This is a genomic window from Salinicola lusitanus, assembly GCF_003206045.1.
Taxonomy (GTDB): domain Bacteria; phylum Pseudomonadota; class Gammaproteobacteria; order Pseudomonadales; family Halomonadaceae; genus Salinicola; species Salinicola lusitanus.
This window is the reverse complement of record NZ_PZJM01000009.1, coordinates 172305-228169: the sequence shown is the minus strand read 5'-3', so window position 1 is coordinate 228169 and position 55865 is coordinate 172305. Positions and strand designations below refer to the sequence as shown.

The 55865-nt window shown below is 65.3% G+C and carries 52 protein-coding genes and 1 other RNA gene (2 of these 53 cut by a window edge); 27 read left to right on the top strand and 26 right to left on the bottom strand.

Going from position 1 to position 55865, the window contains the following annotated elements; genetic code table 11:
• Both DOM45_RS14390 and gabT read left to right on the top strand, forming a co-directional pair.
• Positions 1 to 213 carry the end of an APC family permease gene (locus DOM45_RS14390; RefSeq protein WP_110601612.1) on the top strand. The gene continues 1209 nt to the left of window position 1, outside the view, so 213 of the gene's 1422 nt are visible here — the last part of the coding sequence; its start codon lies beyond the left edge, outside the window; the stop codon is at positions 211 to 213.
• Between the two features lie 91 nt (positions 214 to 304).
• Entirely contained in the window at positions 305 to 1582 is a 1278-nt protein-coding gene (gene gabT, locus DOM45_RS14385; RefSeq protein WP_110601610.1) for a 4-aminobutyrate--2-oxoglutarate transaminase, read from the top strand.
• Between the two features lie 98 nt (positions 1583 to 1680).
• On the opposite strand, the gene DOM45_RS14380 is transcribed toward gabT, so the two are convergent.
• A complete protein-coding gene (locus DOM45_RS14380) occupies positions 1681 to 2154 on the bottom strand; it encodes a GNAT family N-acetyltransferase (protein WP_110601608.1) in 474 nt (157 codons plus the stop codon).
• A gap of 107 nt (positions 2155 to 2261) precedes the next feature.
• Here DOM45_RS14380 and DOM45_RS14375 point away from each other — a divergent pair, with 107 nt between their 5' ends.
• A complete protein-coding gene (locus DOM45_RS14375) occupies positions 2262 to 3236 on the top strand; it encodes a threo-3-hydroxy-L-aspartate ammonia-lyase (RefSeq protein WP_110601606.1) in 975 nt (324 codons plus the stop codon).
• 18 nt (positions 3237 to 3254) lie between these two features.
• Here the strand turns inward: DOM45_RS14375 and DOM45_RS14370 are convergent, their stop codons facing one another.
• Complete coding sequence (locus tag DOM45_RS14370; RefSeq protein ID WP_162302631.1) at positions 3255 to 3563, bottom strand: hypothetical protein; 309 nt, start codon at positions 3561 to 3563, stop codon at positions 3255 to 3257.
• Positions 3564 to 3749: 186 nt separating this feature from the next.
• The gene (gene exaC / locus DOM45_RS14365; protein WP_110601604.1) at positions 3750 to 5270 is read right to left on the bottom strand and encodes an acetaldehyde dehydrogenase ExaC; all 1521 of its coding nucleotides are present in this window, start codon (positions 5268 to 5270) and stop codon (positions 3750 to 3752) included.
• Positions 5271 to 5473: 203 nt separating this feature from the next.
• Between exaC and DOM45_RS14360 the strand changes: the two genes are divergently transcribed.
• Positions 5474 to 5872, top strand: coding sequence for a hypothetical protein (locus DOM45_RS14360; protein WP_157958444.1), 399 nt, complete (start codon positions 5474 to 5476; stop codon positions 5870 to 5872).
• A gap of 248 nt (positions 5873 to 6120) precedes the next feature.
• On the opposite strand, the gene DOM45_RS14355 is transcribed toward DOM45_RS14360, so the two are convergent.
• The 4 genes from DOM45_RS14355 to glyQ form a co-directional block, all read right to left on the bottom strand.
• Entirely contained in the window at positions 6121 to 8202 is a 2082-nt protein-coding gene (locus DOM45_RS14355) for an AsmA family protein (protein WP_110601601.1), read from the bottom strand.
• Positions 8203 to 8342: 140 nt separating this feature from the next.
• On the bottom strand, positions 8343 to 8915 hold the full coding sequence (gene gmhB / locus DOM45_RS14350) for a D-glycero-beta-D-manno-heptose 1,7-bisphosphate 7-phosphatase (protein ID WP_240612405.1): 573 nt from the start codon (positions 8913 to 8915) through the stop codon (positions 8343 to 8345).
• Between the two features lie 267 nt (positions 8916 to 9182).
• Positions 9183 to 11249 (bottom strand): glycine--tRNA ligase subunit beta, encoded by a 2067-nt coding sequence (gene glyS, locus DOM45_RS14345; RefSeq protein ID WP_110601597.1) that lies wholly within the window; start codon positions 11247 to 11249, stop codon positions 9183 to 9185.
• A gap of 2 nt (positions 11250 to 11251) precedes the next feature.
• Complete coding sequence (gene glyQ, locus DOM45_RS14340; protein WP_110602095.1) at positions 11252 to 12211, bottom strand: glycine--tRNA ligase subunit alpha; 960 nt, start codon at positions 12209 to 12211, stop codon at positions 11252 to 11254.
• A 181-nt stretch (positions 12212 to 12392) separates the two neighbouring features.
• Here glyQ and rfaD point away from each other — a divergent pair, with 181 nt between their 5' ends.
• Positions 12393 to 13361, top strand: a complete 969-nt coding sequence (gene rfaD, locus DOM45_RS14335; protein WP_110601594.1) for an ADP-glyceromanno-heptose 6-epimerase — start codon at positions 12393 to 12395, stop codon at positions 13359 to 13361.
• The gene (waaF, locus tag DOM45_RS14330; protein ID WP_110601593.1) at positions 13354 to 14400 is read left to right on the top strand and encodes a lipopolysaccharide heptosyltransferase II; all 1047 of its coding nucleotides are present in this window, start codon (positions 13354 to 13356) and stop codon (positions 14398 to 14400) included. Before rfaD ends, waaF begins: the two co-directional genes overlap by 8 nt.
• Positions 14401 to 14451: 51 nt before the next feature.
• Here waaF and DOM45_RS14325 read toward each other — a convergent pair whose 3' ends face one another.
• A complete protein-coding gene (locus DOM45_RS14325) occupies positions 14452 to 15414 on the bottom strand; it encodes a glycosyltransferase family 8 protein (protein WP_110601592.1) in 963 nt (320 codons plus the stop codon).
• A gap of 84 nt (positions 15415 to 15498) precedes the next feature.
• Between DOM45_RS14325 and DOM45_RS14320 the strand changes: the two genes are divergently transcribed.
• The gene (locus DOM45_RS14320) at positions 15499 to 16671 is read left to right on the top strand and encodes a glycosyltransferase (protein ID WP_162302630.1); all 1173 of its coding nucleotides are present in this window, start codon (positions 15499 to 15501) and stop codon (positions 16669 to 16671) included.
• A gap of 107 nt (positions 16672 to 16778) precedes the next feature.
• Entirely contained in the window at positions 16779 to 17723 is a 945-nt protein-coding gene (locus tag DOM45_RS14315) for a hypothetical protein (protein WP_157958443.1), read from the top strand.
• Positions 17724 to 17893: 170 nt separating this feature from the next.
• Here the strand turns inward: DOM45_RS14315 and DOM45_RS14310 are convergent, their stop codons facing one another.
• From DOM45_RS14310 to DOM45_RS14285, 6 genes are all read right to left on the bottom strand, one after another.
• Positions 17894 to 19456, bottom strand: a complete 1563-nt coding sequence (locus tag DOM45_RS14310; RefSeq protein ID WP_110601586.1) for a sulfatase-like hydrolase/transferase — start codon at positions 19454 to 19456, stop codon at positions 17894 to 17896.
• Between the two features lie 125 nt (positions 19457 to 19581).
• A complete protein-coding gene (gene ddlA, locus DOM45_RS14305; RefSeq protein ID WP_110601584.1) occupies positions 19582 to 20679 on the bottom strand; it encodes a D-alanine--D-alanine ligase in 1098 nt (365 codons plus the stop codon).
• A 110-nt stretch (positions 20680 to 20789) separates the two neighbouring features.
• Positions 20790 to 21860 (bottom strand): glycosyltransferase family 4 protein, encoded by a 1071-nt coding sequence (locus DOM45_RS14300; RefSeq protein ID WP_110601582.1) that lies wholly within the window; start codon positions 21858 to 21860, stop codon positions 20790 to 20792.
• A gap of 4 nt (positions 21861 to 21864) precedes the next feature.
• The gene (locus tag DOM45_RS14295) at positions 21865 to 22653 is read right to left on the bottom strand and encodes a glycosyltransferase family 2 protein (protein WP_110601580.1); all 789 of its coding nucleotides are present in this window, start codon (positions 22651 to 22653) and stop codon (positions 21865 to 21867) included.
• 117 nt (positions 22654 to 22770) lie between these two features.
• Positions 22771 to 24612 carry a DUF3413 domain-containing protein gene (locus tag DOM45_RS14290; protein ID WP_110601578.1) on the bottom strand — a complete coding sequence of 614 codons (1842 nt, stop codon included), beginning with the start codon at positions 24610 to 24612 and terminating at the stop codon, positions 22771 to 22773.
• A 5-nt stretch (positions 24613 to 24617) separates the two neighbouring features.
• Entirely contained in the window at positions 24618 to 25355 is a 738-nt protein-coding gene (locus DOM45_RS14285; protein WP_110601576.1) for a 3-deoxy-D-manno-octulosonic acid kinase, read from the bottom strand.
• 183 nt (positions 25356 to 25538) lie between these two features.
• On the opposite strand from DOM45_RS14285, the gene DOM45_RS14280 reads away from it, so the two are divergent.
• Positions 25539 to 26666: a glycosyltransferase family 4 protein gene (locus DOM45_RS14280; protein ID WP_240612404.1), complete on the top strand. Its 1128-nt coding sequence runs from the start codon at positions 25539 to 25541 to the stop codon at positions 26664 to 26666.
• Between the two features lie 3 nt (positions 26667 to 26669).
• Here DOM45_RS14280 and DOM45_RS14275 read toward each other — a convergent pair whose 3' ends face one another.
• Positions 26670 to 27878, bottom strand: coding sequence for a glycosyltransferase family 4 protein (locus DOM45_RS14275; RefSeq protein ID WP_157958442.1), 1209 nt, complete (start codon positions 27876 to 27878; stop codon positions 26670 to 26672).
• 125 nt (positions 27879 to 28003) lie between these two features.
• On the opposite strand from DOM45_RS14275, the gene DOM45_RS14270 reads away from it, so the two are divergent.
• The 3 genes from DOM45_RS14270 to waaA are packed head-to-tail and all read left to right on the top strand — an operon-like array spanning position 28004 to position 31838.
• Complete coding sequence (locus DOM45_RS14270; protein ID WP_110601571.1) at positions 28004 to 29113, top strand: glycosyltransferase family 9 protein; 1110 nt, start codon at positions 28004 to 28006, stop codon at positions 29111 to 29113.
• Positions 29103 to 30533 (top strand): bifunctional D-glycero-beta-D-manno-heptose-7-phosphate kinase/D-glycero-beta-D-manno-heptose 1-phosphate adenylyltransferase HldE, encoded by a 1431-nt coding sequence (gene hldE, locus DOM45_RS14265; RefSeq protein ID WP_110601570.1) that lies wholly within the window; start codon positions 29103 to 29105, stop codon positions 30531 to 30533. The genes DOM45_RS14270 and hldE overlap by 11 nt, the downstream gene beginning before the upstream one ends.
• A gap of 6 nt (positions 30534 to 30539) precedes the next feature.
• Positions 30540 to 31838: a lipid IV(A) 3-deoxy-D-manno-octulosonic acid transferase gene (gene waaA, locus DOM45_RS14260; RefSeq protein ID WP_110601568.1), complete on the top strand. Its 1299-nt coding sequence runs from the start codon at positions 30540 to 30542 to the stop codon at positions 31836 to 31838.
• Here waaA and DOM45_RS14255 read toward each other — a convergent pair.
• Positions 31835 to 32848 (bottom strand): zinc-binding alcohol dehydrogenase family protein, encoded by a 1014-nt coding sequence (locus tag DOM45_RS14255; protein ID WP_110601567.1) that lies wholly within the window; start codon positions 32846 to 32848, stop codon positions 31835 to 31837. The two genes, waaA and DOM45_RS14255, sit on opposite strands and share 4 nt — an antisense overlap.
• Before the next feature lie 120 nt (positions 32849 to 32968).
• Between DOM45_RS14255 and DOM45_RS14250 the strand changes: the two genes are divergently transcribed.
• The gene (locus tag DOM45_RS14250; protein ID WP_110601566.1) at positions 32969 to 33364 is read left to right on the top strand and encodes a winged helix-turn-helix transcriptional regulator; all 396 of its coding nucleotides are present in this window, start codon (positions 32969 to 32971) and stop codon (positions 33362 to 33364) included.
• Positions 33365 to 33519: 155 nt separating this feature from the next.
• Positions 33520 to 34515: a glycosyl transferase family 90 gene (locus DOM45_RS14245; RefSeq protein WP_240612403.1), complete on the top strand. Its 996-nt coding sequence runs from the start codon at positions 33520 to 33522 to the stop codon at positions 34513 to 34515.
• Here the strand turns inward: DOM45_RS14245 and DOM45_RS14240 are convergent.
• Complete coding sequence (locus DOM45_RS14240; protein WP_240612402.1) at positions 34470 to 35381, bottom strand: histone deacetylase family protein; 912 nt, start codon at positions 35379 to 35381, stop codon at positions 34470 to 34472. The two genes, DOM45_RS14245 and DOM45_RS14240, sit on opposite strands and share 46 nt — an antisense overlap.
• 127 nt (positions 35382 to 35508) lie before the next feature.
• Between DOM45_RS14240 and DOM45_RS14235 the strand changes: the two genes are divergently transcribed.
• Entirely contained in the window at positions 35509 to 36504 is a 996-nt protein-coding gene (locus DOM45_RS14235) for a 2-hydroxyacid dehydrogenase (RefSeq protein ID WP_110601560.1), read from the top strand.
• Positions 36505 to 36513: 9 nt separating this feature from the next.
• On the opposite strand, the gene rpiA is transcribed toward DOM45_RS14235, so the two are convergent.
• Positions 36514 to 37185 carry a ribose-5-phosphate isomerase RpiA gene (rpiA, locus tag DOM45_RS14230; protein ID WP_110601559.1) on the bottom strand — a complete coding sequence of 224 codons (672 nt, stop codon included), beginning with the start codon at positions 37183 to 37185 and terminating at the stop codon, positions 36514 to 36516.
• A gap of 197 nt (positions 37186 to 37382) precedes the next feature.
• On the opposite strand from rpiA, the gene ilvA reads away from it, so the two are divergent.
• Positions 37383 to 38900, top strand: a complete 1518-nt coding sequence (gene ilvA / locus DOM45_RS14225) for a threonine ammonia-lyase, biosynthetic (protein ID WP_110601558.1) — start codon at positions 37383 to 37385, stop codon at positions 38898 to 38900.
• A 464-nt stretch (positions 38901 to 39364) separates the two neighbouring features.
• Here the strand turns inward: ilvA and DOM45_RS14220 are convergent, their stop codons facing one another.
• The 3 genes from DOM45_RS14220 to DOM45_RS14210 form a co-directional block, all read right to left on the bottom strand.
• Positions 39365 to 40045 carry a 5-formyltetrahydrofolate cyclo-ligase gene (locus DOM45_RS14220; RefSeq protein ID WP_240612401.1) on the bottom strand — a complete coding sequence of 227 codons (681 nt, stop codon included), beginning with the start codon at positions 40043 to 40045 and terminating at the stop codon, positions 39365 to 39367.
• Between the two features lie 3 nt (positions 40046 to 40048).
• Positions 40049 to 40233: non-coding RNA, 6S RNA (gene ssrS / locus DOM45_RS14215), on the bottom strand.
• A gap of 67 nt (positions 40234 to 40300) precedes the next feature.
• Entirely contained in the window at positions 40301 to 40615 is a 315-nt protein-coding gene (locus DOM45_RS14210; protein ID WP_110601556.1) for a cell division protein ZapA, read from the bottom strand.
• A 249-nt stretch (positions 40616 to 40864) separates the two neighbouring features.
• Here DOM45_RS14210 and DOM45_RS14205 point away from each other — a divergent pair, with 249 nt between their 5' ends.
• The 5 genes from DOM45_RS14205 to DOM45_RS20505 all read left to right on the top strand — a co-directional run bounded on the left by DOM45_RS14205 (position 40865) and on the right by DOM45_RS20505 (position 46011).
• Positions 40865 to 41482: a UPF0149 family protein gene (locus tag DOM45_RS14205; protein WP_110601555.1), complete on the top strand. Its 618-nt coding sequence runs from the start codon at positions 40865 to 40867 to the stop codon at positions 41480 to 41482.
• Positions 41483 to 41566: 84 nt separating this feature from the next.
• Positions 41567 to 42904 carry a Xaa-Pro aminopeptidase gene (gene pepP / locus DOM45_RS14200; protein ID WP_110601553.1) on the top strand — a complete coding sequence of 446 codons (1338 nt, stop codon included), beginning with the start codon at positions 41567 to 41569 and terminating at the stop codon, positions 42902 to 42904.
• A 117-nt stretch (positions 42905 to 43021) separates the two neighbouring features.
• The gene (gene ubiH / locus DOM45_RS14195) at positions 43022 to 44263 is read left to right on the top strand and encodes a 2-octaprenyl-6-methoxyphenyl hydroxylase (protein WP_110601552.1); all 1242 of its coding nucleotides are present in this window, start codon (positions 43022 to 43024) and stop codon (positions 44261 to 44263) included.
• Between the two features lie 79 nt (positions 44264 to 44342).
• Entirely contained in the window at positions 44343 to 45617 is a 1275-nt protein-coding gene (locus tag DOM45_RS14190) for an FAD-dependent oxidoreductase (protein WP_110601550.1), read from the top strand.
• 76 nt (positions 45618 to 45693) lie between these two features.
• On the top strand, positions 45694 to 46011 hold the full coding sequence (locus DOM45_RS20505) for a DUF4440 domain-containing protein (protein WP_425353337.1): 318 nt from the start codon (positions 45694 to 45696) through the stop codon (positions 46009 to 46011).
• 63 nt (positions 46012 to 46074) lie between these two features.
• Here DOM45_RS20505 and DOM45_RS14185 read toward each other — a convergent pair whose 3' ends face one another.
• The 3 genes from DOM45_RS14185 to gpmI all read right to left on the bottom strand — a co-directional run bounded on the left by DOM45_RS14185 (position 46075) and on the right by gpmI (position 50413).
• Entirely contained in the window at positions 46075 to 47478 is a 1404-nt protein-coding gene (locus DOM45_RS14185) for a S41 family peptidase (protein ID WP_110601548.1), read from the bottom strand.
• A gap of 136 nt (positions 47479 to 47614) precedes the next feature.
• Complete coding sequence (locus tag DOM45_RS14180) at positions 47615 to 48793, bottom strand: murein hydrolase activator EnvC family protein (protein ID WP_240612400.1); 1179 nt, start codon at positions 48791 to 48793, stop codon at positions 47615 to 47617.
• Between the two features lie 45 nt (positions 48794 to 48838).
• On the bottom strand, positions 48839 to 50413 hold the full coding sequence (gene gpmI / locus DOM45_RS14175) for a 2,3-bisphosphoglycerate-independent phosphoglycerate mutase (RefSeq protein WP_110601547.1): 1575 nt from the start codon (positions 50411 to 50413) through the stop codon (positions 48839 to 48841).
• Positions 50414 to 50779: 366 nt separating this feature from the next.
• Here gpmI and DOM45_RS14170 point away from each other — a divergent pair, with 366 nt between their 5' ends.
• The 3 genes from DOM45_RS14170 to DOM45_RS14160 all read left to right on the top strand — a co-directional run bounded on the left by DOM45_RS14170 (position 50780) and on the right by DOM45_RS14160 (position 52522).
• Positions 50780 to 51202, top strand: a complete 423-nt coding sequence (locus DOM45_RS14170) for a rhodanese-like domain-containing protein (protein ID WP_110601545.1) — start codon at positions 50780 to 50782, stop codon at positions 51200 to 51202.
• A gap of 99 nt (positions 51203 to 51301) precedes the next feature.
• Complete coding sequence (gene secB / locus DOM45_RS14165) at positions 51302 to 51787, top strand: protein-export chaperone SecB (protein WP_110601544.1); 486 nt, start codon at positions 51302 to 51304, stop codon at positions 51785 to 51787.
• A gap of 9 nt (positions 51788 to 51796) precedes the next feature.
• Positions 51797 to 52522, top strand: a complete 726-nt coding sequence (locus DOM45_RS14160; protein ID WP_110601542.1) for a 16S rRNA (uracil(1498)-N(3))-methyltransferase — start codon at positions 51797 to 51799, stop codon at positions 52520 to 52522.
• Between the two features lie 135 nt (positions 52523 to 52657).
• On the opposite strand, the gene DOM45_RS14155 is transcribed toward DOM45_RS14160, so the two are convergent.
• Positions 52658 to 53428 carry an exodeoxyribonuclease III gene (locus tag DOM45_RS14155; RefSeq protein WP_110601541.1) on the bottom strand — a complete coding sequence of 257 codons (771 nt, stop codon included), beginning with the start codon at positions 53426 to 53428 and terminating at the stop codon, positions 52658 to 52660.
• A 139-nt stretch (positions 53429 to 53567) separates the two neighbouring features.
• Between DOM45_RS14155 and pyrE the strand changes: the two genes are divergently transcribed.
• The 3 genes from pyrE to trmL all read left to right on the top strand — a co-directional run bounded on the left by pyrE (position 53568) and on the right by trmL (position 55611).
• The gene (gene pyrE / locus DOM45_RS14150; protein ID WP_110601539.1) at positions 53568 to 54269 is read left to right on the top strand and encodes an orotate phosphoribosyltransferase; all 702 of its coding nucleotides are present in this window, start codon (positions 53568 to 53570) and stop codon (positions 54267 to 54269) included.
• A 176-nt stretch (positions 54270 to 54445) separates the two neighbouring features.
• Positions 54446 to 55015 (top strand): YfaZ family outer membrane protein, encoded by a 570-nt coding sequence (locus DOM45_RS14145; protein ID WP_232822152.1) that lies wholly within the window; start codon positions 54446 to 54448, stop codon positions 55013 to 55015.
• Positions 55016 to 55140: 125 nt separating this feature from the next.
• Positions 55141 to 55611: a tRNA (uridine(34)/cytosine(34)/5-carboxymethylaminomethyluridine(34)-2'-O)-methyltransferase TrmL gene (trmL, locus tag DOM45_RS14140; protein WP_110602090.1), complete on the top strand. Its 471-nt coding sequence runs from the start codon at positions 55141 to 55143 to the stop codon at positions 55609 to 55611.
• Positions 55612 to 55631: 20 nt separating this feature from the next.
• Here trmL and DOM45_RS14135 read toward each other — a convergent pair whose 3' ends face one another.
• Positions 55632 to 55865, bottom strand: the 3' portion of a protein-coding gene (locus DOM45_RS14135) for a GNAT family N-acetyltransferase (protein ID WP_110601537.1). The gene runs 222 nt beyond the window's last position; 234 of the gene's 456 nt are visible here — the last part of the coding sequence; the start codon falls outside the window, past its right edge — the gene reads right to left on this strand; its stop codon occupies positions 55632 to 55634.

Below are 55865 nucleotides of genomic sequence, written 5' to 3'. Positions count from 1 at the left end.
GCCGGCAAGCTGGTCGGTGTGCTGGCAGTGCTGCTGTCGCTGGGCATGACCTGTCTCTACCTGCCAGGCAGCCCCTCGGCGCTGACTTCCGTCGAGTGGTCCATCTTCGGTGGCTGGATGATCGCCGGATTGGCACTGTACGGATGGGCTCGGCGGCACTACGGTCGAGAGATGGGCGATCGCCTCATTCGGGCAGCCTACGATAAAGCCTGATCCCGATTTCATGGCGCGCCGCCTGCCGAAACCGACGACGACGCGCGATTCACGTTAACGGCATCCGATGCCGTGTCAGGAGGAGTGATCCATGACCAATGCAGAACTCAACGAACTCAAGCAGCGCTACGTGGCCAGCGGTGCGGCCAGCCCGGCGGTCGAGTTCGCCGCGCGGGCGGAGAACGCCGAACTGTGGGACGAGGACGGCAAGCGCTTCATCGACTTCGCTGGTGGCATCGGCGTGCTCAACATCGGCCATCGCCACCCCAAGGTGGTCGAGGCGGTCAAGGCGCAGCTCGACCGTGTCATGCACACCTGCCAGACGGTCATGCCCTACGAGGGCTATGTGCGCGTGGCGCAGAAGCTCAGTGAAGTGACGCCGGTCCGTGGCCACGCCAAGGTGATGCTGGCCAACTCCGGCGCCGAAGCGCTGGAAAATGCGGTCAAGGTGGCGCGGGCCGCCACCGGGCGCTCCAGCGTGATCTGCTTCACCGGCGGTTACCACGGGCGTACCTTCATGACCATGGCGATGAACGGCAAGGTGGCGCCGTACCGCAACGACTTCGGTCCGATGCCGGGCCAGGTCTACCGCGCGCCCTATCCGGTGCCGTCCATCGGCGTCAGCGAGGAAGAGGCGCTACGCCACCTCAAGATGGTGCTGAAGACCGATGCCAACCCCAGCGATACCGCCGCCATCGTGATCGAGCCGGTGCTGGGCGAGGGTGGCTTCCATGCGGCGCCGGCCAGCTTCCTGAAAGCGCTTCGCGAGATCTGCGACGAGCACGGCATCCTGCTGATCGTCGACGAGGTGCAGTCCGGCTTCGGCCGTACCGGCAAGCTGTTCGCCATCGAGCACAGCGGCGTCGAGCCGGACATCATGACCATGGCCAAGAGCATGGCCGACGGCATGCCGATCTCGGCCGTGGTGGGCACCGACAAGGTCATGGACGCCTCCGGCGGCAACTCGCTGGGCGGCACCTACACCGGTAGCCCCGTTTCCTGCGCCGCGGTACTGGCCGTGCTGGAAGTGTTCGAGGAAGAGCGCATCCTGGAACAGAGCCAGGCGCTGGGCGAGAAGCTCAAGGTGCGCTTCGACAAGTGGCAGCAGGACTACGCCTCGGTCGCCAACGCGCGCAACCTGGGTGCCATGGCGGCGTTCGATCTGGTCAGCGACAAGAAGAGCGGCGTGCCCAATGCCGAACTGGCGGGCAAGCTCTGCAAGACCGCTCGCGAGCGCGGCCTGATCCTGCTCTCCTGTGGTCTCTACGCCAACACCATCCGTTTCCTGATGCCGGTCACCATCGGCGACGACGTGCTGGAGGAGGGGCTCGACCTGATCGAATCGATGCTGAGCGAATTCGGCGCCTGAACGGCGCGATGTCCCCCCGCCTGGCGGGGTGGCACGCCGAAACGAGCCGACGCTGTTGTCTAGCGTCGGCTTTTTTTCGCCTCGATAAAAGTGAGCGCTTACTTACCTTGTCCGTCTCGCGTCCGCTGCATATCGATATGCGGAATGCCGTCTTCCACATAGATATCGCCGATCGGTTCGAAGCCGTGACGGCCGTAGTAGGCTTGTAGATGCGCCTGGGCGGACAGCCGGGCGCTGCGGCCCGGCCACAGCGATTCGATGCGCGTCAGCGCGGCTCGCATCAGGTCGTGGCCCAGGCCGCCACCGCGATGGGCGGGGTGGATGACGACGCGCCCGATGGAGGCCGGTTGGTCGACCGGATCGGGCACCAGCAGCCGCAGGGTGGCTGCAAGCTGGTTCGCCGCCAGGACCTGCAGGTGGTGCGTCGATGCCGCCAGGTCGCGGCCGTCCAGCTCCTGATAGGCACACTGCTGTTCGACCACGAACACCGCCTCGCGCAGCGACAGCAGGGTATACAGCCCGGCGGGGTCGAGCTCTGGCCCGGTCTGCCATATCCAGTCGTATGATCGCATCTGTCCCTTTCCTTGCAGCCGTCGAGCCATCATCATCGATGACACTTTGGCTGGCATATTACGCAGCGCGCCGCGGAATGTCAGTGGCGCCGGAGACAGGAGAGAGCATGACCAACCTGGCGATCGATTACGACGACGTGGCGGCGGCGCACCGGCGGCTGGCGGGCATTGCCCACCACACCCCCGTGCTGCGTTCGACGGCGGCAGACGAGCGCAGCGGCGCATCGCTTCACTTCAAGGCGGAACATCTCCAGCGCATCGGCGCCTTCAAGTTTCGGGGTGGCTACAACGCCATCAGCCAGTTCGATCGTGAGCAGAAGGCCGCGGGAGTGATCGCCTTCTCCTCGGGCAATCATGCCCAGGCGATCGCGCTCTCGGCCAGGCTGCATGGCATTCGCGCCGTCATCGTGATGCCCGAGGATGCGCCGGCGATCAAGATCGCGGCCACGCGGGGCTACGGTGCCGAAGTGGTGCTCTACGACCGCTATACCCAGGATCGCGAGGCGCTGGGCCGGGAACTGGCCGAGGCCGAGGGCCTGACGCTGATTCCGCCATTCAATCACCCGCACGTCATGGCCGGGCAGGGTACCGCCGCCAAGGAGCTGTTCGACGATGTCGGCGAGCTGGATACGCTGATCGTGCCGCTGGGCGGTGGCGGGCTGTTGTCGGGCTGTGCCACGGTCGCCAGGGCGCGCTACCCGAGCTGCCGGATCATCGGGGTCGAGCCGGAAGCCGGCAACGATGCCCAGAGAAGCCTGGCCTGTGGCGAGATCGTCTCGATTGCCACCCCGCGCACGATCGCCGATGGCGCCCAGACCCAGGCGCTGGGCAGCCTGACGTTCCCGGTACTGCAGCAGTGCGTCGATGAGATCGTCACCGTCACCGACGCCGAGCTGGTCGAGACGATGGGCTTCCTGGCCGGTCGCATGAAGCAGTTCGTCGAGCCCACGGGCTGCCTGGCGGCGGCGGCGGCTTTGGCCGGCCATACGCGGATCGAGGGGCAGCGTGTCGGGATCGTGCTCTCTGGCGGCAACGTCGACCTGAACCGCTTCGCCGAACTGATCCAGTCGGCCCAGGCATAATCCGCTTTCCGGCGTGGATCAAAGTTGAGGCGCGAGTTCTCGGAGCAGTGACCGGGTGATCTCCTGCCACTCGTCGTCGAGGCTCTGGTCCGGCACCTGGCGTCCCGCCTGCCGATACCAGTAACCGGCATTGCCGATATCGCCTTCCCAGCGGTGAAGATAGGCGTGCACCCAGGCGGCCCGGCGGCCGGCTGCGGAATCCACCTGATCGTGGGCCTTGGACCACTCGGACTTGCCGGCCCACCAGAGTGCGCGCAGCTCGCGATTCAGATCGGCGGGGGGAGACGGTCGATCGAGACTGCCCAGGAAGGTCGTCATGTTGGTCATGGCGCTGTCCCTCTTCTGTAGTCTGTCCTCATCTCACTGTAGCCAAGTAAAGATCGGCCCGACACAACGTGGATCAAGCCGGCGTCCGTGAACCGGGCGCGCCGAAGGGTGGCGAAGCCGTCGAGCTCGCCACCCCTACCACCCGCGCGCCGGGGCCCTTGCGGACCCCGGACCTCATCGGTCGGTCTAGAAGAAACCCATGGGATTGATGTCGTAGCTGATCAGCAGGTTCTTGGTCTGCTGATAATGCTCCAGCGCCATCTTGTGGGTTTCCCGACCCACACCGGACTTCTTGTACCCTCCGAAGGCGGCATGGGCTGGATACTGGTGGTAGCAGTTGGTCCAGACCCGGCCGGCCTGGATGCCCCGGCCCATGCGATAGGCGCGGTTGATGTCGCGGGTCCAGACCCCGGCACCCAGTCCGAATTCGGTGTCGTTGGCGATGGCCAGGGCTTCTTCCTCGTCCTTGAAGGTCGTGACCGAGACCACCGGGCCGAAGATCTCCTCCTGGAACACGCGCATCTTGTTGTTGCCCTTCAGCAGCGTGGGCTGGATGTAGTAACCCCGAGAGAGATCGTCGGAGAGCGATTCCCGCTCGCCGCCGGAGAGGAACTCCGCACCTTCGTCCCGCGCCACGTCCATGTACGACATGATCTTGTCGAACTGCTCCTGGGAGGCCTGGGCGCCGACCTGGGTCTCGGTATCCAGTGGGTGACCACGCTTGATCTTCTTGACTCGCTCGAGGACCTTGGCCATGAACTCGTCGTAGATGCTCTCCTGGACCAGGGCGCGGGAAGGGCAGGTGCAGACTTCGCCCTGGTTGAGGAAGCCCATCACCAGCCCTTCGGCGCACTTGTCGATGAACGCCGGTTCGGCGGACATGATGTCCTCGAAGTAGATGTTCGGGGATTTGCCGCCCAGCTCCACCGTGGAGGGAATGATGTTCTCGGCGGCGCATTTCATGATGTGCGAGCCGATGGGCGTCGAGCCGGTGAAGGCGATCTTGGCGATGCGCTTGCTGGTGGCCAGTGCCTGGCCGGCCTCTTCGCCATAGCCGTTGACGATATTGATGACGCCCTTCGGCAGGAGATCATGGATGATCTCCATGACCTTGAAGATCGATACCGGGGTCTGTTCGGCGGGCTTGAGCACGACACAGTTGCCGGCGGCCAGTGCGGGCGCCAGTTTCCAGGTGGCCATCAGGATCGGGAAGTTCCACGGAATGATCTGACCGACGACGCCCAGCGGTTCGTGGAAATGGTAGGACGCCGTGTTGTCGTCGATCTCGGCGGTGGTCCCTTCCTGGGCCCTGATGCAGCCGGCGAAATAGCGGAAATGGTCGATCGCCAGCGGGATGTCGGCTGCCAGTGTCTCGCGCACTGCCTTGCCGTTGTCCCAGGTCTCGGCGACTGCCAGCATTTCCAGATTCTGCTCCATCCGATCGGCGATCTTCAGCAGCAGCGTCGAGCGCTCCTGGACGGAGGTCTTTCCCCACGCCGGAGCAGCCTTGTGGGCGGCGTCCAGCGCGGCATCGATATCCTTCTGACTGGATCTGGCGACTTCGCAGAAGACTTCCCCGGTAACCGGGGTGATGTTCTCGAAGTACCGCCCCTCGGCCGGCGGTATCCATTCACCGCCGATATAGTTCTCGTACCGCTTCTCGAAGCCGACGATGGCATCGGCTGTGTTGGGGTTGGCGTAGCGCATGATGAGCGTCTCCGATTATTGAGGGTAGCGACCTCTGGCTTTCTCTCCCAATCTGCGCTCTCCACTGCCTTCATGCCATTACGCTTTAGGCGACTTCCTCGACCAATGAGCCGGCGGAGGGTTCGACCAATGGCGAACGGTCAGGAAACATGCTGGTGGTACCATGGATCGTATGGTTCAGCGACCTAGAGGAGGGTCTGACCATGTTCCAGACTCAGCAAGAGAGTGCCCAGAATCGCCCGCTGACCGACGATAGCGGCTGCTGTCAGATGAGTTCGATCAACCTGCTGGACGATAGCGTCTCCACACAGAAGGAGGTGCAGGACCGCAATGTCCTGCAGCTTTATCTGCTGACGGTTCAGGTCAGGGCATTGATGGACGTGGCCTGCCATCAGGGGCATGCCGAGTTCCTGACCGAGCGTCTGCGTTTCCATACCGAGCAGTTGGAATCACAGTTTTCCAACCTGGTGAACAAGCATAAAGGCTCCTCGTACACCCGCCATTTCTATGCTCAACAGCAGCAGCGCTTCAATGCCGAGATCGAGAAGCTCATTGGTGCGCTGGAATCGTTGGGCGAGCAGTACCGCAAGAACTCTCAATGATGTCATCCCTACCGCTTTGAAATCCGCCACGGTGAGTAGTTCGCGTTCAGCCATGGCGGATTTCGTACTGTCGTTCCCTTGGCATCACCCAGCTCGGCAATATGCTTGTCGGAAACTAGCCCCCTGACTCGGCCGGCTAGCTCCGGCCCCTCCTTCCGCGGCATCGGTGCTCTGGGTTGTGACGTATAAAGAGTGAGGTGTTTCACGTGAAACCCTCCGTTCATCAGGTTTCACGTGAAACATTCCTCTCAAGGGGAGGCGTCGGTCTGAATCTGACTCAGGAAGTCGTTGCATGGCGTGGTTTCATCGGCGCTCGGCGATACCAGTGCCAACAGCGCTGCCGCTGGCGTCGCCACGGTCCCGAGGAATGCCCCTACCGCACCCCGTGCCAATAGCGAGCCGGCATCGACCCCGGGTGACGGATTCTTCATGGTGCCGTGCACGTAGAGCGGTGAGCGCAAGGTGAACACGCGCGCGCCCTTGCTCTCCGGTTCGATATTCAGATCCAGGCCTTCCGTCTTGAAATTGACCGTGCCGTCGACCCGGATCAGAGCGTTCTCCGTGTCGATGACGAAGAAGCGGGTCGTCGCCAAGCCGTCGTCGACCTCCAGGTTGGTGGCCGCACAGTTGATATCGACCTGCTCGTCGCCGAACAGCTGGCCCACGAGATAGTTCCCGACGTTGAGGCCGGCCAGTTCCATCAGGTTCTGGCTGATGACGCCATCGCTGATCAACATCTGCAAACTGCCGTTGCTGCTGCCGAGAATGGCGGCCACCGAGTTGCCCGTGCCACTGAGCGTGGCATCGCCGTTGAGTTCGCCACGGCTGTTCTGCATCAGGTCGACATCGGGAAACATCTCGCTGAGCAGCAGGCGGCGAATGTGCATGTCCACACGACTCTGCATCGGCTCCTGGCTACCATCGAGCCGCAGCGTGGTATTGAGGTTGCCGCCGGCGACGCCGAAACGCAGTGGATCCAGCAGGATCTCGCCGTCTTTCAGGGTCACGTGGGTATAGAGGTCGTCCAGCGGCAGCGAATCTCCATGTTCGATGCGCTGAGCCGTAAACTTGACGTCGGCATCCATGGTCCGCCACTGGGCGGTCTGGAACTCGCTGACCGGTAGCACCTTGTCCGGCGGCTGCTGGCTCTCCCCATCCTGGTTCCCTTCGCCCTGATCTTCGCTGCCGGTATCGGCACCGATCAGCGGCGCCAGATCGGCGAATCTCAGCTGGCGCGATACGACCTCGCCGGTGAGAGACGGTCGCGGCTCGCCGAGCAGGTAGGTGAGATCACCATGGATATCGCTCTCCCCGATCTGGCCGTCAAAGTCCTGATAGCGAAACGACAGCGCTTCCTGGCTGTCCAGGTTTGCGGTGAGATGCCCTCGGGTAGAGTAGGGGGGCGTGTCCGGCAAGGTTACGCCGATCACGTTGTAGAGATCCCCCAGGTTCTGGCCGGAGAAACTGAGATCCATGTCGATCTTCTTGGGAGCGAGAGGATCGGTGAGTGTGCCGTTGACCGACACTCGGGTCGCCCCCGCGTGTAGATCCGCCTGTACGGGGTAGGCGGCACCGCGCTGACGTAACGCCGCCAGGTCGCCCAGCCGACCACTGCCCTCGAAAGTCTGATTTCGGTAGCTGCCCTGGGCGCGCCATCCGAAACGATAGTCGGCGACCTGCTGCTCGGCGACGGCCTGGCCGGCGGCACTCTCGCTGTCGGTCAGCGCGTCGAAGGCGATCGGTTCACCCAGTAGCTCCACCGTGGCATCGACATTGGCCGCCAGCGTTGCATCCTGGTAATGAAGGTCGATGGGGTCGAAGGCAATCTCCCCCACGTCGACAGTCCAGCCGCCTTGCTGATCACTGTCATCCGGCTGCGATGCGTCATCGCCGGTACCGAGATCGAATGTCCAATTATTGCTGCCATCCTGGAGGCGGACCAGTGTCGCCTCACCGCCGGTGAGCTCGATGTGGGGTATGGAAAGCCTCTTGTGCAGCAGGGGTAGCGGTGACAGCACGATGTCGAGTGCAGTCAGGCTCGCCAGATCGGCATCGGTAACCGTGTCGGGGCTACCCAGCTGGATATCTTCGGCGCGCAGGTGCGGCCACGGGATCCAGCCGTGCCAACCGGACTCGCCTTCCGGGCGCTGCCAATCGAGACTGAGATCCCCCTCGATGGCGAAGGGGCGGTGAATGGCTTCCGACACGCGCTGATTGATAGTCGGCTTCAGGCGGTTCCAGTCGAAGGTGAGAATGATGACGATCATCGCCACCAGGATGATCAGGACGACCGCCACTACCCAGAGGCTGATCTTCTTTCCCAGAGTCATTTCCGTAAGCCCATCCGTTGGGGATAACCCAAGGGTAGTTCAGGACGAGGGTTGCGTTTGTGATTTAAAGTGACGACATCCACTGGCCTCAGTGACCTGTTTCACGTGAAACACACCATGGTGCCGTCCTGGACACGGGGTCATGACGGGTACTGCTCCTCGCCGTTCTCATCGCCAGTCAGTCTGGTCACGAACTGGTCAAGGTCTCGGCATATCCACGTCGAAGGGAACGCAGCTCGCACCTGGTCCACGTAGCGCTGGCCCTTTCCGGTCTCGACCAGTGCGGTACGGCAGCCCGCCGCGATGCCGGCCTGAATATCGCGCAGGCTGTCGCCGACCATCCAGCTCTGCTCGAGGCTCGGGATGGCGAGCTCCCGCTGCAGTTGCAACAGCATGCCCGGTTTGGGCTTACGACACTCACACCCGACTTCCGGACGATGAGGGCAGTGAAGCACTCGGGCTATTTCACCACCGGCCAGACGAGCCTTTTCCAGCATCGTTTCGTGGATGGCCGTGAGAGTCTCTTCGCTGTAGTAGCCGCGGCCGACGCCAGACTGGTTGGTTGCCACCGCGACCGTCCAGCCCGCGTAGCCCAGCCGCGCAATGGCTTGGAAGGCCGTGGGGTAGGGGTGCCATTCGTCCACTGACTTGATGTAGGCGTCGGAGTCTTCGTTGATGACGCCGTCTCGATCCAGAATGATCACTTTCTCCACGCTGCAGCCTCCCTGGGCGTTGCCATCAGAGGGTGGGTCCAAGACTTTCCTGGATGGCAATAGTTGAAACCGGATGCGTCTTGGATGGCGAACTTGTTTCACGTGAAACATCGGCTTGAGCTTGGCGCCGACGGGCTCAGGTCCCGGGCGGCCAAACTTTTGCCTGGACTTTGCGGTACCCCGCCCGAATACGAAAAAGCCCGGCGCCCTGATCTTAGATCAGAACGCCGGGCCCTGCTGTTTCACGTGAAACAGTGAAGCCAGCGGCTACTGCTGCAGTTCCGAGATGTCGGCGACTTCGAGGAACAGCGCCTGCAGGCTGGCCAACAGCGCCAGTCGATTGGCCCGTACGGCATCGTCATCCACCGCGACCATGACCTCGTCGAAGAAGCGATCCACCGGCGCCCTCAGTGTGGCGAGAATGTCGAGCGCCTCCGCGTAGGCCGCTTCGCGGAACAGGGGTTCGACCTGATTGCGGCAATCGGCGACGGCGTTGGCCAGGGCGATCTCGACCTCTTCCGAGAGGAGGTGGGTGTCCACATCGGCACCGGCAGCGTGTGCCTGTTTGGCCAGAATGTTGGAGACCCGCTTGTTGGCGGCGGCCAGCGCTGAGGCTTCTTCGCGCTGGCTGAACCGGTGGACGGCGCGGAGACGGCGTGCGAAGTCCAGCGGGCGGGTCACCGGCCGGGCCCGCACGGCCAGGTAGACATCTACCGGGAAGCCTTCGTCCTGGGCCCAGGCCCGGAATCGATCGAGCATGTAGGCCATGACGTCGTCCACCAGGCCATCGGCCTTGGGCAGGGCCCGGTGCTGGGATGCAGCGAGTTCCAGCAGCTCGCGCAGGTCCAGATCCAGCTCACCCTTGATCAGGATGTTGAGCACGCCGATGGTGGCGCGACGCAGGGCGAAGGGGTCCTTGGCGCCGGTGGGCCGCTGGCCGATACCGAAGATACCGGTCAACGTATCCAGGCGGTCCGCCAGGGCGATCGCCATGCCGGTGGGCGTGCTCGGAATCCCGTCACTGGCGAAGCGCGGCAAGTACTGCTCGTGGATGGCTTCGGCAACGGCTTCCGATTCACCGTCGTGACGGGCGTAGTAGGTGCCCATGATGCCCTGCAGTTCCGGGAATTCGAGCACCATCTCCGTGACCAGATCGCACTTCGCCAGTTGGGCGGCGCGGGCCGCCGCCTGGGAATCTCCGCCTATCTTGCCGGCGATGAACCGTGCGACGACCTCGCTGCGCGCGGCCTTGTCGGCGAGAGATCCCAGCTCGCGCTGGAACACGACGCTGGCCAGGGATTCGCGGCGGGCCTCCAGTGTCTTCTTACGGTCGGTCTCGAAGAAGAAGGCGGCATCGGCCAGGCGTGGGCGGATCACCTTCTCGTTGCCGTAGATGACCTGCTGCGGGTCTTCGCTGTCGATATTGGCCAGCGTGATGAACTGCGGCTTGAGCTTGCCGTCGGCATCGAGCAGGTGGAAGTACTTCTGGTTGGCCTTCATCGAGGAGATCAGGCACTCGGCGGGCACCTCGAGGAAGCGCTCGTCGAAGCTGCCGGTGAGCGCTACCGGCCACTCGACCAGGCCATTGACCTCCTCGAGCAGATCGTCGTCGATGACCGCCTGGGCGTCGTGCACTTCCGCTTCGGCCAGTACCTGCTCGCGGATGCGCTCGCGACGGCGTTCCAGACTCACCAGCACGTAAGCATTCTCGAGCACGGACTCGTAGTCGTCGGCGTGGGCGAGTTCGATCGGGTCAGGGGCGTGGAAGCGATGCCCCTGTGTCGTACGACCGGACTCCAGGCCGAGTACGCTGGCCGGCACGACCTGATCGCCGTAAAGCAGCACCAGCCAGTGGACCGGACGCGAAAACTCGATGCGCGAGGCACCCCAGCGCATGTTCTTGGGGACCGGCAGGGCGTTGATGGCGGCATTGACGATAGCGGGCAGCAGCGTCTCGACAGTGTCTCCCTGCTGTCGTTCACGGTAGCCGAGCCAGGTGCCCTTGTCGGTCTCCAGGTGGATCAGATCGTCTACCGTGACGCCACAGGAGCGTGCGAAACCTTCGGCTGCCTTGGTCGGCTGGCCATCCTTGTAGGCGGCTGCCAGCGCCGGGCCGCGCTTTTCGACCTCCCGATCAGGCTGCTTGTCAGCGAGCGCCTCGATGCGCACGGCAAGACGCCGCGGCGAGGCGAGGGCATGCGCCGTGCCATGGGGAATCTCGGCCTCGTCGAGCCCCTTGGCGACACCGTCGCGCAGGGCGAAGGCGAGGTTGGCGAGTGCACCCGGCGGCAGCTCTTCGACGCCCAGTTCGATCAGTAGCGTGTTGACTGCCATGCTCATGCGTCTCCCTGTTGAGTTTCTGATGCCTGCGTGAGCTCCCGACGCAGCGCTTCGGGCGCCAGCGGGAAGCCGGCGGCTTCCCGTGAGGCGTAGTAGGCGTGAGCGACGTCACGGGCCAGGGTACGAACCCTGAGGATATAGCGCTGGCGCTCGGTCACCGAGATGGCGTGGCGGGCGTCCAGCAGGTTGAAGGTGTGAGATGCCTTCAGGACCTGCTCGTAGGCCGGCAGCGGCAGATTGGCCTCGAGCAGCTTGTTGCATTCGCCCTCGCAGTGGTCGAAGGCCTCGAACAGGTAAGGCACGTCGGCATGCTCGAAGTTGTAGGTAGACTGCTCTCGCTCGTTCTGCAGGTAGACGTCGCCATAGGTGACGCGGCTGCCGTCCGGGGCGATCGTCCACACCAGGTCGTAGACGCTGTCGACATCCTGCAGGTACATGGCGATCCGCTCGAGTCCGTAGGTCAGCTCGCCGGTCACCGGGTAGCACTCGATGCCTCCGGCCTGCTGGAAATAGGTGAACTGGGTCACTTCCATGCCGTTGAGCCAGACTTCCCACCCGAGCCCCCAGGCGCCGAGGGTGGGGGATTCCCAGTTGTCCTCGACGAAGCGGATGTCGTGAACCCGCGGGTCGATCCCCAGCCGCTCCAGCGATCCCAGATAGAGATCCTGAAGGTCCTTCGGCGATGGCTTCATCACCACCTGGAACTGGTAGTAGTGCTGCAGACGATTGGGGTTTTCCCCATAACGGCCGTCGGTGGGGCGGCGCGACGGCTGGACGTAGGCGGCATTCCAGCTCTCCGGGCCGATCGAACGCAGGAACGTGGCCGGATGAAAGGTGCCGGCACCCACTTCCATGTCGAGTGGCTGCATGATCACGCAGCCCCGTTCCGCCCAGTATTGCTGAAGGGCGAGTATCAGCCCCTGAAAGGTTTTCGCATCTGCCGTCGAGTCTGTCATTGACTGCGCACCGTTGCCCATGAATTCGTGAGCCGCCAAGTATACAATTAGCGCTCAATCGGTTATAGGCACCGGCGACGATCGGGCGCTATCGTTGATGGCGCGTCATCGAACGTCGGGCGACTTGCGGGGTCGGAGTCGTCACGCCCGATAACCGGGTCGATCGAAGAGGAGTTACGACATGATCGTTGTCACGGGCGGGGCCGGCTTCATCGGGGCCAATCTGGTCAAGGCACTCAACGCGCGCGGCCATCAGGACGTCATGGTGGTCGACGATCTCAGCGATGGCACCAAATTCGTCAACCTGGCGGACTGCACGCTGGGCGACTATCTCGACAAGGACGATTTCCTGGCTCGAGTAAAGGCAGAACTCAGCGGTGAGATGCGCGGCGGGATCGGCGGCCTGCCCCCGATCGAGGCGATCTTTCACGAAGGCGCCTGCTCGGACACCACCGAGTGGAATGGCCGCTTCATGTTGGAGAACAACTTCGAATATTCGAAGGTGCTGCTCGAGTACTGCCAGGCCAAGCGGATTCCCTTCCTCTATGCGTCATCCGCCGCCACCTACGGCGGCAGCGAGGTGTTCGTCGAGGCGCCCGAGCACGAGAAGCCGCTCAACGTCTACGGCTACTCCAAGCTGCTGTTCGACCAGTATGTCCGCGCGCGCTGGGACGATTTCGACAGCCAGGTCGTGGGCTTTCGCTACTTCAACGTCTACGGCCCCAGGGAACAGCACAAGGGCAAGATGGCCAGCGTCGCCTACCATCACCACACCCAGGTGCAGCGCGGCGAGAATCCCAAGCTGTTCGGTGCCTGGGATGGCTATGAGGCCGGCATGCAGAGCCGCGACTTCGTCTACGTGGGTGACGTGGTCGACGTCAACCTGTGGTTTCTGGACAACCCGGAGGTCTCCGGCATCTTCAACCTGGGCACCGGCCGAGCCGAGCCGTTCAAGGCGATCGCCGAGACCGCGATCGACTTCTATGGAAAGGGGCAGATCGAGTACATCGACTTCCCCGACGAGCTCAAGGGGCGCTATCAGAGCTACACCCGGGCCGATATCGGTCGCCTGCGCGACGCGGGTTACAGCGCCGAATTCAAGACCGTTCGCGAGGGCGTTTCCGCCTATCTGGAATGGCTGAATGGCTGATTCGCCAGTCGCCGACGCCAAGGTCGTCGACATCGACGCCGCGCCACGGTTTCTCGTCGTCGGCCCCTCCTGGGTCGGCGATATGGTCATGGCACAGAGTCTGTTCATCACCCTGAAACGACGCCATCCGGGCGCGACGATCGGCGTGCTGGCGCCGGGCTGGTCGCTGCCGATTCTCGAGCGCATGCCGGAGGTCGACGAAGCCATCGCGCTGGACGTGAAGCACGGCGAGTTCGGCTGGAAGACACGACGTGAGGTCGCACGTTCGCTGAAAGGGCGCTTCGATCACGCCATCGTGCTGCCACGCTCGCTGAAGGCGGCACTGGTGCCGTTCCTGGCCGGCATTCCCCGCCGCACCGGTTTCACCGGCGAGCAGCGCTACGTGCTGCTCAACGACCGGCGCAGGCTCGACAAGACGGTGCTCGATCAGACCGTCAAGCGCTTCGTCGCGCTGGGGCTGGATGCCCGCGTGGCGGCCAGCGGCGATTTCGAGACGCCGCACCCGCGGCTCCGAGTCGACACGGCGCGTCAGGCAGCGCTGCGTGGCGAGCTGGCACTGGGCGAGCGGCCCGCCATCGGCATGATGCCCGGCGCGGAGTACGGCCCGGCCAAGCAGTGGCCGCTCGACTACTTCCGCGAGCTGGCCGAATCGTTGATCGCGCGGGGGTACGCCGTCTGGGTGTTGGGGGGGCCCAAGGATGCCGAGGCTGGCGGCGTCATTACCCAAGGGCTGGATCACGCCCACGATCTGTGCGGCAAGACCCGGCTGGCGGATGCCGTCGATCTGCTGGCCGCCTGCCAGCAGGTGGTCACCAACGACTCCGGGCTGATGCATGTGGCCGCGGCGGTCGGCACCCGCATCCAGGCGCTCTACGGCTCGTCGTCGCCCGCCTATACGCCGCCGTTGACCGACAATGCCGACATCCACTATCTGGCGTTGTCCTGCTCGCCCTGTTTCGAGCGCACCTGCCCGCTGGGGCATCGCAACTGCCTCAAGCAGATGTCGCCGGAGAGCGTGCTGATGAAACTTCACACCTAGCGTTGTCACGCAGTCGCTGGAGCGCCACCGAAGTTGCCTTGTCGGGGGGTGTCAGCGTTGTCTCTGCGGCGGTACCGTGTAGCGGATAGCGCCCGATTTCCTGTTTCGGAAAAAATTCTTGATATGTTTTTCGACTTGCCAGAGGCGAGTCAGCTTTTCCATGGCCGTAACCTTGTTCGACTCGATTGCATCGGGGAAAAGCTGATGGGAAATCTCCAGGTAGGTCTGTTTGTAGGGGTGGAATGTAGGGAATTTCCATGGCTTGCTCTTGGCCAGGAAATGGATGATTCCCGGCTCCCGTAGTGCCGTGACGAATTCGCGGTGTGGGTAGCCGGTTTGGACGGTCTTGTTCTTCTCGACTTTACTCCAGGCGCTAGGCTGGAGGTTCCAGCGAAGGGGGAGCCGCGTCCATCGCTGACGAAATACCAGGTTGAGGACATCCTGATCCAGATACTGCAGGCGCTCATTCAGCGTACTCATGCGCTCGAACAAGGCGGCTTCGATATCGCCGTCACGCCAGGCGGCCAGATCGATGAGAAGTACCCCGGCGTTGAAGTAATCCTGTCGGTCGATATCAATGTCCTTGGGCGAGACGCCGAGGTTTTCGACGGCCCCGATGATGTTCCCGTCCAGTGGACTTTGCCAGAGCTCCACGATGTCCCGGGCGACAAGCAGGTCACAATCGAGATAGATCACCTTGTTCAAATGCCTGGGCACCAAACTGGCCACTGCCAACCGATAGTAAGTGGCAATGCCATATCGTTTCAGGGGGAATCCCTGGAATCTATTCCTGTCCGGCGCTATCCAGGTCAAGGTGGCTCGGTAATTGGCCACCAGACGCTCGAGCCGTGACCTGGTGGAGGGTGATATCCCCGCGTCCAGAATGTAGAAATCCAATAGCGCCGGGTGTGCGGTCTTATCCAGACAGGAGAAGATGACCACACCCATCCAGAGGGCATAATTCTCATCGCTGGCCAGCACCAGACTGACCCGGTCTTGAGCTGTCTGAGCCATCGTTTCACCGGAATGTGCGAGAATGGATGGGAAGTTATATTGCCCGTTCCATCCACGGTAAGCAAAGAAGCGCTAGGGCCCATCATGACCCAGAGAGTATTGCTGGTCGTACGCAAATTGAGCATCGGTGGCATCGAGCGTGTCACGGTCAATCTGGCCAACGTGCTGGCCCGGGAGGGACACGATGTGCATGTCCTGGTGCTCAAGGGGGGGCACGAACTTGTTCCGGACGACGCGGTGACGGTCCATCGCCTCGACTTCGACAAGGCGTTTCGCAAGACCGGACTGGGGTTGGCATACGACCTGATCACGCGAGCGCTGCTGAAGCCCGTGCTGCCGGGATCGGGTTTCCTGTGGCGCGGCTTCTACGGCGGCCGCTACCTGAAGCGTTTCGTTGCCAGGCTGGAACGGGAACACGGTCCGATCGATCGCGTCATCATGCGCGGGCAGGGCGCGTTCGAGACGGTCTGGTCCTGGCGCGACCCGCGCTTGTGGCAGGTGACGGTCTCCTGGCCCGGAAGCGAGGGCGGAAGGCTGAAGGGGTTCTATCTCCGCCGGCTCTATGAGGGCAAGCAGGTGGTCTGCAACACGCCCAACGTGCGGGCGCAGTTGGAGAAGCAGCTCGGCCATCATGGGATTCGCCCTCATCGGTGGGCGACCATCATGAACCCGTGCGATATCGAGGCCATCCGCCGCCAGGCCGAAGAACCGGTGGAGCTGCCGGCCAGGCCGTTCATCGTCCACGTCTCACGGCTCTCGGACGTCAAGCGCCAGGAGTGGCTGATCCTGGCCTATCTGGAGGCGGGGATCGAAGAGGATCTGGTCATCGTCGGCGATGGACCCAAGCGAGAGAGCCTGGAGACGCTGGTCGCAGAGCGGGGGGCGAGTGAGCGGATCCATTTCATCGGCAGCCGGCCCAATCCCTACCCCTGGATGAAACACGCCCGGCTGTTCGTGCTGAGCTCGCGCAGCGAAGCCTTCGGTATCGTGTTGGCCGAAAGCATGATCTGCGGCACGCCCTGCGTGGCGGTCGACTGCCCAGGCGGTGTGCGCAACGTGTTGATTCACGATCAGGCCCGCCTGATCGCCGATAACAGCGTCACCGGTCTGGCAGCCAAGATCCGGGAAGGGCTGGCGAATCCGCCATCGCTGGAAGGCGATCCGGAGTTGATCGAGCGATTCCGGGATACCCGGATCATGCAGCAGTTCCTCGATCTGCCGACGACATCCGACGCGATGAGCGGGCAGGCGCGGTAGCCGGGAAATTGCGTAGCATGCTTATTAATGTGGTATGCTAGACTGAATCGATCACGAACAGTGTTTGATAACACCGATTCCTTCCCCTCCGACCGTGTAAACTGCTCATGTCTCGGCCCTCTTCGCCAGCTTCCCCGCGTCTGCCCGCCGAGGACGACGCGTTCAGCGAACTGCACGATCCCCGCATGAAGTGGGGCGTTCGTCGGGCGCGGTGGCAGGCGGCGTTCCGGGACGGTTTCCAACGGCGCGTCGGTGTGCCCCTGGAAGATGCGCTCTACCGCCGCTGGGCTCAGGGCAAGGTCGGTGGCCGGTGGATCGAGCATCACGGCCTGCCACGGCGCTCGATCGAGGCGAGGCTGGCGGAGGCGCTGGTGGTCCATGTCGATCCGCGCGAGCTGATCCGCGACCTCAACGCCAAGGGGATCGGAGGGAAACGCCCCTCCTCCTCGGCTTTTCTCTGGGACGGCGACTGGGATTTGAGTCGTGGCGATCTTCGCCGGGGCTCGCGCTACCGCTTCGTCAGCGATATCGACGAGCACCGGGACGACCTGACCCAGACCGAACGCTTTCGGCAGTACCGCTCCCGGCTCGAGTCGGGGCACCCCTGGTCCTCCTACCAGCAGGGCATCCTGCTCGACACGGAAGAGAAGATACTTGCCTACCTGCGAACCTACCTCGGCTTCCTCGACGACATGGCGGTCCGAGGATTCGACCTCGAGCTGGGAAAGGATGATCTGGGTGTCGCGGTCACCCGCGAGGGCCGGCTGCTCAAGGTCAACCGAGGGCTTCACCGGCTGGCGATGGCGCAGCGTCTGGGGCTGGCGTCGATACCCGTTGTCGTCCGCGCCGTGCATCGGCAGTGGTGGGAGCGCGTGGTCGGCGATTGCCGTGGCGAGGAAGCCCTGACCCGCGTGGCCGAGGCGTTGGGCTCGTGTACGTCGGAAACCGAACCGGGGATGCTGGATCCCGGCGACGAGCTGGGGCCGATCGAGTGGCCACGGCCTCGTCACGTCTCGTCTGAAGAGAGCCTGCGCTCGAGCGGGCGGCGTTGACCATCGGCTGGCGCGCTAGCCCGGTCACCAGACTCATCCGTTCGGCGTGGACGGATACGTCTCCCCGATGCTCTGCACCGACCTCCGCCGCGTCCGGCTAGGCTCGGCGAGGGTTCAGTCGGCGCCTGATGTCGCCGAGCCAATCCAGGCACGCGGATCGTCTCGGCATCTCAGTTGACGCCGTTCCAGAGCTGCTCCTGCAGACGGTTCTCGCTTCGCATGCGTTGGTTCATTTCGTCCAGCGAGTAGCGCTCGATCAGGGTGGGAGACGAGGAAAACAGCGATACGCCCAGCCCGGCCCGATGGTCCGGAATGGTATAACCCATGGCTTCCAGCAGTGTCGGCAGGACATCGACCATGCTCGCCGGACGTTCGATGACGCGGGGACGCAGGCCGTTGCCCAGCATCATCAGCGTATTTTCGCGCTCTTCCGCGATCAGCTCCTCCCACGCCGAGTTCTTCATCGAGAGATGGTCGCTGGCGACCACGACCAGGGTGTTGTCCAGCAGCCCTTCGGCGCGAAGCCGCTCGATGAAATTCCTGATCAGCCAGCCCGTGCATTTGACCGAATAGAGAATGTCGGTACCGTCGAAGTCGCCCTGATTGTCGATACAGGACTGCGACGGATGGCCGAACGGTGGGTGGCCCGCCAGGGTGAGTCCGAAGAAGGCATAGGGCTTGCCGCTGTCGTGCAGCCGTCGGATCCGCTTCTCCGCGAGATCGAGCAGCGTATCGTCGTAGAGCCCCCAGTCGTTGAGATATCCGGCCGGTGCCTTGTCCTCCAGTTCATCGCGGCCCAGGACGGTACCGAAGCCGTGGCCACGATAGAACTTCGCCTTGCCGGCGAACTTGGTGCTGGCGCCGCCCATGTAGGTGAGGTCGTAGCCCCGCGCGTGCAGCAGATCGCCCAGACAGTCGACCCCCGGCAGCACGTCCGACAGCGGCTCGAACTGGTTGTCGTGCATCAGGCCGGCTGGCATCAACGGCACTCCGCACTGGCTGGCGACCATGCCGGCCATCGTCCAACCGGTATTGTCGAGCTGCTTGACGCCATGGAACACCACGCCCTCCTGGCCCAGCCTGGCAAGGTCCTCGTAGGCGTTGCCGAAGCGCTGGGTATCGCCGTAGGTGCGCTCGGTGCTCTCCATGTAGAGATAGATCAGATTGGGCGGCTGGGGCACTCCGGCGACGATCTCCGGTGGCCGGTAGCGATCGTCGAGCCAGCTCTCGTCGTCGTCGATCACCGAGGCGCCGCGCAGCGACAATCCGAACAGCAGCGGATTGAACGCCAGCAGGAACAGGCTCAGCACCCGTTCCCACAGGCGCCAGCGATGATCGGCCCGAACCAGCCAAGTCACGGCGACCAGCATGGCGATGGCGGCCACGGTGTAGAGGACCCCGGCGATCTGGCGATCGGTGCTGCCGTTCTCCTCGATGCCGGCCTGGAGGTGGAAGATCACGGCCCCCAGGTCGAGTTGGCCGAAGCTGTCGTCGAGGTAGATATAGACCCACCACAGGATCAGTGGCAGAGCGGACCATGGCCACGCCTTGCGCTGGGTGGCGCGCTGGGAGACGTGGCCCCAATGGAAGCGACGGCCGATGGCGAGCCAGGCGAGCGCGATGACGAGGGGGGTCCACCAGGGCAGGACCCAGACCACCATGATGGCGTAACCGATACAGAGGCCGATGTAGGTGAGTGCACACCAACGTCGAATGTCGCGAGAGATGGTCATGACGCGCTTCGATCCGTGAACGTCGTATTCGTTCGATGCCGATTCCGGGCACCGCGTGAGGAGTCATCAAGACTCTATCATGACCGATCCGTGACGAGCAGGTTATCGACGAGTTCCCGCCGGTTTCAGCGGGCGCTCTTCAGCGCCATGTCACCGGCGTGCCTCGCCATGGCCAGCTCGATCAGGCGCGTCACCAGGGCCGGGTAGTTCAGACCGCTGGCCTGCCATAGCTTGGGGTACATGCTGATGCGAGTGAAACCCGGCAGCGTGTTGATTTCATTGACGACGATGTTCCCCTCCGGGGTGAGGAAGACATCGACCCGTGCCAGGCCGGCGCACTCCAGCACCTGGAAGGTGCGAATCGCGATGGCGCGAATCGCTTCACTCGCGCCGGCATCGATGTCGGCGGGCACGGCGACGGTGGCCGCGTCGTCGTCGATGTACTTGGTGTCGTAGGAGTAGAAGCCGTTCTCGACCACGATCTCGCCGCAGACGCTCGCCTCCGGCTCCTCGTTACCCAGTACTGCGCACTCGATCTCGCGGCCGACCACGGCGGATTCGACCAGCACCTTGTGGTCGAAGGCCAGCGCCAGCGCCAGCGCTTGCTGGAATTCGAGCGCGGTCTCGACCCGGCTGACACCCACCGAGGAACCCTGGTTGGCGGGTTTGACGAACAGCGGCGAGCCAAGCGTCGCGCTGAGGGCGTCGAAATCGGCCTCGGCGGCCGTGCGGCGGGTCAGGGTGACGAAGGGCGCCACGGGAATACCGGCATCGCGCAGCAGGCGCTTGGCGACGTCCTTGTCCATGCCGGCGGCCGAGCCGAGCACGCCGGAGCCGACGAAGGGCAGGTTGGCCATGCGCAGCAGGCCTTGCAGAGAACCGTCCTCGCCGAGGGTGCCGTGGACGATGGGGAACACCACGTCGAGCTGTCCCAGCGTGCCCTGGGACGACTCGGTGGCGATCAGCTGCTGGTAGTCGCGACCTGGCACCAGCGCGAGGTCGCCGGCGGAGGGGTTGAGGGCGATCCGGCTCGGATCGTCAGCGTTCAGCAGGAAGTCGGCGGCATCGTTGATGTGCCACTGCCCCTGCTTGTCGATCCCGATGACCGTGACCTCGAAACGCTCGCGATCCAGCGCGTCGACGATGTTCCTGGCCGACTGCAACGAGACCTCGTGCTCCGCCGATTTGCCGCCGCAGATGACGCCGACCCGAATTTTGCTCATGGTTATGCTCCGCTTCGCTGACGATCTCGGTGCCGCTCGGGCGCGGCCTTTCGGGCGTCATGATGCCACGATCCCGCCGCGCAAGTATCGCGCCCTGCGCCGAGGCCACGCTAGCGGGCGATGATCCGGCGGTAGAGCGCCAGGTAGGCCGCTGCCATGGCTTCGGGGGTAAAGGCGGCGAGCCGCTGGCTGGCGGTGGCCGCCAGCCGTTGCCGCCGGACGGGATCCTCCAGCAGCGCGATCAGCGCCGCCGTCAGCGCATCGACATCGCCGGCAGGCACCAGCAGGCCGCTGACGTCGTCCTCGATCAGGTCCGGAATGCCGTCGACGTCGCTGGCCACGATCGCCACGCCGTGATCCATGGCATCGAGCAGGGTGGAGCCCAGTCCCTCGTTGCGGGAGGGGAATGCGAACAGGGTCATGATCTCGAGATAGTCGCCGACATCGGGCTGGAAGCCCTCCCAGATGACGTTGTCCAGATCGGCGCTCTCGGCTTTCAGTGCCGCGCCGTCGTCGCCTTCGCCCAGCAGCAGGAAGCGAACGTCCGGATGCGTCTCGCGCAGCCGCCGCGCCGCCGCCAGCAGGACCCGTTGCCCCTTGTGGCGATCCACCAGCGCGCCGATATGGCCGATGACGCGGTGGCCGGCGAAACGCTCGCGCAGCGCGGCTACCTTGGCGGGATCGCCTGGGTGGCCGGAGAGCACGCTGGGGATGCGCGTGACGGGACACCAGCCGCGATCGCGAAGATGGTGCTCGATCACCGACGAGATCGCCACGGCGCTTGCCGCAGCGCGGTAGGTCCAGCGGTTGAAGCGCTTGTCCTTGACCGGCTGGGGGACACGCCGTGTCAGGAGGTAGGGCGTGCCGCGCAGGCGACGTTCGACCCACGCCCAGTGCACCGCCTTGGCCTCGTGGGCGTGAACCAGGGTTGCCCGCGGATGTCGGCCATGCCCGGCGAGGGCGTGATCGGCGTCGATCAGTTCGATCTCGGTGTCGAGTTCCCGGTCGGCCAGCGCCGCGCGCATCGGCGAGTCGCGCCGGCAGACCAGGCTCTGCGTAATCTCGAGCCGCGCGTCGTCGATCCGGGCCAGCGCCTCGATCAGCAGCAGCGTCTGGCGCTCGCCACCGCGAAAGCCGCGGGCCAGGTTGACGTGACGAATGTGCAGCGGGTGAGCTTCCATCGATTCACCAGATCCGGTCGAAGTCTTCGGCGTCGCGCACCTTGGCATCGCGCTGCAGTTCGAGCAGCTTGGCGTATTTCAGGTAGGCGTTGACCGCCGCCGACAGCGCCACCGAGACGCCGTCGAGGCCGCCGGCGAATCCTCGCTGGAACAGGTACTTGCGCACGAAGGCATTGGCGCCGTGCAGTGCCGGCGACCAGCCGTTGGCTCGCTTGCCCTTGAGATACATGATCTTGGCCGCGCGATTGGAGAAGCGGCCGCTGGCCTTGCCGAACAGTTCGGCCAGGTTGGCGAACGAATAGTGTTCCAGGTCGGCGTCCAGGCGCTGCGGACTCGTCGCCGGCACCGACGCGTGCTGGCGGCTGTCGGAGAAGCCGGTGCGCTCGCGATCGAACAGCCGGATGCAGTAGTCCGGATACCAGCCGCAGTGGCGGATCCAGCGACTGCCGATGAAGTTGCGTCGGCGCAGTGCATAGGCATCGTGGCCGGCGTCGTCCAGGTCGAGCGCCAGAATCGCCGCCACCGCCTCGTCGGTGAGTCGTTCGTCCGCGTCCAGCGACAGCACCCAGCGATGGCCGGCGGCCTGCGGTCCGATCCGCTTCTGGGGGCCATCGCCCAGGTAAGGTTGATGGATCACGCGGGCGCCGAACGCCTCGGCCCGGATGACGGTATCGTCGCGGGAGCCTGAGTCGACCACGATCAGCTCGTCGCAGACGCGGGCGAGCGAGGCCAGGCAGGCCTCGATGTTGTCGGCTTCGTCGAGCGTGATCACCACGCCGGTAATGGCGGCCATGGGCAGTCCTGGGTCGTCGAGGAGTGGAGCGTCATTCGGCGGCCGGGGGCGGGGCGTCGCGAGCCACGCGACGCCCCGCCCCCGGTCGGCGCCTGAGGCATTGTAGCGTGGGGTTCGTCAGCGATAGAACTGACGGAACCACTGCATGGCTTCGAACACCGCCGGCGAGAACTCGGCGTCGTCGATGGGATCGAGCTGGCGGTCGACGATGTTCCACTGGCCGGTGCCGTCGACCACGGTGATGCGGTCCGGCTCGATGATCCCGTAGTCGATGTAGCTGCTGGCCTCGACCCAGGGGTGATCGATGCCTGGCGTCAGCAGATCCTGGCCCTGGGCGTAATCGGCGAGCGGGTTGGTGCAGCCCAGGGCATGGCGCATCAGCATCGGCGCGACATCGAGATGGCTGGTCATGCCCTCGACGCGTCCGGGCTCGACCCCCGGGCCGGTGACGATCATCGGCACGTGGGTCTGCGGCGAGGCGAAGTTGCTGTTGTGGCCCCAGTAGTTCTTGCCGAAATCGTTGAACGACTGGCCGTGATCGGCGGTGACCACCAGCATCGTGTCATCCCACTCGCCCTTGGCCTTGAGATCGTCGATCACCCGGCCGAGCAGCTCGTCATCGTAGTGCACGGCATTGCGGTGGCGGTTGGCGTAGGGGACCGGGTCGGTGTCCGGGCCCAGGTCCAGATAATCCATGCCCTTCACCGAAGGCTGGTAGGGCTGGGCGGCGCCTTCGGGAACGTCGTAGCCGTGGGGCGCATCGTAGAACAGCATGCTGAACCAGGGGGTGTCGTCCTGCTGCGCCTGCTGGTCGAACCAGGCCAGCCAGTCCTCGGTCATTCGCCGGTCGCGACTAGCGGGAGAGTCCCCTGGCGTGCTCAGTCGCAGCGGGTCGACCGAGCTGAAGATCGTGCGGTCGAAGCCGATGCCGTCGAGGCTGGCCGAGGAGAAGATGCCCAGCGCATAGCCTTGCTTCTGCAGCTGCGTGATCAGAAGCGGGGGCGTCTGGGTGTCGTCCAGATAGGCGTAATAGTTGCCGCTGAGGCCGTAGAACAGGCTCATGGTTCCGTTGCGGGTAGCATTGCCGCCGCTGTAGTGCTGGAGATAGCGGCGGCCACTGTCGTTCAACGCGGCGTAGAGGTTGGGCGTGTTCTGCGGGCCGTATTCGTCGGCGCGCCAGGAGTCGATCAGGACGACCATGACGTTGGGCTTGTGGCTGGGCTGGCAGCTCAGCGGGTTCTTCGGCCAGTCGAGATTCTGCGCCTGCGTGGCGCCGATATCGGCCCGCTCGGCCCGCGCGGCTCGGGGGTCGAGCCAGCCGTGTCGCTCCATGAAATCCTTGGCGGTAGCCGGAAACAGCAGCGGATAGATGCCGACCTGCTGGGTCACGCTGCGATGGTAGCGGGCATCGGCGACGATATGCAGGCCGTGGCTGCCGAGCAGCGTCACCAGCACGATACCGCAGCAGAGCCCCACCGGCACGCGGCGGCCACGGTTGGCCACGATCAGGCGCCGGGCGAGCCAGCCCTCGAGCGCCAGCGCCGCGACCACACTGCCGACCACCATCAGCCAGGTGGTGGTGGTGAAGCTGAAGATCTCGCCATCCTTGTCGTTGAGGAACAGCGACACCATGAAAGCGTTCACGTGGAAGCGGTACTGGGCGTAGACGACCGTGTCCAGCAGCAGCGCGCTCAACCCCAGTGCCCCGAGCAGGGTCGCCGGCAGCCATAGCCAGCGGGCCTTGAGCACCAGCGCCAGTGCGGCCAGCGGTAGCCAACCGAGCAGGACCAGCATGCCGAAGTGCCCGATCCAGGTCAGGATCAGATAGGCGATCCCCATGGCGTCGTGCGGCATGGCGAGGTAGGGCGAGTAACGCAGGGCGATCAGCCACACCAGCGGCAGTTGCACCAGAGCGAATAGGAGCGTGCCGCGCCAACGGCGCCTCAGCGTATCTTGCATGGAGGTCAGACCTCGTGGTGATCCACCGGAGCGTTCTGGTAACCCTCGACGATGGCGGTGAAGAGTGATCCCGCGATGGCGGGCGAGAAACGAACGAGGGAGCGTTCGAGTCGTGACAGATTGCGCTGGCGCCAGGCGCCTCTCGGGCGCAGTCGGCAGCGGTCGAAATCTATCAGCCAGACCTTATCGTCGTCTGAAACCAGCAGGTTGCGCGCGTTGAGGTCGACATGGTCGAGCCCGGCATCGTGAAACCGGCGGATGGTGGCGCCGACATCGGCGAGCAGTGCCGGCGAGGCATCGGGCAGGCGCTCCGCCAGCGCCCGGCTGCCAGGCAGGCGCTCGGTGATCAGTGCCGCGCGGTAGCGCAAGGCGTGTCTCGACACGATGGTCGCCACCGGTGCCGGAACGGGCAGGCCCCGCTGGTGGAGCGCGCGGGTCAGGCGCATCTCGCGGAAACCGCGGGTGCGCTCCAGTCCGGTCCAGAGATAGTCGCTCTGACTGACCTTGGCGGCCATGCCGCCCCGACGATAGGGCCGCAGCACCCAGTCGGCCCCGTCGACGGCCAGGAACTGGCTGTCGCCGCGGCCGGGCGCCGAGCCGACCACCAGGCCGCGTTCGGCCCAGGCAGCCGGGTCGAGCCAGGCCTCGCCGAATTCGGGCAGAATCGGCAGGTCGGGCTGAGCGAGGCGCGTCGGATCGTATAAGATATGCGCGTCCCGATGATGGTAGGTCGATAGCGACATGGCCGATCCTTGACGTAGGGCCGAAGCGGGATTGGCATGGCGCCGAAAGCGCGGTGACATGCCGGGCGGCGACGAGCCGCGGGACGCATTGTAACCGGGCGGACCCGCTGTCGCATGTCGGCGTCTCGGACCGCCGAGGAATCGTCGACCCGTCGGGCGTCCATTGAACTCGAGGAAGCTGCCGTGACCGAAGATTCGCAAGCGCCACTGGCCGTGATCGCCATTCGCCAGGTGGAGAAGAGCACCGGCGCCAGCCGCAATGCCTTCGAGCAGGCCGCGGCACTGAAGATCCTGGGCTATCGGGTGACGATCCTGGCCGAGCGAGGCCGGCGCGAGCTGGCGGAGGCCGCCGGTGCCGAGCTGGTCCGGCTCAAGCGCTGGCCCTTCAAGGGGCCGTTTCGGCGGTTCTGGTTCAACCGCCGCGTGCAGGCCTGGTGCCGACGTCATCGGCCGGCGATGCTGGTCAGCCACGGCGATGTCGAGACGCCCGATGTCGTCTACATGCACAACTGCGTGCACCTCGCCAGCCAGCGCATCCATGGCCGCGACCTGCCTGCCGGTCACGAGGTGGCCGCCATTCACGATCAGGTGCTGACCGGGGCCCGGTTTCGTCGCCTGGCGGTCAATTCACGGATGATGGCGGAAGATTTTCGCGATCGCTATGGCATCGACGACTCGCGAATCGAGATCAGCTACCCCGGCTACGACCCTGACGTCTTCAACCTCGAGCGGGCCTCTGCAGGCCGCGAGGCGCGCCGGCGCGAGCTGGGCATCGCCGAGGAGACCCGCCTGGTCGGGCTGATCACCTCGGGCAATTTCACCAAGCGCAACGTGGCCGGCTTCGTCGAGATGGCTGCCGGGCTGGAGCAACGCCTGCCGGGGCGGTGCCGCTTCCTCGTCGTCGGCAAGGACGATTTCGCCCCCTACCAGCGCCAGGCCGAACGAGCCGGCATCGCCGAGCGGTTTCTCTGGCGCAGCACGGTCAGCGATGTCGAGACGCTCTATGGCGCGCTCGATCTGTTCGTGCTGCCGGCGCACATCGAGGAGTTCGGCCGGGTGTCGCTCGAGGCCATGGCCTGCGGCACGCCGGTGTTGCTTTCGTCCACCACCGGTGCCGCCGAACTGCTCGAGGCCGACCATGCCGAGCTGATGCTGGACAGTCGCGACACCCGAGGCTGGGTCGACCGCCTCGAGGCGCTGATGACGACATCGGACCTCGAGTCGCTGGGTGCCGAGCTCGCCGAGCTGGTAAGCGATTACTCCTACCGCCGTCAGACCGAGAAGCTGCGGGCCTCCTTCGCCTCACTGTGAACCCTAGGAACGGATTACGCTGTCGACGAAATCCACCAGCGTCTCCCCGTAGCGGTCGAGATCGAACTCGCGCGCGACCTGCTCGCGGGCAGCGCTGGCCATGCGCCGTCGCAGCGCTGGATCCCGGGCCCAGCCCTCGAGGACCGTGGCGGCCTCCGTCGGCTCGAGAACACCCGCCTCGACGAGGCGGTCGGTGGTCGGGTCGTAGACCTCGTCAGGCCCTTGGGCGCAGCGCGGGTCGTAGCGCGCCAGGCTTTGGCGCGAACGACCGGGGTTCAGGACGGCCCCGTTGACGCCGTGGTGCACGAGCTCCGGCAGGCCATCGGCATTGCCGACCAGCGTGGGCAGACCATGAGCCAGGGCCTCCTGGACCACGTTGCCGAAGGGTTCGCGCCAGGAGGGGCAGATGAAGGCGTCGAGCGAGGCGTAGAAGCCCGACATGTCGTCGACCAGGCCCTTGAAGTGAACGCTGTCGTTCAATCCCCATTGTGCCGTCCACCGCTTCAATACCGGCTCCAGTGGCCCACTCCCCGCGATCCACAGCTCCGCCTCGGGGCAGCGCTGCTTGAGTTCGGCGAAGGTTTCCAGGGCGACCATCGGCGCCTTCAGGCCCGTCATCCGGCCCGCGAAACCGAGCCTGAAGCGATCGCCGGGGTGAGTGGCGGCCTGGTCCGGGAGGCGGATGGCGTTCTGCAGCACGCGATAGGGAATGTCGGGATCGAGCTGCCACTTGAGCTGGAGCATCCGCAGGCCGGCGTAGGAGTTGCACAGCACGCCGTCCAGGCGCGCCAGATAACGCCTCAGGCCGGGTGCATCCGCGGCCAGCCATGCACTCCCGCGTTCGAAGTGGATCAGCGGGATGTCGTCGTCGAACGCCAGCGGATGATTGACGATCTTGTTCCAGACCACCACGGCATCCAGGCCCAGGCGCTGCATCATGGCGAGCTGGTAACGCTGGCGCACGCTCGGCAGGAACTTGGGAATCCGCCAGCGCCCGCCCTTGATGCTGTGCATCCGTCCCGCGCGGTGAGGGGCGTAAGCCGGCTCGAGCAGCGAATGGACCTCGTCGGTCTGCAACAGCACGTGGTGGTCGTGCTGGGGAGTATGACGGGCGTAGAAGCGGGTGAAGTAGCGTTCCACGCCGCCCAGGTTCCTGAGGCTGACGAGATGGCCGATGCGGCTGGTGGTGCCGCGAGCAGATTCTTCGATCATGAATGTCTTATCTGGAGGGTTCGGTCGAGGCGCCATGATTGACGCGCGTTGGTCGGGTTGCGAGTCATGCCCGGTCAACTTCCGTTAGAATGGACGTTTTACCCAATGGGAATTCATTCAGGCCCATGAAGCAATCTCTGCCAGAGCGTCCGCGACATATCGGCATCCTGCGTCTCTCCGCGCTGGGCGACGTCTGCAACCTGGTGCCCACGGTGCGCGCGCTGCAGCGTCAATGGCCCGAGGCGCGGATCACCTGGATCGTCGGCAAGACCGAACACGCCCTGCTGGACGGCCTCGATGGCGTCGATCTGGTGGCCTACGACAAGTCCACCGGTTTCCAGGGCATGCGTGCGATTTGGCGTCAGCTCGAGGACGTTCGCTTCGATGTGCTGTTGCACATGCAGCAGGCGCTGCGCGCAAGCGTACTGTCGTTGGGGCTGAAATGCGACGTGCGAGTGGGTTACGACAAGGCGCGGGCCAAGGATTGGCAGCACTGGTTCACCCATCGCCAGCTGGCCCCCCATCCGCGTGCGCACGTGCTCGAATCCTTCATGGATTTCGCCCGCCTGCTGGGGGTCGAGGATACCCGGCTCGACTGGTCGCTGCCGGTGCCGGATGCCGCCTACCAGGAAGCGCACCAGTTGACCGGCGATCGGCCCTACCTGGTGATCAGCCCCTGCGCCAACCCGCGCCTGCGCAATTTCCGCAACTGGTCCGCCGAAGGCTACGCCGCCGTGATCGAGCACGTCTGGCAGCGCTACGGGTTGAGAACCGTCATGAGCGGCGGCGGCAGTCCCCAGGAGCGCGACATGGGCGAGCAGATCCGCCGGTTGGTGCCCGAGATCGAGATCATCGACGCCATCGGGCGGACCTCGCTCAAGGGCCTGCTGGCCCTGCTGGATCGGGCGCGCGTGGTGATCGCACCCGACTCCGGCCCGGTCCACATGGCCAATGCGCTGGGCACGCCGACGCTGGGGCTCTACGCCACCACCAATCCGGATCGCGCAGCCCCGTACTGCTGGCGCGATCACGTGGTCAATCGCTACCCTGACGCCGTGCGCCGCTACCTGAAGAAGTCCGTCGAGAGCGTCAACTGGGGCACGCGGGTGCGCCACGCCGATGCCATGGGATTGATCACGCTGGACGACGTGGTCGAGCACCTGGATGGACTGATGACCGCGACACGCGATACCGCCAACGCCGACGACGTAACGGAGCCGCCGCATGAAGGTTGATCTTTCGCAGTTGGAGCACGCCCGTCTACTAGTGGTGGGCGATGTCATGCTCGACCGCTACTGGCATGGCGCGACGTCGCGGATCTCGCCCGAAGCGCCGGTGCCGGTGGTGAAGGTGGAGGACGCCGACGACCGTCCGGGCGGGGCGGCCAACGTGGCCCTCAACATCGCCTCGCTGGGAGGCCACGCCAGCCTGGCGGGCGTGGTGGGGCACGACGACAATGCCGACCATCTCGAACGTGCACTTGAAGCTGCGAATGTGAGCGCTCACTTTCAGCGCAGCCCCGAAGTACCGACGATCACCAAGCTGCGCGTCATGAGTCGCAACCAGCAGTTGATCCGCCTCGACTTCGAATCGCCGCTGTGGAACGTCGACACCGCGCCGCTGATCGCCAAGGTCGAGGCGGCGCTGGGCGATGCCGACGTGGTGATTCTCTCCGACTACGGCAAGGGCAGCCTGAATCGGGTCGAGACACTGATCGCCACGGCCAGAGCGGCCGGCAAGCGGGTGCTGGTCGATCCCAAGGGCAGCGATTTCAGCCGCTATCGCGGTGCCAGTGTGATCACGCCCAACCTGGCCGAGTTCGAGGCGATCGTCGGGCCCTGTGCCGGCGATGCCGAGCTGGCGGAGAAGGGCGAGGCGCTGCGAGCCTCGCTGGCGCTGGAAGCGCTGCTGGTCACCCGCAGCGAGCGCGGCATGACCCTGATTCGTGAGGGCCACGCCCCGCTCCACCTGCCGACCCATGCGCGGGAGGTGTTCGACGTCACCGGCGCCGGCGACACCGTGATCGGAGTGTTGGGGCTGGCGCTGGCCGCCGGCCACGGCTTCGGCGAGGCGGTGATGCTGGCCAATCTCGCCGCCGGACTGGTGGTGGCGAAACCCGGCACCGCGGTGCTGTCGGTGGCGGAGCTCTACACGGCACTGCACGGCGACAGCCTGGCCCAATACGGCGTCATCGGGGAGGGCCCGCTCATCGGGGCGGTACGCGCCGCGCAGAGCCGTGGCGAGCGCGTGGTGATGACCAACGGCTGCTTCGACATTCTGCATGCCGGCCACGTGGCGTACCTGGAGCAGGCCAAGCGCCTCGGCGACCGCCTGATCGTGGCGGTCAACGACGACGCCTCGGTGGCGCGGCTCAAGGGGCCGAAGCGGCCCATCAATACGTTGGCGCGCCGGGCGCAGGTGCTGGCGGGGCTGGCCGCGGTGGACTGGGTCGTTCCCTTCGGCGAAGACACGCCGGCGCGGCTGATCGAGGCGATCCTGCCGGATCGGCTGGTCAAGGGCGGCGACTACCGGCCGGAGGATATCGCCGGTGGCGAGGCGGTCATCGCCAATGGCGGCGAAGTCCTGGTGCTGGGCTTCGAGGATGGCGTCTCGACCACCACCATGATCGACACCATTCTCGACCGCGAGCGCTGAGCCGCGGTGCGCGCTCGACACGGCCTCCCGTCGCGGCTCGCGCGCTGGCTCTACTCGCTGGCCGCCTACCTGTTGTCGCCGCTGATCTGGTGGCGGGTGTGGCGTGAGTGGTTGCCCACTCACCCCCGTCGCGAGCGGCTGGGCTTCATTACCGTGGAGGGCGATCGTCCGCGGCTGTGGCTGCATGCCGCATCGGTGGGTGAAGTCGTCACGGCGGCGCCCCTGATCCGCTCGCTGCTCGATGATCATCCGGATCACGACCTGATCGTCACCACCATGACCGCCACCGGCGCCGAGCGCGTTCGCCAGACGTTCGGCGAACGGGTCTCCCACCACTTCCTGCCGCTGGATTTTCCGATCAGCTCGCGACGTTTCATCACCCGATTGAATCCTCGCCTGGCGGTCATCGCCGAGACCGAGCTCTGGCCCAACCTGCTGGCGGCGTGTCGACGCCGGGGCGTGCCGGTGGTGGTGGCCAATGGCCGCCTGAGCGGCGGTGCCTTCCGGCTCTACCAGCGCTTCGGAGCCCTGAGCCGGGGCATGCTCGAAACGGTGGCCTGGATCGGTGCCAAGTCGCCACTGGACGCCGAGCGTTTCGTCTCGCTGGGCGCTCCGGCGACGCGGGTGACGGTCACCGGGGCGTTGAAATTCGACCTCGCCGTCGATGGCGAGACGGTGGCCGCGAGCCGGCGACTACGGGCGAGCTGGGGCGCGCGGCCGGTCTGGATCGCGGGCTCCACCCATCCGGGAGAAGACGAGCAGGCGCTGATCGCGCATGCCGCGCTCAGACGCCGTTTCCCCGATGCGCTGCTGATTCTGGTGCCGCGCCATCCCCAGCGCTTCGACGCCGTCGACGCGATCTGCCGCGAGCGGGGGGAGCAGATCGTGCGATTGAGCGCGCAGCGGCCGGTCACCGCGGAAACCGCGGTACTGCTGGGCGACACCATGGGCGACCTGATGCGGCTCTACGGCTGCGCCGACGTCGCCTTCGTCGGTGGCTCGCTCGAGCCGATCGGCGGTCACAACCTGCTCGAACCGGCGGCGCTGGGCGTGGCGGTTGTTAGCGGCCCCTATCTCGACAACTTGCGCGAGATCGCCGACACCCTGGCGGCCAGCGAGGCCAGGCTCGAGGTCGCCGATGGCGGGGAGCTCGGCGCCACGCTGATCTCGCTGTTCGAGGACGACGATCGCCGCCACCGCCTTGGCGCGGCCGGGCGGGCCGTGGTCGAGGCCAACCGGGGAGCGCTCCAGCAGACCCGCCGGGCAGTGGCGGCGATGCTCGTCACCTCGGCAAACGAGGCCTAGAAGCCTTCCAGCACCACCTTGCCTCGCGCCCGCCCACTCTCGATCAGGGCGTGGGCTCTTTTGAGATTGGCTGCGTCGATGGTGCCCAGCGTCTCGGTCAGCGTTGTGCGAATCTCGCCACGATCGACCATCGCCGCCACCCGCTCGAGAATGTCACCCTGAGCGTGCATGTCCGGAGTCTGGAACAGCGAGCGGGTGTACATCAGCTCCCAGTGGATCGAGATCGACTTGCGCTTGAAGTCGTCGATCACGAAGCCGACCGGGTCATCGATCAATCCGAACCGGCCCTGGGGCGCCATCAGCGCGATGATGTCATCGCGATGCTTGTCGCTGTGGGTGGTCGAGAAGACCAGGCCGGGGGCACCGAACCCCAGCGCCTCGATCTGCGCGGGCAGCGGCTGGCGATGATCGATCACGGCGTCGGCACCCAGGCTTTCCACCCACTCGCGGGTCTCCGGACGCGAGGCGGTGGCGATGACCGTGAAATCGGTCCGCCGTTTCAGCAGTTGAATGGCGATCGAACCCACGCCGCCGGCGCCGCCAACGATGAGAACGGCGTTGGCCGCACCGGGAACGGAGCGCGTCACGTCGAGCCGGTCGAACAGCATCTCCCAGGCGGTGAGAGACGTCAGCGGCAGGGCAGCCGCCTCGGCGAAGCTCAGCGATGTCGGCTTCCTGCTCACCAGTCGCTCGTCGACGAGGTGATATTCGGCATTGGTCCCCGGGCGCTGCAGATCGCCCGAATACCAGACCTCGTCTCCCGGCGTGAAGCCCTTCACGTCGCGGCCGACGGCCTTGACCACGCCGGCCGCGTCCCAGCCCAGTACCCGGGCCGTGCCGGCCTCGGGCGCCATGTTGCCGCGCACCTTGGTATCGACCGGGTTGACCGATACGGCGTGAATCTCGACCAGCAGGTCGCGATCACCGGGCGTGGGCTCGTCGAGTTCGATGTCGATCAGGGCGTCATCGCGGTCGATGGCCCCGGCGTTGCGATAGGCGACGGCTTTCATTCGGGTTCTCCAGTCATGAGGTGTCTGCGTGAATCCTAGAGTAAAATCGCGGAGGCCACGTACGTACAACGAATGCTGTTAGTTCCCTGTCGTTACCCTAGTGTCAAAAAGGATACCCGGATGGCCAAAGCGCGATTTTCCCGTTTCGATGGCAGCCCCGGCTGCGCCGTGGAGGCGGCGGTGAGTCTGATCTGCGGTAAATGGAAAGGTGTCGTGCTGTGGTATCTGCTCGACGAGGGCACGTTGCGCTTCAGTGAGCTGCGGCGGCGCATCGGTGGCGTCACCCAGCGCATGCTGACCAACCAGTTGCGCGAACTCGAGGTCGATGGCCTGATCCATCGCGAGGTCCACGCCGAGGTGCCGCCCAGGGTGGAGTACAGTCTGACGGCGCTGGGGCGCGAGCTGACGCCGGTGCTGATGGCGCTCAAGACCTGGGGCGATGCGCATCTCGATCTGTTCGGGCCGTCGGGGACGCCAGCAGAGTCCCGTGAAGGGGGCGCGGCAGGGCAGGCGTGAGCTTGCCTTCGGGAGCTATCGCCGGGCGTTGAATCGTCGGGCGACTGCCGGGCCGAAGTGTCAGACGCTTGTCATCGGCAGCGACGACAATCGTGGGATGACCTGAACTCCTCTTCCGGTGTCACTCCATGAACCTGCGCTTCAGGAGTCGCAAATTGCGATTCTACGCTGGCGGCATCGCCAGCCTGCTACTGCCCGACAGCCTGTATCGTCAGCGCCTGGACCGGCTGGTCGAGTCGCTCCCTCCCATGCAGCGGCAGGCCGTGCTGGCACGGGTCGACTACTATCATCGCCAGCAGAACCCCTTCGATCTCGACGAGGCCGCGGTGCGCATCGGTGATTTCCGCTACGAACGACGCGGCGCCTACTATCTGGATGCCAAACGGGTGGTTCGTCATTTCGATCCCGAGCTGCGTTTCAACTACCGTTTCGGCGATGTGACCTGGGTGGCCGAGACGCCGACGATCGTCAAGAGCCGTCCGATCTGTCGCCAGACCCCGCCGAGCAACGCCAACAACCTGCTGCTGAAACTCAACAGCGTGCGCCATTTCCATTTTGCCAACGATCGGTTACGGCACACCGACAAGAAGACGGGCGTCGTCTGGCGAGGAAAGTGTTTCCATGAGCACCGGGCAGCGGTGCTGCGCCAGTTCTGCCGGCACCCGCGGATGGATATCGGCCAGAGCCATGCCAAGCGGCGCCAGCAGTCGGATTATCGACCCTACCTGTCGATCGAGGCGCAGCTGCAGTACAAGTTCGTGCTGAGCCTCGAGGGCAAGGACGTCGCCACCAATCTGAAGTGGATCCTGTCGTCGAACTCGCTCTGCCTGATGCCGCCCCCGCGGTACGAGACCTGGTTCATGGAAGGCACGCTGGAACCCTATGTCCACTATGTGCCGCTGGCCGAGGATTGCCACGATCTCGAGGAGAAGATGGACTACTACTCGGCGCGTCCGGAGGAAGCCGAAGCGATCATCCGCAACGCCAACGCCCACGTCGACCGGTTTCGCGACACGCGTCTCGAGCACCTCATCTCACTGCTGGTGATGCACCGGTATTTCGTGCTTTCCGGGCAGCTCTCGCCCCGATCCGTGCCGCTGCCCCTTCACTCGGAGGTCAGCGCCAGCGCGGCGAGAAACAACTGGGCGTGACGCTCGGCCAGCGCTTCGAGGTCGCGGTCATAGCCGCCGCCGATGACGCCGGCGACGGGAATGCCTCGCCTGCGGCAGGCCGCCAGTACCCGGTGATCGCGGCGATAGAGGCCGTGGTCGCTCAGCGCCAGGTGGCCCAGCCGGTCGTCGGCGTGGACGTCGGCGCCGGCATCGAACAGCACGAACTGCGGCCGGAAGTCGTTCAGAATCGGGTCCAGCGCCGCCTCGAGGCGTGCCAGATAGGCGTCGTCCCCGGTACCGCGCGGTAGCGCCACGTCGCGATCGCTCTGGCGCTTCTCGAACGGAAAGTTGGCCTCGCCGTGGAGCGACAGCGTGAAGACCCGTGGCTCGTCGCGGAAGATCCAGGCCGTTCCATCCCCCTGGTGCACGTCGCAGTCGACGATCAGGACCCGCTCGAGGCGATACTCGGCCAGCAGGTGGTGGGCGGCGACCGCGAGATCGTTGAGCAGGCAGTAGCCGCTGGCACGATCGGCGTAGGCGTGGTGGGTGCCGCCGGCGGTATTGAGCGCCAGCCCGGTCTCCATGGCGCTGTCCACCGCGGCCAGCGTCCCGCCGACTTCCAGCAGGGTGCGTTCGACCAGCGCGGGTGACCAGGGGAAGCCGCTCGGCGTGCGCCGCGTGGTCGCGATCTCGCCCAGATAGAAACGCTGCAGGTAGTCGGCGGTGTGCCCACGCAATAGCGCTTTGCCGGTCGCCGGGGCAGGGGTGATCCAGCCAACGTCGTCACGGTCGTCGAACGCCAGCGTCGACAGGCGTCGGCGCAGGACTCGGAATTTTGCCATCGGGAACGGATGGCGCTCGGGCCATTCGATGCTGTAGCCGGGGTGGTGGACGATGGGGAGCACGCTCGAGTGACCTCCGCTCGGGTCGTTGGAAGCGCCGTGGGTACTGGGCCGCGGCAATTGGTCCCTGGCGGCGGCGCCAGGGATCGCTACGCTGGTAGATGCCCTCCGTTGCCGCGAGTTCTTCGCCATGCGAGTTACCGTTTTCAGTGCCCAGCCCTACGATCGCCGCTTTTTCGACGAACTCGCTGCCGTACAAGATGCCGATGACGACATCGAGTGGCACTACCAGGAAGCCGGTCTCGATGCCGGCACCGTAGCGCTGGCGGCGGGCAGCGAGGCGGTCTGCGTGTTCGTCAACGACTGCCTCGACGCCGCCGTGCTCGACACCCTGGCCACCCTCGGGATCCGCGCGATCGTGTTGCGCTGCGCCGGTTTCAACAATATCGATCTCGCGGCTGCCCATCGGCTCGGGCTGTTCGTGGCGCGGGTGCCGGCCTACTCGCCGGAGGCGGTGGCCGAGCACGCGCTGGCGATGATCATGACCCTGAACCGCAAGACTCACCGGGCCTTCAACCGCGTGCGCGAGGGCAACTTCGCACTCGACGGGCTGCTGGGCGTCACCCTTCACGGCAAGACGGCGGGCGTGATCGGGACGGGGCGGATCGGGCTGTGCATGGCACGCATCCTGAAGGGGCTCGGCTGCGAGGTGCTGGGCTACGACCCCTATCCCGCCGACGCGTTCCAGGCCTACGGGGAAGCGGTCCCGCTCGAGGCGCTGCTGGCTCGCTCCGATATCGTCTCGCTGCACTGTCCGCTGACCGAGCAGACCCATCACCTGATCGATGACGGGACCTTGGCGGCGATGAAGCCGGGCGCCATGCTGGTCAATACCTCACGAGGGGCGCTGATCGATACGCCCGCAGTCATCGGCGCGCTGAAATCGCGTCAGCTGGGGGCGCTGGCCATCGATGTCTACGAGCAGGAGAGCGAACTGTTCTTCCGCGACCACTCGGCGGAGATCATCGACGATGACGTGTTCGCGCGCCTGGCGAGCTTCCCCAATGTGCTGATCACCGGACACCAGGGGTTTTTCACTGTCGAGGCGCTGCGCGAGATCGCCCAGGTGACCCGGGCCAACCTGATGGCCTACGCCGAGGGCATCGAGTGCCCCAACCGGCTGTAGCGGGCCGGGTCAGCGGGTCAAGCGCTCCACCCCGGCGTCGCTGCCCAGCATCAGCACATCGGCCGGGCGTTTGGCGAACAGGCCGTTGGTGACCACGCCGACCAGCGCATCCAGCGCCGTTTCCATGGCCTCGGGCTCGTCGAACAGCTTGTCGTAACCGTCGAGGATGCGGTTGCCGTTGTCGGTCAGCACCCCGTCCCGATAGACCGGCGTAATGCCCAGCTTGACCATTTCGCGGGCGACATAGGAGCGCGCCATCGGAATCACCTCGACCGGCAGCGGGAAGCCACCCAGCACCTCGACCCGCTTGCTGGCATCGGCGATGCAGATGAAGCGCTCGGCGCAGGCGGCCACGATCTTCTCCCGGGTCAGTGCCGCGCCGCCGCCCTTGATCATGCGCAGCCTGGCGTCGATCTCGTCGGCGCCGTCGACATAGACCGGGACGGTGCCGACATGGTTGAGTTCCAGCACGTCGATGCCGTGGGACTTCAGCCGCGCTGCCGTCGCTTCCGAACTCGCGACCGCGCCGCGGAAATCGTGTCGGCGAGCGGCCAGCAGGTCGATGAAGTGGTTGGCCGTGGAGCCCGTGCCCACCCCGATCACCGCATCCGGGGTCAGCAGGTTGTCGATGTCTTCGAGGGCTGCGGCGGCGACGGCGCGCTTGAGGTCGTCCTGGGTCATGTCGGTTCCGGCAGGCTGAGTGGAGAAGGGTTCGATTCGGGTACGCTCGGAGCGCGGCCAGTATAAAGCAAGCGGCACACGCTGCCGATGTCGCTGGACGCTCGGGGCCGGGGTCTGTTAACAATACGGGTCCATCAAAGCCCGCCACTCTCGCGGCGGGAGCGCTGCACCCCAGCTGTTCGCCAGGACATACCCGAATGCAACTCGAAGACATCGTCAAAAAGATCCTCCAGGCCCGTGTCTACGAGGCGGCCCGGGAGACCCCGATCTCCCCGCTGCCTGCGCTCTCCCGCCGCTTTTCCAACCGGATTCTGATCAAGCGCGAAGACCTGCAGCCGGTTTTCTCGTTCAAGATTCGCGGCGCCTACAACAAGATGGCGCAGCTGAGCGACGAGCAGAAGGCCAAGGGCGTGATCGCGGCGTCCGCGGGCAATCATGCCCAGGGGCTGGCGATGGCGGCCAGGCAGATGGGGGTCAAGGCGGTGATCGTGATGCCGCGGGTCACGCCGGACATCAAGGTGTCGGCGGTCCGGGGCTGGGGCGCCAGGGTGGTGCTCAAGGGCGACGCCTTCGGTGAAGCCCTGAGCCACGCCCGGGAGCTGATCGCCGAGCATGACTATACCTATATCCCGCCCTATGACGATTTCGACGTGATCGCCGGCCAGGGGACGGTGGCGATGGAGATCCTGCGCCAGCATGCCGGTCCGCTCGATGCGATCTTCGTCCCCGTCGGCGGTGGCGGGCTGCTGGCGGGTATCGCGGCCTACATCAAGTATCTGCGCCCGGAGATCAAGGTGTTCGGTGTCGAAGCCGAGGACTCCGCCTGCCTCAAGGCGGCCATGGAGGCCGGCGAGCGGGTGACGCTGGACCAGGTCGGGGTGTTTGCCGAGGGCGTTGCGGTGGCGCAGATCGGCGAGGCGCCGTTCGAGATCCTGCGTCATCACATCGACGGCGTGATCACCGTCAATACCGACGAGATGTGCGCGGCGGTGAAGGACACCTTCGATGACACGCGGGCGGTGGCGGAGACCTCCGGGGCGCTGTCGCTGGCGGGGCTCAAGAAGTATATCCAGCAGACCCAGGCGCGCGACCAGACACTGATGTGCATCAACTCGGGCGCCAACATCAATTTCGACCGGCTCCAGCACGTTGCCGAGCGCACCGAGCTGGGCGAGCAGCGCGAGGCGATCCTGGCGGTGGAGATCCCCGAGCGGCCGGGCAGCTTCAAGCAGTTCTGCCGGGTGATCGGGCGGCGCATGGTGACCGAATTCAACTATCGCTACGCCGATCCGGAGAACGCGCACATCTTCGTCGGTGTTCAGGTCAAACCGGGGGGCGAGGATCGCGAAGAGCTGATCCGCCGCCTGCGCGAGGCCGACTATCCGGTCGAGGATCTCACCGACAACGAACTGGCCAAGCTTCACATCCGCCATCTGGGCGGCGGTCGACCCCGGGAGCGTTTCGAGGAGGAGGTCTATCGCTTCGAATTCCCCGAACGCCCCGGCGCGCTGATGAACTTCCTCACCCACCTGCCGGCGGACTGGAACATCTCGCTGTTCCACTACCGCAATCACGGCGCCGCCTACGGCCGGGTGCTGGTGGGATTGCAGATGCCCAATGGCGACCGCGCCCATGCCGAGGAACACTTCGATCGCATCGGCTATCGTTACTGGAAGGAGACCGACAATACGGCCTACCGGCTGTTCATGGCCTAGACTTCGTCGGTAGTCGTCGTGAAAGGATGAAATAGGCGCTAAAAGTCCCTGAATCCGATCTCAAACTTTTTGTGTTGGTGCCGATACTATTGGGTAACGAAAAAAGGTGTCATCCGGGCCGGAAACACTCTTGTCAAGTTTTTGGCCTGACCCTATAGTCGTGCGCGTCGCTGCGGGGGGCAGCGACCGAACCCAACGCAGCGGAGTCGACATGAGACGCAAGCCCGACTTGGTAATGGCATTGGTATTGATCTTCGGCGTCGGCGTGGTGGCGACAGGCTACGCGCAGACGCTGCTGGGCGCCTGAGGCCCGGGAACACGCCGGATCATTCGGCTGGCGACGGCCGGCGAATGAGGGCGTGGTGAAGAGGATCGGCTGGTGGGGTGTGGCTCGAAACGGCCGGTAGCGGAAACGCTGCCGGCCGTTTTCGTTGCAGCCGTTCGGTGTCGGCCGGCCTCGCGCTTCAGCGATCGGGTCGGACGATGCGCCGGTCGCTGACGATGGCGTCCAGCGGCACGTCCCAGCCCTCGACGGGCAGCGAGTCGACCCGTTGGCAGTCGTGGGCGAGCCCGATCAGCCGAGGCCTGGGGCGCTGGCGTCGGGCAAAGGCGAACGTGCGATCGTAGAATCCACCGCCCATGCCGATTCGCTGCCCGTCGTCGTCGAACCCCACCAGTGGCAGCAGCACGGTATCCAGCGCCCAGGCGGGCAAACGGTTGGCGCGATGAGCGCCGAAGCGGGTGTCCGGCTCGGCGATACCGAAGCGGTTGCGGGTCATCCGGGTGCCGGCGCGATAACGCACGAACCACAGCCGGTTCTCGACCAGGGGGCGTAATACCGGGAGATAGACATGGGCGCGACGGGCGGTGAACCAGTCGATCAGCGGGCGCGGATCGATCTCGCCATCGTTGGGCAGATAGAGCGCCACGCGGCGGGCGCGCTGCAGTTCGGGCAGGCACCTGAGGCGACGGCATAGCTCGCGGGAGGCCCGGCGTCGTTGATCCGGAGTCAGTGCGCGACGGCGGCGACGCAGCTCACGTCGAAGCTCGCGCCGATCGAGACGACCATCGACGGCCGACGACAGGGTCGTGGCAGCCTGGGCAGCGTCAGGGTTGATCATGGCGATGGGATTATTGAACGACAAGAAGAGTTCCCCAGAGTGCCGCTGTCATTCTGGCCCTGAACCTATTGGTTCAAGGTGGGTGGCCGCAGGCAGGCCTTCAGGCTTTCCGACGCGCGGACATGCACACGGGCCTGCCTAGCAATTGGCCCCCTGGGTACTGCGCATAGGCTCGAGGGACTTGTAATGACTGGCGCACACTCCAGGAAACCCCACCATCGTAGCAGAGCGGCTTCCGTTGCCCAATGGCGGATTACGATACCGATGGCGCTTTCGACATCACGGTGCCTGTCGGCCGGGTTCTCCCGCCTTGGCCAGCGCACGTTCCAGCCTCTCGCTCAGATCACTCAGGCTCTGCTCGCCGGCGCGATGCGAGTCCAGCGCCGTCAGCAGCTCGTGGGTGATATTGAGGGCGGCCATGATCGCGATCTTTTCGGCGCCCAGCACCTTGCCTCGCGAATGGATGCCGTGCATGGCGCGATCCAGGTAGCGGGCGGAACGCTTCAACTGATCCTGCTCCTCGGGCGGGCAGGCGATCACGTAGGGTTTGCCCAGCAGGGTGACTTCGGTCGTCGGGCGAGACGTGTCGCTCATGTTGTCGCTCCGGGGTGGGCGGTGAAGATCGATGCGGTAAGATGGCAGGCATTCGCGCCGAGCGCGTCCGGATTCGTTACCCTGCCTGCGGTCGGTGACCGGCTGCGCCGGGCGGGGTCGAAGGCCCGGGGAGCGTGCCGCCGCGATTGAGGAATCACTATAGAGAGCCGGTTATTGGCGGTCAACGCGCCGCCGCGCCGGCGCCACGCGCCCGCCGGCTCTTGCGATCACCCAATCATGGATGCCGACATGTCGATCATCAACGACCAGCTCGACTTTTCCACCGTCGCCAATGTCTTTCTGGCCCATGGCAGCATGCAGTCGCCAGCGTTTCTCGACGGCCGACTGTGCGCCGAGCTCGGTTTGCACGATCTGAGTGCCGAGGGGTGGCTGGAGGAAGTCTGCCTGTCGCTCAACGTGGAACAGCCGGAAAACCGCGAGGATGCGGACGTGCTGCTGGGCTGGCGCCGCCAGACACTGGACGCGCTCTCCGCCGCCGAGCTCAACTTCGAGCCGCTGCTGCCGGACGAGCTGTTTTCGCTCTCCGAGCGCGCCCAGGGGCTCAAGGAGTGGACCCAGGGCTTTCTCGAGGTCGTCAACGAAGTGGATGGCGAAACCTACGAGAACTGGTCCTCGCCGCTGAAAGAGGCGCTGGAGGATCTCGGCCAGCTGTCGGCGATCGATATCGATATCGCCGACGACCCCGAAAACGAGAACGATCTCTTCGCGCTGACCGAACATGCCCGGATGGCGGCGATGCTGCTCTACACCGAACAGCACCCTGGAGAACCCCAGGTGGAGCAGGTGGAGAACGAGAGTGGCGAAACCGCCGGCGGCGAGGACGAGACACCGCCAGCGCTGCATTGAGTCCGCCCGCGCCGCGAGGCGCGTGATCGACGATATTCCAGGCGTCCCGGCGAATCCCGGGGCGCTTCGCTCAAGGAGAGAGACATGCGACCCGAGCCGTTGCCGCGTCCCGCCCCCATCTCGCCAGAGGAGTTCGCGGCCCGTCGCGAGCGCCTGATGGCCGAATTGCCGGAACACAGCGCCGTGCTGTTGCCGGGTGCCGCGCTCAGGACGCGCAATCACGACAGCGAGTACGCGTTCCGCCAGAACAGCGATTTCCACTATCTGTGCGGTTTTCCCGAACCCGACGCGCTGCTGGTGCTGCTGCCCGGCCGGGAAGCCGGCGAGACTATCCTCTACTGTCAGGAGAAGGACCCCGAGAAGGAGGCCTGGACCGGCATTCGTATCGGCCCCGAAGGGGCCGTGCGCGATTACGGTATGGACGAGGCGTTCGATAACACCCAGCGCCACGACCTGACCGAACTGCTGGATGGTCGCCAAACCCTCTACCTGCCACTGTCCGACACCGCCGCCATGAGCATCGCCGAGGGCGTGCGCGGACAGCTGAGCGCCCGGGCGCGACGGGGTGCCGTCGCCCCCACCCGGTTTGCCGACGTCAGTGCCTTGATCCACGAACTTCGCCTGACCAAGAGCGAGGCCGAGCTGGCGCTGATGCGACACGCCGCGCAGATCAGCGCGCTGGCGCACCGCCGCGCCATGCAGGCGAGCCGCCCCGGGCGCTTCGAATACCAGCTGCAGGCCGAGCTCGAGCACGAGTTCCTCTGGCACGGTGCGCGCTCGCCCGCCTACGGCACCATCGTCGGCGGCGGAGCCAACGCCTGTGTGCTGCACTATATCGAGAATGCCGCGCCGCTGAAGGATGGCGAGCTGGTACTGATCGACGCGGGTGGCGAGTTCGACCTCTACGCCGGCGACATCACCCGTACCTTTCCGATCAACGGCCGTTTCAGCGACGCTCAGCGGGCGTTGTACGACGTCGTGCTGGCGGCGGAAGAGCGCGCCGTCGCCGCGGTGGAACCCGGCGTCACGCTGGAGGCCATTCACCAGGGCGTGGTGCGCGATCTGACCGCGGGCCTGATCGAGCTCGGCCTGCTGGAAGGTGAGCTGGAAGAGAACATCGAGTCCCAGCGCTTCCGCCGCTTCTATCTGCACTCGACCTCGCACTGGCTCGGCCTGGATGTCCACGACGTCGGCAGTTATCGGGTCGATGGCGAACCCCGCCGGCTCGAGCCGGGCATGGTGTTGACGATCGAGCCCGGGCTCTATATCCCGGATGCCGAAGACGTGCCGTCGGCCTATCGCGGCATCGGGATTCGCATCGAGGACGATGTCGTGGTCACTGAGTCCGGCCGCGAGGTCCTGACCTCGGACGTACCCAAGGCGCCGGAGGATATCGAGGCGCTGATGCAGGGGCGGAGTTGATCGTTTTTTGATCGACCCTGAATCGAGCCGGAAAATTACGTAACCGATGTAATGGCAGTGTAGGGTGCGTGGAAACTGGCTTCTGAATTTTCAATCGTAAGGGAGTGGCTGGTGCAGATGTCTCAGACACGGCAATCCACCACGGTCGACGTGGCCATCATCGGCGGTGGCCTGGTAGGCGCCAGTCTCGCCTGCGCCCTGGGCGAGGCCATCGCGGCGGAGCGCGAGCTTGGCGATGAGCGGGCGCCCCTGCGCGTTGCCATCATCGAGCCTCGGCCGCTGCCCAGCAGCGTCGAGGCGAGCACGTATCAACCCAGCTTCGACGCCCGGGCCAGCGCCATTGCCTACGGCTCGCGACGCCACTTCGAGCGGCTCGGCGTGTGGTCGGCGATGGCGGCGGAGGCCTCCGCGATCCGCCATATCCATGTCAGCGAGCGTGGCCGGCTGGGCGCGACCCGGCTGCACGCCTCCGAGCTGGGCGTCGAGGCGCTGGGCTATGTCATCCCCAACGTCTGGATGGGGCGAGCGCTGCATGCTCGCCTCGAGTCGCTGCCCATCGACTGGCGCTGTCCGGCACGCGTCGAATCGCTGGAGCCCGAGAGCGGGGGGTATCGGCTCGCGCTGGACAGCGGCGAGGTCATTCACGCCGGCCTGACCGTACTGGCCGACGGTGGGCGAGCCGGTTTCAAGGAGCGTCTCGGTATCGAGAGCGATCATCACCCCTACGAGCAGACCGCGCTGATCGCCAACGTCGAGGTCAGCCGTGCCCACGGCGGCTGGGCCTTCGAACGCTTCACCCGCGAAGGACCGATGGCCCTGCTGCCGCTCGACGGACGCCGGATGGAGCTGGTCTGGACCCACCGCCAGGGCGCCTTCGACGAGACCCTGGCGCTCTCCGACGGCGCCTTTCTGGAGCGCCTGCAGCAGGCCTTCGGCGATCGGGCGGGCCGCTTTCGACGGGTGGGGCAGCGGCACACCTATCCGCTGTCGCTGATCACGGCGCGGGAGACGGTTCGCCCGCATCTGGCCATACTGGGCAACGCGGCGCACGCTCTGCATCCGGTTGCCGGGCAGGGTTTCAACCTGGCCCTGCGTGGGGTGATGGATCTGGCCGGTGCCATCGGTGCGGCGCGGGCGGAGGGCGTCGCCGCTGGCGACCCCCGAACGCTGGCGAGCTTCGAGGCGAGACGAACGGCGGACACGCATCGGATCGTGCGCTTCAGCGACGGGCTGATCCGGCTGTTCGGCATCGATCATGCCGCGTTGGGGCCGGCTCGTGCCGCCGGATTGGTCGGCCTCAACGCGCTGGGGCCGTTGCGCCGGACCCTGGCGAGACACGCAATGGGCATCGAGCGCTAGCGCCGCCGGTGGACGAGCCTGGGCGTGATCGGGCGGGCAGGTGATGCGGCATGCGACGAGACAAGGAGTACGCGTAGTAATGGACCAGAGCGAGAGTGATGTCATCATCGTCGGCGGCGGGGTCGTCGGCTCCACGCTGGCCCTGCTGCTGGGCGAAGCCGGCTGGCAGGTGGCCGTGGTCGATGCGGCCCCGGCGCCCGCAGGCGATGCGCGCCTGGGGCAGGGCAAACCGGCGCTTCGCGTCAGTGCATTGACGGCGGCCTCGCAGCGTCTGCTGATGGCCCTGGACGTCTGGCCCTGGATCGCCTCCCGCCGGGTGTCGGCCTACCGGGGCATGCAGGTCTGGGATGCCGAGGGTAGCGGTGAGATCGATTTCGATGCCGACGAGGTCGGTGTCGATGCGCTGGGACATATCGTCGAGAACGACCTGCTGCTGGCCGGACTGGCCCGACGCCTGCAGTCGCTACCCAACGTCGAGTGGCTGCACGAGGTTCGAGTGACCGGCTACGAACGCCGAGAGAGTGCGGCTCGCCCCGGCACCCGCCATGCCAGTGACGCCGTGATCATCCTGGACGACGGCACCCAGCGGCGGGCACCGCTGATCGTCGGTGCCGACGGCGCCAACTCCCCGCTGCGGGCGATGGCCGGTATCCCGGTCGGCGAACGCGAGACCGGCCAGGCTGCCGTGGTGACCACCGTGCGCACCGCTGTCGGCCATGGCGCCGTTGCACGCCAAGCTTTTCTCGCCACCGGTCCGTTGGCCTTCCTGCCGTTGACCGTCGACGGGCGGGACGATCACTGCTCGATCGTCTGGTCGACCACCCCCGGCGAGGCCCGGCGGTTGACGGCACTGGCCGCCACCGACGAGGGGCGAGCGCAACTGGGCATCGAACTCGCCCGCGGGTTGGGGGAGCGGCTGGGCGACGTCGAGGTCATCGATGCCGCGCCGCACTTCCCGATCACCCAGCGCCATGCGCAGCGTTATGTCGACGACGGCTTGGCGCTGATCGGCGATGCCGCCCACAGCCTGCATCCGCTGGCGGGGCAGGGCGTCAATCTCGGATTGATGGATGCCGCCGTGCTCGCCGAGGAGTGGGTGCGTGCCAGACGGCGCGGTGCGCCGCCGGGGGATCGGCGCATCCTGGTTCGCTACGAGCGCCGCCGCCGCAACGAGAACGCGGCCATGCTCGCTGCCATGCAGGGCTTCCAGCGGTTGTTCGGCAGCCGGCAACCGGCGCTTCGGCTCGCCCGCAACTGGGGGCTCTCCGGCGTGAACCGCCTCATGCCGGTGAAGCGGCTGCTGATACGTCAGGCGCTGGGGGAGTACGGCGATCTTCCCGAGCGGTGTCGATGAGAGACTGGCCTGAGGATTCGACACTTCTGACAGTTCTCGCTGCGCGAGAGAGAAGGTTGCATCAGTCAATCGTCAGATGCTCGCCGAGGGCCATTGCCAGTATCTGCACCCTGATTTTCATGAAGTGGGTCGCTCCGGGCAGCATGACACGCGTGACGACGTGCTCAAATCAGCGTGCGAGGAGCAGGCGAGCCTGGATATCAGAATCCATGCAGAAGGAGATTATTGTCTGCGTCTTTCGGCAGAATCCGCGCTGCTTTTCTATCGTTCCGCCAATCTTCGTGCCGATGGGTCGTGCGAGCGCTGGGCCAGACGCTGCTCGTTGTGGTGGTTGACGCCACATGGCTGGCAGTTGCGATTCCATCAGGGAGCGCCCATCGGCCCCTCACCGTGAAACGGCTGCCTTCTGGGCAGCCGTCTCGCGGTTCTCATCCGATCGATGCCGGCTTGCGGTTTGTCAGGGAGCGGGCTCGGCGCTTCCCTGGGTAGCGACACCTGACGCCGCCTTGGGTCGCTGCACCACGTTGAGCGCCTTGAGCAGGTTCAGCGCCTCCCCCAACTGGTAGTCGTTGGCCGCGACCGGGGTGTCGGGGTTGTCCGCCGCCTGGTCGGGATTGCCGTTCAACAGGTGCCCGCGCAGGTTGGACTCGCGAAGCTGGAAGCTGCTGTTCTCCTCGACCTCCAGGCGGCCGCTGACCACGCGGACGTCGGGTGCGATGCCCTCGGCCTGGATCGAGCGCCCGCTGGGGGTGTAGTAGCGCGCCGTGGTGAGCTTGAGCCCGTCGCCGTTGCCCAGCGGCATCACCTGCTGCACCGAACCCTTGCCGAAGCTGCGCGTGCCCATCAGCACGCCACGTCCTTGATCCTGCAGCGCCCCGGCGACGATCTCGGCGGCGGAGGCGCTGCCCCCGTTGATCAGCACCACCAGTGGCACGTCGGGAGCGGTCGTATCGGCGTGGGCGGTAAAGCGCATGTCGTCATCGACCAGCCGGCCCTTGGTGTAGACCACCAGGCCGCTGGAGAGGAACTGGTCGGCCACGTCGACGGCGCTGGAGAGCACGCCGCCGGGGTTGTTGCGCAGGTCGAGCACCAGCCCCTTCAGCGGCCCCGGTTTCAGCAACGACTCCAGCGCGTCATGTGTCTGCTGGCCGGTCCGGCTCTGGAACTGGCTGATCCGCAGATAGCCGTAGCCGGGTTCCAGCAGGCGGCTGGAGACGCTCTCGGACTGGATCGACTCGCGGGTCAGCGTCAGGTTGCGGGGCTCCTGTTCGCCGTCCCGCAGCAGCAACAGCTCGATATCGGTACCGGCCTCGCCGCGCATCAGGTCCACGGCTTCCTGCAGGCTCAGATTGCTGGTCGGCGTGCCGTCGATGGCCACGATGCGGTCGCCCGGCTGAATGCCGGCACGGGCGGCCGGGGTGTCGTCGATGGGCGCGATGACGGTGAGCTGGTCGTCACGCAGGCCGATCTCGATGCCGACGCCGCTGAATTCGCCCTCGGTGGTCTCGCGCAGGTTCTGGAAGGCATCGGCGTCGAGATATTCGGAGTGGGGGTCGAGCTGACTGAGCATGCCTCGCATGGCGTTGCGCAGCAGGGTCTTGTCGTCGACCTGCTCCACATAGGTCCGCTTGATGCGCTCGAAGACCTCGGCGAAGGTCTGGACGTCCTCCACCGGCAAGCCGTTGGCGGCATCCTGCTCGGCCTGGGTGGGAGCGCCGGCGGTACTGTCCTGCTGGGCCTGGGCGACCGGGGCCAGACCCAGGATCAGTATCAGCGCGGCGCCCAGCGTGGGAACGAAGGCGGCTCTCCGGGCGAGAAGATCCGCGCGGGCAGGCCCTGGCTTCAGGCGGCTTGAATTCATGCGGTCTCCGCGACTCGAGCTGGGTGGATTCGCTGGCGCCGATACCCGAGGCGTCTGGCGATACCGATATCCGTGAAGGAACGGCGTTTGATAACCCAGCATAGCGTTTCGTCGGGCCGATGATCCAGCTTGCCGATCAGCGTTTGGCAATCCAGTTGCCGGGATTGATCGGATTGCCGTTCTGACGCACCTCGAAATAGAGTGCCGGCCTCGATTGACCGCCGGTATCGCCGACTGCCCCGACCGTCTGCCGGTTGGAGACCTGCTGCCCGGGATCGACGTCGATCTGCTGGAGATGGGCATAGAGCGTGAGAATGCCGTCGCCATGGTCGAGGATCAGCAGGTTGCCGAAGCCGCGCATCCAGTTGGCGAAGACCACCCGGCCGGCATGCACGGCCTTGACTGCCGTCCCCGTGGGCGCCCCGATCAGAATGCCGTTGCGATTGACGCCCTCGCCGCTACCGTAACTCGACAGCATCGCTCCCTGGACGGGCCATGGCAGGCCGCCTCTGGTCTGACGGATATCGGTCGAAGGGGGCGGCTTCTTCAGGTTGGCGAGCTCTTTCTGCATCCGGTCCAGCAGGCGTTCGACGTGGGCACGATCCTGGTTGAGATCCTCGAGACGAGCCTGCTCGCTGTCGTAGCGGCCGTTCAGCTTGGCCACCAGGGCCTGACGCTCCTTCAGGTTCTTCGCCAGGCGCTGCTGCTGCTGTTCGAGATCGGCCTGGACGTCATCCAGGCGTGAGCGCCGCTGATCGATCTCCGCCAGGTTGTCGTCCAGTTGACGATTGATCTCCCGGAGCTGGTCGAGGCGCTCCCGGCGTGCCGACGACAGCGCATTGAGATAGTGCTGGAGTCGATCGACCTCGGCCGGATCGTCCTGATTGAGCAGCAGCTTGAGCTGCGGCGTGGTGCCGAGGCGATAGAGCGCATCGAACTGCCGCGCCAGCGCCTCGCGCTGCCGCTGGCGATCGGCGGCCAGGCCCTGGCGACGCCGTTCGAGATCGGCGACCTCGTCGTCCAGTTGCCGTCGCTCCGCCTGCAGCGCGTCGAGACGCTGGTGGGTCTGGCCGATCGCCGTCTCCACCTGCTTCAGGTCATCCTGGGCGTCGCCGCGAGCGGCCTGGGTATTTTCCAGCTTGCCCTGCAGCGCCTGGATATCGGTCGCCAGGCTGTCCAGTCGCGCACGGGCCTCCTGGGGGTTGGCCTGGCCGAAGACGGAGCCGGCCAGCAGCAAGCTGCCGGCCAGCAGGAGAGAGAGCCCGATTCTGCGTTGCCCGCGCCGACAGGAGAGGGTGTCCTCGCTGGGTCTCACGTCGGGCGAACCCTGGCATGGACGATGGTCTGAGACGAGCCTGCGTTACGCATCATCGATCAGCACGTCACCCGTCATCTCTTCGGGAGCCGGCTGGCGCAGCATGTGCAGCAGCGTCGGCGCCAGGTCGCAAAGCCGACCATCCGACTTGAGCCTGGCGGCCTTGTCGCGGCAGACGTAGACCAGCGGCACCATGAACGTGGTGTGGGAGGTGTGCGGATTGCCGGTCTCGGGGTCGACCATCATCTCGGCATTGCCGTGATCGGCCGTGACCAGGCATTCGCCGCCCGCTTTCTCGATCGCCTCGACGACGCGGCCCAGGCAGGTGTCGACGGCCTCGATCGCCTTGGTGGCGGCGCCCAGGTCACCGGTATGCCCCACCATGTCGCCGTTGGCGTAGTTGCAGATGATCAGGTCGTACTTGCCGCCCTCGATCGCCTCGACCAGCGTGTCGGTGAGTTCGAAGGCACTCATCTCCGGCTTCTCGTCGTAGGTCTTGACGTCCTTGGGCGACTGGATCAGGGCACGATCCTCGCCGTCGAACTTCGCCTCGCGACCGCCGGAGAAGAAGAACGTCACGTGGGCGTACTTCTCCGTTTCGGCGATGCGCAGCTGGGTGAGACCGTGGCTCTCCGCCACCTCGCCCAAGGTATTGACCAGGTCTCGCGGCGGGAAGGCGACCGGCGTGTCGATGTCGTCGGCATACTGGGTCAGCATCACCAGCCCCTTGCCGGCCAGCTTGACCCTTTCCCCCCGGTCGAAGCCGTCGAAGTCCGGATTGACGAAAGCGCGGGTCAGCTCGCGGGCGCGATCGGCGCGGAAGTTGAGGAACAGCGCCGCGTCGCCATCGGCCATGGCGATCTTGTCGCCGCTCGGCCGCACCGCCGTGGCGGCGACGAACTCGTCGGTCTCGCCGCGTTCGTAGGCCGCTGCCAGGGCGGCTTCGGCACTGTCGGCAACGTGCTCGCCCTCGCCGAAACGCACCACCCGATAGGCCTTCTCGACACGGTCCCAGCGATTGTCGCGATCCATCGCGAAGTAGCGGCCGACGATCGAGGCGACGAAGCCGTTGTCGGCACCGACCAGCTCGGCCAGGCGGGCGTTGGCGCGCTCGATCGAGGCGCCGGCGCTTTTCGGCGCGGTATCGCGACCGTCGGTGAAGGCGTGGAGATAGATTCGCTTGGCGCCGCGTTCGGCGGCCAGGGCGGCCACGGCCAGCAGATGATCTTCGTGGCTATGGACGCCGCCGGGAGAGAGCAGGCCCATCAGGTGGACGGCCTTGTCGTTGGCGACCGCGTCGTCGATCGGTGCGGTGAGCGGTTCGATGGTCTTCAGTTCGTCGTCGGCGATCGCCTTGGTGATGCGGGTGAAATCCTGGTAGACGATCCGGCCGGCACCGATGTTCATGTGGCCGACTTCGGAGTTGCCCATCTGGCCTTCGGGCAGACCGACGTAGTTGCCATCGGTGTGGATCAAGGTGTTGGGATAGTCGCGCTTGAGGCGATCCATCACCGGGGTATCGGCGGCGGCGACGGCGTTGTTGGCGCTGTCGTCGTTCTGGCCGTAGCCATCGAGAATCAACAGTGCGACGGGACGCGGAGTGCGGGAAGTATCTGCCATGACAAGCCTCGAAAAATCGGATGGGCGGCGTGAGTCGTGTCGAAACCTATCGTTCGGCACCGGAGATGCTGGAACCTGCCGTTCTGGAATTCGTCGTTTTGGAACGAAGGCCTCAAAGGATAGCGCACCGGGCGAGTCGGGTCAGCCGTCTGCCTTGCGCTTGCCTCGTTTCACCGACGCCCTCGTGTATAATGGCCGGCGCCCGCTAGCGGGCCAGGATTTTCAGCCGTTCGCGTCCCGAGCCACGAAGGCTTCCACGCCGAGGTGCAAGACGCGGTTTGACGCAGACGCGCCAAGGGCGGAGTCGCACGCCGTGAAGGCGTTTCGCGATCCCATTGGCCCCAGATTTAGAGTGTCGGCAGACCCATGATCGATCAGTTGTTCGAATTCGTCGAAAACCATCCGCTGCTGGTCAGCGCCTTTCTGGTCGTCCTGCTCGCGTGGCTGGCGTTCGAGGCCAAGCGTGGCGGTGCCTCCGGTGTTTCCACCACCGAGACCACCTCGCTGATCAACCGTGAAGACGGTGTGGTGATCGATATCCGTGAGAGCAGCGAGTTCAAGGCCGGGCATATCGCCGGTGCCAAGAACATTCCGCAGTCCCGGCTCAAGGAGCGTCTGACGCAGCTCGAGAAGTACAAGGAGACGCCGGTCATCGTGGTCTGCAAGCAGGGGCAGTCTGCCGGTGCCGCCGTCACCGAACTCACTCAGGCTGGCTTCACCCGGGTCTACAAGCTCAAGGGCGGCATGGCACAGTGGCAGGCCGACAGCCTGCCGGTGGTGCGCCGCTGAGCCGGGCCCCGCTCGCCGAATCGCCATCGCCATGCTGCCCGGCACGCCGGCCGGTCGGCATGGCCAGTCATTCAGGAACGTACGTAAAGGAAACGCATCATGGCGGAAGACAACAATCAGCAGGGTTCCCAGGAAAAGCCGCAGCTGCAATTCTCCCTGCAGCGCATTTACGTCAAGGACATCTCGTTCGAGTCGCCCAACGCGCCGAGCGTCTTTCAGCAGCCGTTCAAGCCCAAGGTCGGTCTGGATCTCGATACCACCAGTCAGTCGGTGGGTGAGGACCTCTATGAGGTCGTGGTCAAGGTGACCGCTCAGGTCTCGAACAACGAGGATGGCGCCACGGCGTTTCTGGTCGAGGTCGAGCAGGCCGGTCTGTTCCGCATTGCCGGCCTGGCCGGCGACCAGCTGGACCACACGCTGGGCGCCTTCTGTCCCAACGTCCTGTTCCCCTACGCCCGGGAGTGCATCGACAGCCTGGTCGGCCGTGGCAGCTTCCCTCCGCTGATGCTGGCGCCGGTGAACTTCGAGGCGATGTACGCCCAGAAGAAGCAGCGCACCGCCCAGGCCAGCGAAACCACCCAGTAAGCCCGGGTCATGGCCAAGCCACGCATCCATGTCGCCGCCAGCCTGATCGCTGGCGGCGATGTCGTTCTGCCCGAGGGGCCGGCGCGTCACGTCGCGCTGGTATTACGGCTTCGCCAGGACGCGCCGTTGATCCTGTTCGATGGCGAGGGTCGCGAGGCGCAGGCGCGGCTGATCGAGGTGGGTCGCAAGCGGGTCGTCGCCCGGATCGAGGCGGTGACGGAGATCGCGACGGAATCATTGCTGCGGGTTCATCTCGGGCAGGCGATCTCCAAGGGCGATCGCATGGACTATGCGATCCAGAAGTCCGTGGAACTGGGCGTGGCCGCGATCACGCCGCTCTATGTCGAGCATGGCGATGTGCGGCTCAAGGGCGATCGCGAGGCGAAGAAACTGGCGCACTGGCAGGGCGTGGCGATCAGCGCCTGCGAGCAGTGCGGGCGGGCGACGGTACCGCAAGTTCACCCCCCACGGACGCTGGCGGAGTGGCTCGGCGAGCGTGACGAAGCGCTGCGTCTGGTGCTGCATCCCGCCACCGACGATAGCTGGCGGCCGGCGGATGCGGTCGACGCTGCCGCGCTGCTGATCGGCCCCGAAGGTGGGCTCAGCGCCACCGAAGTCGATGCCGCCCGCCGCGCCGGCTTCCAACCGCTCACCCTCGGGCCGCGCATTTTGCGTACCGAGACGGCGCCGGTGGTGGCGCTGGCGCTGCTGCAGCACCACTACGGGGATCTTTAGCCGCAGGCCAGGTGCGTCGCGCGGTCTGGCACCGGATGCCGGCCAACAAAAACACCCCGCCAGCCGAAGATCCGGTTGGCGGGGTGTTTTGACATTCAATCGCTGACAGCTGCTGGCGTGCGTCGTGCCGGGCGATTACAGCTCGAGATCGTACTCGACGATCAGCGGGGCGAACTCGCTGAAGGTCGCGTCGGTATCGATCCAGGCGTCCTTCACGTTGCGCCGGAAGTTGGGACCGACGATCTGGTAATCGAGGCGCCAGCCTTCCTGACGGGTCCGCGACACTTCCTGATCGAGCTTGGGCCACCAGGTGTACTGGTCGGCATCCCGATTGACCTCGCGGAAGGTGTCGATGAAGCCGGTCGGTCCGAACACCTGATCCATCCAGGCGCGCTCTTCGGGCTTGAAGCCGGGCGTCGTCTGATTGTCGGTCCAGTTGGCGAGATCGAGCGTCTTGTGCGCGATGTGCCAGGTTCCGCAGATGATGTACTCGCGACGCTTGCGAGCCATCTTGTTCAGGTACTCCAGATACTGGGTCATGAACGTCTGCTTGGCGGCCGGATCGTCGTCGCCGCTGGGCATCAGGAAGGTCGCGATGCTGAAGCGGTCGTAGTCGGCCTGCAGGAAGCGCCCTTCGTTGTCGCACTGCTCGAAGCCAAGCCCGTACATGATGGCCTTGGGAATCTTGCGGCAGTAGAGCCCCACGCCGGAGAATCCATCCTTCTCCGCATCCAGGAAATAACCTTCGTAACCTTCTGGATAAAGGATACTGTCATCGAGCTCGAAGCTCTTGGCCTTCAGGTTCTGCACGCAGACGACGTCAGCATCCTGTTCGGCCAGCCAGTCGAGGAAGCCCCGCTCGACGGCCTCTCGGATCCCGTTCACATTGATGCTGGCGATTTTCATACAGTGTTCCTTCTTTGTCGCGCGTGTATGATACCCGAGCTTGAAAGGTTTAGGTAAATGACTGCTTCGTTTGGCCAAAACGGTAGCGGTCAGTCAAGATTCACGAGGCCATGCAATAAGGACTTAGGGAGACCCCGGGGTGAGCGTCGAGATTCAGCCGTATCAGCAGGAGTTCATCGAGTTTGCGATCGCCGAAGGGGTGTTGCGCTTCGGTGAGTTCACGCTCAAGTCCGGTCGTGTCAGTCCCTATTTCTTCAATGCCGGCTTGTTCCGCTCCGGCCGTGCCCTGGCTCGCCTGGGGCGTTTCTACGCCAGTGCCATCGCCGACAGCGGCATCGAAGCCGATGTACTATTTGGTCCAGCTTACAAGGGTATACCGCTGGCGGCGAGCACAGCCGTTGCTCTGGCCGATCACCATCAGCGCGATCTGCCTTTTGCCTTCAACCGCAAGGAGGCCAAGACCCACGGTGAGGGTGGCAACATCGTGGGCGCCGAACTGCGCGGCAACGTCCTGATCATCGACGATGTCATCACCGCCGGAACGGCAATCCGCGAGGTCATGCAGATCATCCGAGCGGCCGGGGCCCGGGCCGCTGGCGTCGTCATCGCGCTCGACCGTCAGGAGCGTGGCCAGGGTGACGAGGGCTTGAAGCCGCACAGCGCCATCCAGGAAGTCGAGGCGACGTATCATATGCCGGTTGTCAGCATCGTCAACCTCGATCAACTGCTTGCCTATCTCGAAACCCGGCCAGGCCATGGTGACGATGGCACATCCATCGCCCAGCACGCCGAAGCCATCCGCGCCTATCGTGATCGCTACGGCGTCACCGACGCCCACTGAGCCGAGCCCTGATCCCGTGTCCGGCAGCCGTGCTCACGGTCGCCTAGATCGGTTGCAGCCGGCTCGCGGCGGGGCGTTACAAAAGGTTTAAAAACACCGTTTGATAATTTCCCAGATTATGTCACGCTTAAGCGAGTGGTCCAACGCGTTTCGACGCGAATCTCGGGAGACGTATCATGATCAAGCGCAACAGGATGAAACCGTGGGGCTTTGCCCTTGCCACAGCGACCTTTGTCTTCGCCAGTCAACAGGCGATGGCGTTGAGCGTTTCCGCCAACGGTGGTGACGACTCCTTCGGTGTCGAAGCCAGCCAGACCATCCTGCCCTCGGTGCGGGCCGGCGTCGGTTACCTGAACACCGACGACAGTGGCCATAACGCCAAGGCCTACTCCGGTTCGCTGATGTTCACGCCATGGATTCCCGGCATCGATCTCGCCGTTGGCGGACGTTACCAGTACCAGGACACCCACTACGGCAATGGCGGCGGCCTGGGGCTCGGCGGTTCCGCGTTCGTCGACACGCCCATTCCGTTGACCTCCATCGGTGCCTACGGTTTCTACACGCCGGAAGGGCTGGCCCACGGCGACATCGACAAGAGCTACGAGTACGGCGCCCAGGCGCGGGTCAACATCATTTCGCAGACCTACGTCTACGGCGGCTATCGCTATATGCGTACCGACTTCGATAACGACGACGGCCGTACGCTGGACAGCGGGCCGGTGCTCGGCGTCAGCGTCGGCTTCTAGGACATTCCAGGCCACGGCGCCGGCTTCGCGGTAGAACGAGGAGGCCGGCGCCGTCGTGGGGGCGCTGTAGAAAGCGGTGTCGATTGCGTATGATGCGAGAGTCACCCGCCTCCGAGCTGGCCGCCATGCTTGATATCGTGCTGTTCGAGCCCGAAATCCCGCCCAATACCGGCAATATCATCCGGTTGTGCGCCAATACCGGATTTCGCCTGCATATCATCGAACCGATGGCCTTCGAACTCGACGACAAGCGCTTGCGCCGCGCCGGGCTCGACTATCACGAGTGGGCCCGGGTCCAGGTCCACGCCAACTGGGCGGCGTTTCTCGAAACCGTCGGGCCGGAGCGTGTGTTCGGGGTCTCGACCCGGGGTCGCCACGGTTATCATCACATCCATTTCCGCGAAGGCGACGCCCTGGTCTTCGGTCCGGAAACCCGCGGCCTGCCCCAATCGATGCTCGAAGCGCTGCCTCCCGCGCAGCGCCTTCGCATCCCGATGCTCGCCGATAGCCGCAGCCTGAACCTGTCGAACGCCTGTGCGCTGATCGTCTACGAAGCGTGGCGCCAGATGGATTTCGCCGGTGCGGTGGATGTCTGAGCGCGGCGTGATCCGTTGACCTACAGCCGTCGAGTCATGAACACGCTGTACGGGTCTTCCCGGTAGCTGCCGAACGGCTCGCAGTAGGTGAATCCGAATGCCTCGTAAAGCGCTCGGGCCGGGGCGAAGTGCGCCATCGGGCCGGTCTCCAGGCTCAGCCGCTGCAGGCCGGCGGCACGCGCCTCCTCGATCAGGTGCGCCAGGATCGCCCGCGCCACGCCTTTGCGTAGATGGTTCGGATCGGTGCGCATCGA

What these genes read in the sequence shown, in the direction of transcription:
- gabT (WP_110601610.1), top strand. Translation starts at nt 305, where the DNA reads ATGACCAATGCAGAACTCAACGAACTCAAGCAGCGCTACGTGGCCAGC.
- DOM45_RS14380 (WP_110601608.1), bottom strand. Translation starts at nt 2,154, where the DNA reads ATGCGATCATACGACTGGATATGGCAGACCGGGCCAGAGCTCGACCCC.
- DOM45_RS14375 (WP_110601606.1), top strand. Translation starts at nt 2,262, where the DNA reads ATGACCAACCTGGCGATCGATTACGACGACGTGGCGGCGGCGCACCGG.
- DOM45_RS14370 (WP_162302631.1), bottom strand. Translation starts at nt 3,563, where the DNA reads ATGACCAACATGACGACCTTCCTGGGCAGTCTCGATCGACCGTCTCCC.
- exaC (WP_110601604.1), bottom strand. Translation starts at nt 5,270, where the DNA reads ATGCGCTACGCCAACCCCAACACAGCCGATGCCATCGTCGGCTTCGAG.
- DOM45_RS14360 (WP_157958444.1), top strand. Translation starts at nt 5,474, where the DNA reads ATGTTCCAGACTCAGCAAGAGAGTGCCCAGAATCGCCCGCTGACCGAC.
- DOM45_RS14355 (WP_110601601.1), bottom strand. Translation starts at nt 8,202, where the DNA reads ATGACTCTGGGAAAGAAGATCAGCCTCTGGGTAGTGGCGGTCGTCCTG.
- glyS (WP_110601597.1), bottom strand. Translation starts at nt 11,249, where the DNA reads ATGGCAGTCAACACGCTACTGATCGAACTGGGCGTCGAAGAGCTGCCG.
- glyQ (WP_110602095.1), bottom strand. Translation starts at nt 12,211, where the DNA reads ATGACAGACTCGACGGCAGATGCGAAAACCTTTCAGGGGCTGATACTC.
- rfaD (WP_110601594.1), top strand. Translation starts at nt 12,393, where the DNA reads ATGATCGTTGTCACGGGCGGGGCCGGCTTCATCGGGGCCAATCTGGTC.
- waaF (WP_110601593.1), top strand. Translation starts at nt 13,354, where the DNA reads ATGGCTGATTCGCCAGTCGCCGACGCCAAGGTCGTCGACATCGACGCC.
- DOM45_RS14325 (WP_110601592.1), bottom strand. Translation starts at nt 15,414, where the DNA reads ATGGCTCAGACAGCTCAAGACCGGGTCAGTCTGGTGCTGGCCAGCGAT.
- DOM45_RS14320 (WP_162302630.1), top strand. Translation starts at nt 15,499, where the DNA reads ATGACCCAGAGAGTATTGCTGGTCGTACGCAAATTGAGCATCGGTGGC.
- DOM45_RS14315 (WP_157958443.1), top strand. Translation starts at nt 16,779, where the DNA reads ATGTCTCGGCCCTCTTCGCCAGCTTCCCCGCGTCTGCCCGCCGAGGAC.
- DOM45_RS14310 (WP_110601586.1), bottom strand. Translation starts at nt 19,456, where the DNA reads ATGACCATCTCTCGCGACATTCGACGTTGGTGTGCACTCACCTACATC.
- ddlA (WP_110601584.1), bottom strand. Translation starts at nt 20,679, where the DNA reads ATGAGCAAAATTCGGGTCGGCGTCATCTGCGGCGGCAAATCGGCGGAG.
- DOM45_RS14300 (WP_110601582.1), bottom strand. Translation starts at nt 21,860, where the DNA reads ATGGAAGCTCACCCGCTGCACATTCGTCACGTCAACCTGGCCCGCGGC.
- DOM45_RS14295 (WP_110601580.1), bottom strand. Translation starts at nt 22,653, where the DNA reads ATGGCCGCCATTACCGGCGTGGTGATCACGCTCGACGAAGCCGACAAC.
- DOM45_RS14290 (WP_110601578.1), bottom strand. Translation starts at nt 24,612, where the DNA reads ATGCAAGATACGCTGAGGCGCCGTTGGCGCGGCACGCTCCTATTCGCT.
- DOM45_RS14285 (WP_110601576.1), bottom strand. Translation starts at nt 25,355, where the DNA reads ATGTCGCTATCGACCTACCATCATCGGGACGCGCATATCTTATACGAT.
- DOM45_RS14275 (WP_157958442.1), bottom strand. Translation starts at nt 27,878, where the DNA reads ATGATCGAAGAATCTGCTCGCGGCACCACCAGCCGCATCGGCCATCTC.
- DOM45_RS14270 (WP_110601571.1), top strand. Translation starts at nt 28,004, where the DNA reads ATGAAGCAATCTCTGCCAGAGCGTCCGCGACATATCGGCATCCTGCGT.
- hldE (WP_110601570.1), top strand. Translation starts at nt 29,103, where the DNA reads ATGAAGGTTGATCTTTCGCAGTTGGAGCACGCCCGTCTACTAGTGGTG.
- DOM45_RS14255 (WP_110601567.1), bottom strand. Translation starts at nt 32,848, where the DNA reads ATGAAAGCCGTCGCCTATCGCAACGCCGGGGCCATCGACCGCGATGAC.
- DOM45_RS14250 (WP_110601566.1), top strand. Translation starts at nt 32,969, where the DNA reads ATGGCCAAAGCGCGATTTTCCCGTTTCGATGGCAGCCCCGGCTGCGCC.
- DOM45_RS14235 (WP_110601560.1), top strand. Translation starts at nt 35,509, where the DNA reads ATGCGAGTTACCGTTTTCAGTGCCCAGCCCTACGATCGCCGCTTTTTC.
- rpiA (WP_110601559.1), bottom strand. Translation starts at nt 37,185, where the DNA reads ATGACCCAGGACGACCTCAAGCGCGCCGTCGCCGCCGCAGCCCTCGAA.
- ilvA (WP_110601558.1), top strand. Translation starts at nt 37,383, where the DNA reads ATGCAACTCGAAGACATCGTCAAAAAGATCCTCCAGGCCCGTGTCTAC.
- DOM45_RS14210 (WP_110601556.1), bottom strand. Translation starts at nt 40,615, where the DNA reads ATGAGCGACACGTCTCGCCCGACGACCGAAGTCACCCTGCTGGGCAAA.
- DOM45_RS14205 (WP_110601555.1), top strand. Translation starts at nt 40,865, where the DNA reads ATGTCGATCATCAACGACCAGCTCGACTTTTCCACCGTCGCCAATGTC.
- pepP (WP_110601553.1), top strand. Translation starts at nt 41,567, where the DNA reads ATGCGACCCGAGCCGTTGCCGCGTCCCGCCCCCATCTCGCCAGAGGAG.
- ubiH (WP_110601552.1), top strand. Translation starts at nt 43,022, where the DNA reads ATGTCTCAGACACGGCAATCCACCACGGTCGACGTGGCCATCATCGGC.
- DOM45_RS14190 (WP_110601550.1), top strand. Translation starts at nt 44,343, where the DNA reads ATGGACCAGAGCGAGAGTGATGTCATCATCGTCGGCGGCGGGGTCGTC.
- DOM45_RS20505 (WP_425353337.1), top strand. Translation starts at nt 45,694, where the DNA reads ATGCTCGCCGAGGGCCATTGCCAGTATCTGCACCCTGATTTTCATGAA.
- DOM45_RS14185 (WP_110601548.1), bottom strand. Translation starts at nt 47,478, where the DNA reads ATGAATTCAAGCCGCCTGAAGCCAGGGCCTGCCCGCGCGGATCTTCTC.
- gpmI (WP_110601547.1), bottom strand. Translation starts at nt 50,413, where the DNA reads ATGGCAGATACTTCCCGCACTCCGCGTCCCGTCGCACTGTTGATTCTC.
- DOM45_RS14170 (WP_110601545.1), top strand. Translation starts at nt 50,780, where the DNA reads ATGATCGATCAGTTGTTCGAATTCGTCGAAAACCATCCGCTGCTGGTC.
- secB (WP_110601544.1), top strand. Translation starts at nt 51,302, where the DNA reads ATGGCGGAAGACAACAATCAGCAGGGTTCCCAGGAAAAGCCGCAGCTG.
- DOM45_RS14160 (WP_110601542.1), top strand. Translation starts at nt 51,797, where the DNA reads ATGGCCAAGCCACGCATCCATGTCGCCGCCAGCCTGATCGCTGGCGGC.
- DOM45_RS14155 (WP_110601541.1), bottom strand. Translation starts at nt 53,428, where the DNA reads ATGAAAATCGCCAGCATCAATGTGAACGGGATCCGAGAGGCCGTCGAG.
- DOM45_RS14145 (WP_232822152.1), top strand. Translation starts at nt 54,446, where the DNA reads ATGATCAAGCGCAACAGGATGAAACCGTGGGGCTTTGCCCTTGCCACA.
- trmL (WP_110602090.1), top strand. Translation starts at nt 55,141, where the DNA reads ATGCTTGATATCGTGCTGTTCGAGCCCGAAATCCCGCCCAATACCGGC.